Source organism: Desulfobaculum bizertense DSM 18034 (assembly GCF_900167065.1).
Classification (GTDB): domain Bacteria; phylum Desulfobacterota; class Desulfovibrionia; order Desulfovibrionales; family Desulfovibrionaceae; genus Desulfobaculum; species Desulfobaculum bizertense.
Genome location: NZ_FUYA01000001.1, coordinates 1 through 57,671, shown reverse-complemented (window position 1 = coordinate 57,671; position 57,671 = coordinate 1). Strand labels below are relative to the sequence as shown.

General features: G+C 53.4%; 49 protein-coding genes (1 of these 49 running past the window's edge). 20 read left to right on the top strand and 29 right to left on the bottom strand.

Annotation, left to right across the window (positions count from 1 at the left end; genetic code table 11):
- From B5D23_RS00240 to B5D23_RS00190, 11 genes are all read right to left on the bottom strand, one after another.
- Positions 1-1,745, bottom strand: the 5' portion of a protein-coding gene (locus tag B5D23_RS00240) for a sensor histidine kinase (RefSeq protein WP_078683384.1). 85 nt of this gene lie to the left of the window's left edge; only the first 1,745 of its 1,830 coding nucleotides appear in the window; its start codon is at positions 1,743-1,745; the stop codon falls past the left edge of the window.
- Between the two features lie 3 nt (positions 1,746-1,748).
- Complete coding sequence (locus tag B5D23_RS00235) at positions 1,749-2,432, bottom strand: response regulator (RefSeq protein WP_078683383.1); 684 nt, start codon at positions 2,430-2,432, stop codon at positions 1,749-1,751.
- A 188-nt stretch (positions 2,433-2,620) separates the two neighbouring features.
- Positions 2,621-3,538 carry a phosphate ABC transporter permease PstA gene (pstA, locus tag B5D23_RS00230; protein WP_078683382.1) on the bottom strand — a complete coding sequence of 306 codons (918 nt, stop codon included), beginning with the start codon at positions 3,536-3,538 and terminating at the stop codon, positions 2,621-2,623.
- Between the two features lie 12 nt (positions 3,539-3,550).
- Positions 3,551-4,444: a phosphate ABC transporter permease subunit PstC gene (gene pstC / locus B5D23_RS00225; protein WP_078683381.1), complete on the bottom strand. Its 894-nt coding sequence runs from the start codon at positions 4,442-4,444 to the stop codon at positions 3,551-3,553.
- A 136-nt stretch (positions 4,445-4,580) separates the two neighbouring features.
- Positions 4,581-5,387, bottom strand: a complete 807-nt coding sequence (locus B5D23_RS00220; RefSeq protein WP_431830562.1) for a phosphate ABC transporter substrate-binding protein — start codon at positions 5,385-5,387, stop codon at positions 4,581-4,583.
- Between the two features lie 332 nt (positions 5,388-5,719).
- Positions 5,720-6,205, bottom strand: coding sequence for an asparaginase domain-containing protein (locus B5D23_RS00215; RefSeq protein ID WP_078683379.1), 486 nt, complete (start codon positions 6,203-6,205; stop codon positions 5,720-5,722).
- A 49-nt stretch (positions 6,206-6,254) separates the two neighbouring features.
- Positions 6,255-7,286 (bottom strand): threonine aldolase family protein, encoded by a 1,032-nt coding sequence (locus B5D23_RS00210; protein WP_078683378.1) that lies wholly within the window; start codon positions 7,284-7,286, stop codon positions 6,255-6,257.
- A 193-nt stretch (positions 7,287-7,479) separates the two neighbouring features.
- Positions 7,480-8,319: a response regulator gene (locus B5D23_RS00205; RefSeq protein WP_078683377.1), complete on the bottom strand. Its 840-nt coding sequence runs from the start codon at positions 8,317-8,319 to the stop codon at positions 7,480-7,482.
- An 88-nt stretch (positions 8,320-8,407) separates the two neighbouring features.
- Positions 8,408-10,687 carry an N-acetylmuramoyl-L-alanine amidase gene (locus B5D23_RS00200; RefSeq protein WP_234985056.1) on the bottom strand — a complete coding sequence of 760 codons (2,280 nt, stop codon included), beginning with the start codon at positions 10,685-10,687 and terminating at the stop codon, positions 8,408-8,410.
- 470 nt (positions 10,688-11,157) lie between these two features.
- Complete coding sequence (gene abc-f / locus B5D23_RS00195; RefSeq protein ID WP_078683375.1) at positions 11,158-13,077, bottom strand: ribosomal protection-like ABC-F family protein; 1,920 nt, start codon at positions 13,075-13,077, stop codon at positions 11,158-11,160.
- Positions 13,078-13,090: 13 nt separating this feature from the next.
- Positions 13,091-13,585 carry a YajQ family cyclic di-GMP-binding protein gene (locus tag B5D23_RS00190; protein ID WP_078683374.1) on the bottom strand — a complete coding sequence of 165 codons (495 nt, stop codon included), beginning with the start codon at positions 13,583-13,585 and terminating at the stop codon, positions 13,091-13,093.
- 186 nt (positions 13,586-13,771) lie between these two features.
- On the opposite strand from B5D23_RS00190, the gene B5D23_RS00185 reads away from it, so the two are divergent.
- Entirely contained in the window at positions 13,772-14,113 is a 342-nt protein-coding gene (locus tag B5D23_RS00185) for a cupin domain-containing protein (protein WP_078683373.1), read from the top strand.
- A 30-nt stretch (positions 14,114-14,143) separates the two neighbouring features.
- Positions 14,144-14,803 (top strand): nitrite/sulfite reductase domain-containing protein, encoded by a 660-nt coding sequence (locus B5D23_RS00180; protein ID WP_078683372.1) that lies wholly within the window; start codon positions 14,144-14,146, stop codon positions 14,801-14,803.
- Between the two features lie 546 nt (positions 14,804-15,349).
- Here the strand turns inward: B5D23_RS00180 and B5D23_RS00175 are convergent.
- A complete protein-coding gene (locus B5D23_RS00175) occupies positions 15,350-15,619 on the bottom strand; it encodes a hypothetical protein (protein WP_078683371.1) in 270 nt (89 codons plus the stop codon).
- On the opposite strand from B5D23_RS00175, the gene B5D23_RS14965 reads away from it, so the two are divergent.
- Entirely contained in the window at positions 15,618-15,755 is a 138-nt protein-coding gene (locus B5D23_RS14965; RefSeq protein WP_159445857.1) for a hypothetical protein, read from the top strand. The genes B5D23_RS00175 and B5D23_RS14965 overlap by 2 nt on opposite strands.
- A gap of 18 nt (positions 15,756-15,773) precedes the next feature.
- Here B5D23_RS14965 and groL read toward each other — a convergent pair whose 3' ends face one another.
- Together groL and groES are read right to left on the bottom strand one after the other, a co-directional pair.
- Positions 15,774-17,423: a chaperonin GroEL gene (gene groL / locus B5D23_RS00170; RefSeq protein ID WP_078683370.1), complete on the bottom strand. Its 1,650-nt coding sequence runs from the start codon at positions 17,421-17,423 to the stop codon at positions 15,774-15,776.
- A 40-nt stretch (positions 17,424-17,463) separates the two neighbouring features.
- A complete protein-coding gene (gene groES / locus B5D23_RS00165) occupies positions 17,464-17,754 on the bottom strand; it encodes a co-chaperone GroES (RefSeq protein ID WP_078683369.1) in 291 nt (96 codons plus the stop codon).
- Positions 17,755-18,069: 315 nt separating this feature from the next.
- Here groES and B5D23_RS00160 point away from each other — a divergent pair, with 315 nt between their 5' ends.
- Genes B5D23_RS00160 through B5D23_RS00140 form a run of 5 tightly spaced genes read left to right on the top strand, consistent with a single transcriptional unit; the run spans position 18,070 to position 25,218 of the window.
- Positions 18,070-19,002: a phosphate/phosphite/phosphonate ABC transporter substrate-binding protein gene (locus tag B5D23_RS00160; RefSeq protein WP_078683368.1), complete on the top strand. Its 933-nt coding sequence runs from the start codon at positions 18,070-18,072 to the stop codon at positions 19,000-19,002.
- Between the two features lie 19 nt (positions 19,003-19,021).
- Complete coding sequence (locus B5D23_RS00155; RefSeq protein ID WP_200803608.1) at positions 19,022-21,256, top strand: ATP-binding protein; 2,235 nt, start codon at positions 19,022-19,024, stop codon at positions 21,254-21,256.
- A complete protein-coding gene (locus B5D23_RS00150; protein WP_078683367.1) occupies positions 21,244-21,621 on the top strand; it encodes a response regulator in 378 nt (125 codons plus the stop codon). The genes B5D23_RS00155 and B5D23_RS00150 overlap by 13 nt, the downstream gene beginning before the upstream one ends.
- Positions 21,622-21,627: 6 nt before the next feature.
- Entirely contained in the window at positions 21,628-24,123 is a 2,496-nt protein-coding gene (locus tag B5D23_RS00145; protein ID WP_078683366.1) for a PEP/pyruvate-binding domain-containing protein, read from the top strand.
- A gap of 18 nt (positions 24,124-24,141) precedes the next feature.
- The gene (locus tag B5D23_RS00140; protein WP_078683365.1) at positions 24,142-25,218 is read left to right on the top strand and encodes a protein-tyrosine phosphatase family protein; all 1,077 of its coding nucleotides are present in this window, start codon (positions 24,142-24,144) and stop codon (positions 25,216-25,218) included.
- A gap of 236 nt (positions 25,219-25,454) precedes the next feature.
- Here B5D23_RS00140 and B5D23_RS00135 read toward each other — a convergent pair whose 3' ends face one another.
- The 7 genes from B5D23_RS00135 to recA all read right to left on the bottom strand — a co-directional run bounded on the left by B5D23_RS00135 (position 25,455) and on the right by recA (position 34,837).
- Positions 25,455-25,823, bottom strand: a complete 369-nt coding sequence (locus tag B5D23_RS00135; RefSeq protein WP_078683364.1) for an Hsp20/alpha crystallin family protein — start codon at positions 25,821-25,823, stop codon at positions 25,455-25,457.
- Between the two features lie 16 nt (positions 25,824-25,839).
- Positions 25,840-26,250, bottom strand: a complete 411-nt coding sequence (locus tag B5D23_RS00130; protein WP_078683363.1) for an Hsp20/alpha crystallin family protein — start codon at positions 26,248-26,250, stop codon at positions 25,840-25,842.
- A 627-nt stretch (positions 26,251-26,877) separates the two neighbouring features.
- Positions 26,878-28,098, bottom strand: coding sequence for an ABC transporter permease (locus tag B5D23_RS00125; RefSeq protein WP_078683362.1), 1,221 nt, complete (start codon positions 28,096-28,098; stop codon positions 26,878-26,880).
- A 30-nt stretch (positions 28,099-28,128) separates the two neighbouring features.
- Positions 28,129-29,010: a DUF2156 domain-containing protein gene (locus B5D23_RS00120; protein WP_078683361.1), complete on the bottom strand. Its 882-nt coding sequence runs from the start codon at positions 29,008-29,010 to the stop codon at positions 28,129-28,131.
- 44 nt (positions 29,011-29,054) lie between these two features.
- On the bottom strand, positions 29,055-30,431 hold the full coding sequence (locus B5D23_RS00115; protein WP_078683360.1) for an MATE family efflux transporter: 1,377 nt from the start codon (positions 30,429-30,431) through the stop codon (positions 29,055-29,057).
- A 573-nt stretch (positions 30,432-31,004) separates the two neighbouring features.
- Complete coding sequence (gene alaS / locus B5D23_RS00110; protein ID WP_078683359.1) at positions 31,005-33,647, bottom strand: alanine--tRNA ligase; 2,643 nt, start codon at positions 33,645-33,647, stop codon at positions 31,005-31,007.
- Between the two features lie 113 nt (positions 33,648-33,760).
- Complete coding sequence (gene recA / locus B5D23_RS00105; protein WP_078683358.1) at positions 33,761-34,837, bottom strand: recombinase RecA; 1,077 nt, start codon at positions 34,835-34,837, stop codon at positions 33,761-33,763.
- A gap of 171 nt (positions 34,838-35,008) precedes the next feature.
- On the opposite strand from recA, the gene B5D23_RS00100 reads away from it, so the two are divergent.
- From B5D23_RS00100 to rnr, 5 genes are all read left to right on the top strand, one after another.
- A complete protein-coding gene (locus tag B5D23_RS00100; RefSeq protein WP_234985046.1) occupies positions 35,009-36,115 on the top strand; it encodes a tRNA(5-methylaminomethyl-2-thiouridylate) methyltransferase in 1,107 nt (368 codons plus the stop codon).
- A 160-nt stretch (positions 36,116-36,275) separates the two neighbouring features.
- Positions 36,276-37,202 carry a calcium/sodium antiporter gene (locus tag B5D23_RS00095; protein WP_078683874.1) on the top strand — a complete coding sequence of 309 codons (927 nt, stop codon included), beginning with the start codon at positions 36,276-36,278 and terminating at the stop codon, positions 37,200-37,202.
- Positions 37,203-37,335: 133 nt separating this feature from the next.
- Positions 37,336-38,046 (top strand): Bax inhibitor-1/YccA family protein, encoded by a 711-nt coding sequence (locus tag B5D23_RS00090; RefSeq protein WP_078683356.1) that lies wholly within the window; start codon positions 37,336-37,338, stop codon positions 38,044-38,046.
- Positions 38,047-38,086: 40 nt separating this feature from the next.
- Positions 38,087-39,184 (top strand): tetraacyldisaccharide 4'-kinase, encoded by a 1,098-nt coding sequence (gene lpxK, locus B5D23_RS00085; RefSeq protein ID WP_078683355.1) that lies wholly within the window; start codon positions 38,087-38,089, stop codon positions 39,182-39,184.
- A gap of 584 nt (positions 39,185-39,768) precedes the next feature.
- Entirely contained in the window at positions 39,769-41,967 is a 2,199-nt protein-coding gene (gene rnr, locus B5D23_RS00080) for a ribonuclease R (RefSeq protein WP_234985045.1), read from the top strand.
- Between the two features lie 1,268 nt (positions 41,968-43,235).
- On the opposite strand, the gene B5D23_RS00075 is transcribed toward rnr, so the two are convergent.
- Positions 43,236-44,900, bottom strand: coding sequence for a PAS domain S-box protein (locus tag B5D23_RS00075; RefSeq protein ID WP_078683353.1), 1,665 nt, complete (start codon positions 44,898-44,900; stop codon positions 43,236-43,238).
- A gap of 218 nt (positions 44,901-45,118) precedes the next feature.
- Here B5D23_RS00075 and B5D23_RS00070 point away from each other — a divergent pair, with 218 nt between their 5' ends.
- Positions 45,119-46,411 carry an OmpP1/FadL family transporter gene (locus B5D23_RS00070; protein ID WP_234985044.1) on the top strand — a complete coding sequence of 431 codons (1,293 nt, stop codon included), beginning with the start codon at positions 45,119-45,121 and terminating at the stop codon, positions 46,409-46,411.
- Between the two features lie 53 nt (positions 46,412-46,464).
- On the opposite strand, the gene B5D23_RS00065 is transcribed toward B5D23_RS00070, so the two are convergent.
- On the bottom strand, positions 46,465-47,346 hold the full coding sequence (locus tag B5D23_RS00065; protein ID WP_078683352.1) for a LysR family transcriptional regulator: 882 nt from the start codon (positions 47,344-47,346) through the stop codon (positions 46,465-46,467).
- A gap of 109 nt (positions 47,347-47,455) precedes the next feature.
- Between B5D23_RS00065 and B5D23_RS00060 the strand changes: the two genes are divergently transcribed.
- On the top strand, positions 47,456-47,893 hold the full coding sequence (locus B5D23_RS00060) for a PACE efflux transporter (RefSeq protein ID WP_078683351.1): 438 nt from the start codon (positions 47,456-47,458) through the stop codon (positions 47,891-47,893).
- Positions 47,894-47,949: 56 nt separating this feature from the next.
- On the opposite strand, the gene msrA is transcribed toward B5D23_RS00060, so the two are convergent.
- The 6 genes from msrA to B5D23_RS00030 form a co-directional block, all read right to left on the bottom strand.
- Positions 47,950-48,516 (bottom strand): peptide-methionine (S)-S-oxide reductase MsrA, encoded by a 567-nt coding sequence (gene msrA, locus B5D23_RS00055; RefSeq protein WP_431830561.1) that lies wholly within the window; start codon positions 48,514-48,516, stop codon positions 47,950-47,952.
- Positions 48,517-48,634: 118 nt separating this feature from the next.
- Positions 48,635-49,327 carry a Crp/Fnr family transcriptional regulator gene (locus B5D23_RS00050; protein WP_078683349.1) on the bottom strand — a complete coding sequence of 231 codons (693 nt, stop codon included), beginning with the start codon at positions 49,325-49,327 and terminating at the stop codon, positions 48,635-48,637.
- 86 nt (positions 49,328-49,413) lie between these two features.
- Positions 49,414-49,740: a 4Fe-4S binding protein gene (locus tag B5D23_RS00045; RefSeq protein WP_078683348.1), complete on the bottom strand. Its 327-nt coding sequence runs from the start codon at positions 49,738-49,740 to the stop codon at positions 49,414-49,416.
- Between the two features lie 19 nt (positions 49,741-49,759).
- Complete coding sequence (locus B5D23_RS00040) at positions 49,760-51,544, bottom strand: FAD-binding protein (protein ID WP_078683347.1); 1,785 nt, start codon at positions 51,542-51,544, stop codon at positions 49,760-49,762.
- A gap of 45 nt (positions 51,545-51,589) precedes the next feature.
- Positions 51,590-52,570, bottom strand: a complete 981-nt coding sequence (locus B5D23_RS00035; RefSeq protein WP_078683346.1) for a sulfite exporter TauE/SafE family protein — start codon at positions 52,568-52,570, stop codon at positions 51,590-51,592.
- A 319-nt stretch (positions 52,571-52,889) separates the two neighbouring features.
- Positions 52,890-53,228 (bottom strand): hypothetical protein, encoded by a 339-nt coding sequence (locus B5D23_RS00030; protein WP_078683345.1) that lies wholly within the window; start codon positions 53,226-53,228, stop codon positions 52,890-52,892.
- Between the two features lie 36 nt (positions 53,229-53,264).
- Here B5D23_RS00030 and B5D23_RS00025 point away from each other — a divergent pair, with 36 nt between their 5' ends.
- From B5D23_RS00025 to B5D23_RS00005, 5 genes are all read left to right on the top strand, one after another.
- The gene (locus B5D23_RS00025; protein WP_078683344.1) at positions 53,265-53,507 is read left to right on the top strand and encodes a FeoA family protein; all 243 of its coding nucleotides are present in this window, start codon (positions 53,265-53,267) and stop codon (positions 53,505-53,507) included.
- Positions 53,508-55,697: a ferrous iron transport protein B gene (feoB, locus tag B5D23_RS00020; protein WP_078683343.1), complete on the top strand. Its 2,190-nt coding sequence runs from the start codon at positions 53,508-53,510 to the stop codon at positions 55,695-55,697.
- A 69-nt stretch (positions 55,698-55,766) separates the two neighbouring features.
- On the top strand, positions 55,767-56,042 hold the full coding sequence (locus B5D23_RS00015) for a DUF2325 domain-containing protein (protein WP_078683342.1): 276 nt from the start codon (positions 55,767-55,769) through the stop codon (positions 56,040-56,042).
- A 19-nt stretch (positions 56,043-56,061) separates the two neighbouring features.
- On the top strand, positions 56,062-56,367 hold the full coding sequence (locus tag B5D23_RS00010; RefSeq protein WP_078683341.1) for a hypothetical protein: 306 nt from the start codon (positions 56,062-56,064) through the stop codon (positions 56,365-56,367).
- 82 nt (positions 56,368-56,449) lie between these two features.
- Positions 56,450-57,094 carry an HD-GYP domain-containing protein gene (locus B5D23_RS00005; RefSeq protein WP_078683340.1) on the top strand — a complete coding sequence of 215 codons (645 nt, stop codon included), beginning with the start codon at positions 56,450-56,452 and terminating at the stop codon, positions 57,092-57,094.
- The last annotated feature ends 577 nt before the right edge of the window (positions 57,095-57,671 follow it).

Below are 57,671 nucleotides of genomic sequence, written 5' to 3'. Positions count from 1 at the left end.
CGGGTTGTGGTGCGAATAACACCACCATGCCGCTCGACAATATGTCGGCAAATGGCAAGTCCAAGCCCTGTCGAACCGTTGTCCGTTCCTTTTTTCGTTCTGTGCTTTTCTACCCGATAAAAGCGCTCAAACACCCGCTCACGGTCTTCCTGCGGCACACCCGGACCAAAGTCCTGCACACTCAGCATCAAAAACCCATCACCACAGGATGCGCCAGAAACCTCTATGCACTCTCCAAGGGGACTATAGCGGATAGCGTTTTCAAAAAGATTTCTAAACACCTGCACAATGCGGTCAAAGTCAGCTTCGGCCCGCAGCCCTTCGGCCGGGAAATTCAAAGAGAAATCAATCTCCGCCCTCTGGGCCAGAGGCTCACAGGTCCGAATGGCTTCGCGTGCGGCGTTCAGCACATCAATACTTTGAATCTGGAAAGATTCCCTTCCATCTTCAAGCCGCGCAAGGCTCATAAGATCGTCGACCATTTTTGCCATGTGATCGGCGTTGCGCAGAATAATTTCCAAAAAGCGTTCTGCCTGAGGATTCATGGCCATATTGTTATCGACCAGTGTTTCGGAATAGCCTCTGATCGTCGTCAGGGGCGTCCGAAGCTCGTGGGACACATTCGCCACAAAATCGCGTCGCACCTGTTCCAGACGTTTTAGCTCGCTGATGTCGTGGAACACCACAATGGCACCAAGCTCCATATTTTCTGACTGGAGACGAACCACGGCCACGTCATAAATGCGTCCACGTTCCGGCTCAATCTGGAGCGAGAAAAAGTTCTCTGGCACCCGGGAATCCAGCGCCCTGTCACAGGTCTGCTGAAGTTCTGGTGAAAGCACAATTTCCAGAGGCCGAAGGTCCACAAAATTCTCCGTCTTGGGGAAAATGCGGGCAAGGGCGGGGTTCACAGTAGAGATTCTGCCCTCTTTGTTCAGGACCATCACGCCTTCGTGCATACCGTTGAGAATGGCCTCAAACTCATGCGACTGGCTGCGAATGGTTTCAACATGCTTTTCAATAGACTCCGCCATCTGATTGATGGACGTGCCAAGCTCCCGGAACTCGCGCCCCGGAAAAACCCGAAGACGCTTTTGGTAGTCCCCGTCACCAATGGCCTTGGCCACATCAATCATTCCAGTCATGGACCGGGCAAGATAGCGGGACAGAACCAGACTCAGCACAAAGGCCAGAACAAGGGCAATAGCCAAAACAACAAGAGCATTTTTCTGGAGCCGGGTCAGGCGGTCCTGCACATCCGCAAAAGGAATTGCCAGCCGGAGCATGCCCTCTGGCACCCCCTGCACCCCGTCAATCCGTGTCGCGGCATAAATAAGCTTCCGCTCAAGTGTCGAGCTGTAGCGAACGCTCAGCCCGTACTGATCTTTTTCTGCCTGCAAAAACTCAGGACGCATGGCGTGGTTTTCCAAATCTCCCAGTTCCTCAGGAGTCACCGCAGAATCAGCAATCACCCGCCCGCCACGACTGACGTAGGTCATACGCACATCAAGCTGAGCGCCAAGGGTATTGAGCCAGCGCTGCATCTCTGCCTCGCTTGCAAAATTTCCATGCGCCAGCACAAGCTGACGGGCAAGGCGCAATTCCCGCTCTGCGCTCATTTCTGCCCCTTTCAGCACATCGCCCTGAAAAATCATTTTTGCGTAGAGCGCAGGCAAAAGCAGCGAAATAAAAACAACAATAAAAAAGGAAAACTGGAGACGTGTACGAAACGAAAAACCCGACACAGCTTACTCCTTGAAGCGGTAGCCAACTCCACGCACGGTTTCGACCAGATCAGCCTTGCTCCCAAGCTTCTGACGCAGACGGCGGACATGCGTATCAACCGTTCTGGCATAGCCCTCAAACTCATAGCCCCAGACCGAAGAAAGAAGCTGATCGCGGGTGCGGACCCGGGGGCTACTCTGAACCAGATCGGACAGGAGCTTGAATTCCGTCGCGGTCAAAATCACTTCCTGTCCATCAATGTCGACCCGGTGAGCCTCCAGATCGATGCGCAGGCCCTCACGCTCCAGCGTGGAGCGCACCGGGGCAGTTCCCTTGGAACGGCGCAATACAGCCCGAACCCGGAGCATCAGCTCACGAAAACTGAATGGTTTGACAACATAGTCGTCAGCACCAAGCTCCAGCCCCACAATACGGTCCACTTCTTCCCCCCGGGCGGTCAGCATGATGACCGGAATCTCCGAGGTGTCACTGCCCCGTTTCAGCTCACGGCACACGGCAAAGCCGTCCATGCCCGGCAGCATCAGATCGAGAAGAACCAGATCGGGATGATGTTCGCGAGCCTTTGCAAGTCCGTCACGACCATCTGTGGCCGTATGTACGAGAAAGTCAGCGGATTCAAAATTGAACGACAGAAGCTGGAGGATATCTTCATCGTCTTCAACTATCAGAATGCTTTCTGTTGACATGTTTTCTCCCGATTATTCATGAAACATAAAGGCTGATGCAGTTTCCCACAGGATACATATTCTTTTCTGATCATCCAGCATGTTACACAGTTCGAGTCGCAGGGAAAAGCCGGAAAAGGCAGGCATTTTCCCAAAAAATCAATACGAGGCGGTACGGCTGAAACATCGTCTCCGACCTCTGCCCGCAGCTAAAGCTTCTTCTGCAGTCTGGCCCGAAGCCAAATGGCAAACAGATTCATTCCAAGAACCAGCAAAACCAGCACAAGCGCTGTTCCGTACTGGAGCGGCCGCGTTTTTTCGATTTCCGTTCCTGCCGTAGCCAAAACATACACATGATATGGCAGCGCCATGACTTCACCAAAAATCGAATTCGGAAGCTTTGGCGTATAGAACACGGCAGAAGTGAACATGATGGCTGCGGTTTCTCCCGCAGCACGCGACAGGGCCAGAATAGCCCCGGTCAGCATCCCCGGAAACGCCGCAGGAAGCACCACGCTTCGAATGGTCTGCCAGCGGGTCGCTCCAAGGCCAAGCGAGGCTTCACGATAGGTGCTCGGCACATTGCGCAGGGCTTCTTCGGCCGTGCCAATGATGACAGGCAAAACCAGAACCGCAAGGGTCAGTACGCCAGATACAATGCTGACGCCCATTTTCAGGACGGTCACAAAAAAAGCCAGCCCAAAGAGGCCAAATACAACCGAAGGCACACCAGCAAGGTTATTGATGCCAAGGCGCAAAAAGCGCACGAGCTTTCGGGATCTGGCGTATTCATTCAGGTAAACAGCAGAGGCAACACCAAGCGGAAAAGCCACGGCCATAGCGCCAAAGGACAGAATCAGCGTGCCCACAATACAGGGGAAAATTCCACCCTCGGTCATGGAATTTCTGGGGAACGCCGTCAAAAATTCCCAGCTCAGGGCCGGGGCACCATTCCAGAGCAAAAATCCGCAAATGATGAACAGGGCCAAGGCATTCACGCCCGAAGCCGAGCGGAAAAGCGCAAAAAAGACACGCTCTTTGCGTCCTCGCTGCCCCTGTTGCGGATTTGGGCAGTACGCCTGCCGGATTCCACAGGGTTCATCTTGAACCAGCTGAAGCTTCTTCATCCGTTCCCTCACCTAAAGCGTTGAAGCGCCGACCTGTTTGTGCTTTTCAGCCAGGTAGTCAGCAATCATGTTGAAAAGCAGCGTAAAGACAAAGAGCACAATACCGGTCGCAAACAGCGCATGGTAGTGTTCCCCCCGAAACGGGGCCTCTGCCATTTCCGCAGCAATGGACGCGGGCATGGGACGAACCGGATCAAAAATCGAAAGCGGAATCAGGCCAGCACCACCAGCGACCATCAGCACGACCATTGTCTCACCAATAGCGCGGGACATGCCCAGAATGACCGCCGTGGAAATACCCGACAGGCTGGCAGGCAAAATGACCTTAAAAATGGTTTCACAGTGCGTGGCGCCAAGGGCAAGCGATGCTTCCTTGAGTTCCTTGGGCACGCTAAAAATAGCGTCCTCCGAAATGGAACAAATGGTCGGGACACTCATAAATGCCAACATGACACCGGCATTCAGCAGGTTCAGGCCCGTTGCGACGTTAAAGGTTTCCTGCAGGAACGGCGCAAACACGACCATACCGAAAAAGCCGATAACGACCGAGGGCAAGGCGGCAAGCATTTCCACAGTAGGCTTGACGATATTACGCACCCGGTAAGAGGCGATCTCTGCGAGATAAATAGCGGTCATGACTCCAAGGGGAATGGCAATCACCGACGAGACGACGGTGACAGCGATGGAGCCGACAAGCAGCGTAAAAATACCAAAATCAGCAGGGTCCGAAGTAGGATACCACTCCAGCCCAAAGAAAAATTTGGCCACGGGGTATTCCTGAAAAATGGGAAGACCTTCCATGAACAAAAAAAACACAATCAGGGCAAGGACAACAATTGACGTCATCGCAATGAGCAAAAAGCTCCTGTGAATCAATTTTTCCCTGCTTTTTCGTTGAAGACCCATACGCGTCTCTTTTCCTCTTTGTGGGACGTCTGCCCCAAAAAATCACGTATCAGATGCTCTCAATAGCGCCCCTACCGTGATGGCAGAGGCGCTTTTCTTAACGTTTCTTCTGGCAAAAACCGTTCAGACAGGCTGACTAATACAGCGGGATGTAGCCTGCTTCGCCAACGTACTTCTGCCCTTTCTTTGGATGCAGGAGGAACTTGATGAAAGCCTGCGTTTCGCCAGTGGGCCAGCCCTGCGTAAAGACAAACAGGGAGCGGGAAATCGGGAACTTGCCAGAAACGGCAGTCTCTGCGTTGCCTTCAACACCGCCGACCGACAGGGCCTTGAGAGAATCGTTGAGATAGCCAATGCCAATGTAGCCGATGGCGTTTTTGTTCTTGGATACAGCCTGAACAACTGCACCGTTGGACGCCTGAAGCAGAGCGCGGGGAGAAACGCGTTCCTTGTTCATAACCAGACCTTCCCAGGTCTCGTAGGTTCCAGAGGAGGAATCACGGGAAATCACAACGATGGGCTTGTCAGCGCCGCCAAGTTCCTTCCAGTTTTTGATTTCGCCTTTGTAGATGCTCTTGAGCTGAGCAAGAGTGAGGTCTTTGACTGCGTTGGAGGGGTGCACAACAGGAAGCAGTGCGTCGATACCAACGGCAAAGGGAACGGGGTATGCGCCATTTTCAACTGCGCGTTTGACTTCCTTCTGCTTGATGAAGCGGGAAGACATCGCCACGTCAGTGGTTCCGTCGATGATGGCCTTGATGCCATTGCCGGAGCCGCCGCCAGAAACAGAAATCCCCATGTCTGGATGAGCTGCCTGATATGCCTCAACAGCCTTCTGCATGATGGGCAGAACAGTGGTGGAGCCTTTCACATTCAGGTTACCAGCAAAGGCAGTGGAAACCATGGACAACGCCACAAGAGCAGTCAGAACAAAATGCTTCATGCGCATTATTTTTTCCTCCAAAAATTACAAAAAAAATACAGCCACGACGTTTGAAGAGGGTTCTATGAGCCTTCTGTGACAGCACTGTGACAGGCATTCGCTAACTCTGTGACAAATTCACTTTTCAAAACTGCCGGGAAGGCCCGAAACAAAAGGCTTCGCTCCCATTTTATAGCATCTCTTTGTGTCTAAATCATGTCGGGGGCAAGTTCTTGTCTGACAAGAGAAACTGCCGCAATGTGACAGAATCGTGTCAAAAAAAACGCGTCTTTTGGGCGCAAAAAAACCCGGCAGTTTCCTGCCGGGTCGTCATTTTTTTTTGCTGTGAACGGCTAGTCCAGAGTTTCAAACTCTCCCTTTTGCCGATTCTTGCGCACATTATCCCACGAAAAGATTTTTCCATTCATGGTGATGTAGGCACCTTCGGGCAAAAGCTGAACAGCGGAAAAGGCACAGCCCAAATTAAACAGGGCGTCGGAGTTCACAAAGGAATACGGAACCATCGCCCCAAGCAGGACAACGGTTTTTCCAGAAAGCTGCTGCCCCAGAAAGGCCGCTGTTTCTGGCATCGTATCTGTTCCGTGCGTTATCACGACCTTGTCTTCCGGGCAGGCTTTCACCCGCTCCAGAATGCACTCACGGTCAGCATCACTCATGTGCAGGCTGTCCTTGAGCATCACGGTTTCAATGGACACCTGTGCCGTGCACTTGGCCTGCCTCAGGATGTCTGTGATGTGCGTCTTGGTAAAAACAAGCTCGCCATCAAGCTGATTATATTCCTTGTCCAGTGTTCCACCGGTCACGAGAATACGAATCATGGCACGTCCTCCAGAAGCAGGACACACGCCCTGCCACTCTCATATGGTCTTAGGAGCCAGTAATAATCCGCCGCATGTCCTTCACGAAGCTGTGAATTTCTTCTGCGGTGGTGTCAAAGGAACAGACCCAGCGCACAGAACCCTCTTTTTCGTTCCAGACATAAAAGAACATCCGTTCCTGCAGGGCTTCGATGTGCTCGGCGGGCAACTTGGCAAAAACCTGATTGCTCTCAACCGGGGCAATGATTTCAATGCCCGGAACAGTCGCAGCCTCTTTGGCAAGAAGAGCGGCCATGTCATTGGCCTGCTGTGCGGAAGACCGCCACAGCTCATCTTTCAGAAAAGCGCTAAACTGCGCAGAAATAAAGCGCATTTTGCTTGGGAGCTGATTGCACTGCTTGCGAATCATAAAGAAATTTTCTGCCAATGCCGGATTCAAAAAGACAATGGCTTCGCCACACATCAGGCCATTTTTTGTTCCGCCAAAAGACAAAACATCAACGCCAGTGGCAGCTTCTCGAAGGGAAACACCAAGCGCCGCAGCAGCATTGCTGATTCGGGCACCGTCCATATGGACAAGCATTCCCTTGTCGTGCGCAAAATCCGTCAGTTCCCGCAGTTCTTCGGGGCTGTACACCGTCCCAAGTTCGGTGGCCTGCGACAGAGAAAGCACAGCGGGCTGCACGGCATGGGGATTACCCAGCCCAGCAAGCTGCGTCTCGACGTCCGCCACTGTCAGCTTGGCATCAGTGGACGGGCACGGCATGAGCTTTGCGCTCAAAATCCGCTCTGGTGCGCCCGTTTCGGCAACATTAATGTGCGCGCAGTCTGCGCAGACAATGCCTTCGTAGGGACGAAGCATTGCGGCGAGGGCTGTCACGTTGCATCCTGTGCCATTGAAAACAAAAAAGACTTCGACGCCTTCGCCAAATTCCTTGCGGAAATCTTCAACAGCGGCAGCCGAAAAATCATCATCTCCGTAGCCATGCACGTGGCCGACATTCGCGGCGGTGATGGCTTCCAAAATTACAGGATGAATTCCTGAATAATTGTCGCTTCCAAGAGCTTTGTCACAACGCATACTGTTCCTCCCTTTCTCATATGCAAAACGGGCATATCCAAGGGTTCGTCAAAAGTCGAGAGAAGACTGTACAAGCACAGGGTGCAGCACAAAACGCAGCCTAACGTCAGCTGCGGGCGCAGGGAAAACCGTGCACAAAGTACAGCGTCATCTTTGCCGCACCCTGTCCAAAAGGGAGAAATCACGCAAAAAACTAGGCCGAAGCTCCAGCCAGTGCACTGTGCTTCAACTGCTGGTTGCACTCATTAAGTTTCTGGATAAGCTCCATCATTTCTACCGTCTGGTTCACCCGCCACGAAAATTCCTCTGCGGAAAACGGTTTCGCCAAAAAGTCATTGGCTCCGAGCTTCAAAAACTTCGCGGTCATGGCAGTACCGCCAGCGCCAGAAATACCCACAATAGCCAGCTCACGCTTGCAGTATTTTTTTCTCAGAGCGCTGCACAGGGCAAAGCCGTCCATCTCTGGCATTTCCCAGTCCGTAACCACAACCTTGACCTGTCCTTTGCTCTGCTCCACCAGCGCAAGGGCCTCAGCTCCATTTGCGGCCTCCAGCACCTGAAAATTCTGGCAGGACAAAAGATTTCGGACCACATTTCTGGCAGCTCTGGAGTCATCCACCACCAAAGCCTGAATAAACTGGTTACGGAAAAGCCGAGACAGACCATCCACAACGCTATCCAGCACCACCATGCTCTCCTTGAGCACATAGTCCGCGACATTGCGCTCCAGAAGCGAATCACGCACTTCATCATGGAAGGTCGCAGTCAGCACAATGCTCGGCAGGTGCGCGGCCATTGTCAGGTCCACAGCCTCCCCGTCCGGAGCATCTGGCAAGTTCAGATCAACCACAGCAGCAAACAGTTCATCCCGCTGTGCGCTTATGATTTCGGCAGCTTCTTCCAGTGTCGAAGCCCATACAGTGGTAAAATTCGTCAGCCCTTCAATGTGCCGCGAAACAATCTTCGCCTGCACATGGCTATCCTCAATTACCAGCACCCGCATGGCCACATCCTTTACAGTCTGCTCGCTCATAAATTCTCCCTGCCACAAACGTGGCAACCCCCGGCAGCACAAGGCCACCGGGGTGAATTACTGTTATCTACGGACTCGACGGACAGTTTTACCGACCAACTCTGGAAAGCGATTTGCGGTAATCTTCAACGCCCTGAACAATGCCATCAGCGACACGTTCAAGATACGTAGTACTCCGCAAAAGCTTCACCTCTGTCGGGTTTGTAATGTACCCCATTTCCACAAGAATTGCAGGCATTCGCGCTCCTACCAAAACAAAGAACGGTGCCCCTCTGGCTCCGTGGTCCTTGATTCCGCGATAATGCCGCCGCAGACCAGTGACGCAGCGCTTTTGAACCAGCGTTGCCAGCTCTCGTGATTCCTTCATCTTAAAGCTGTTCACCAAATCGAGAACGATTTTCTGCGTGTCGGAAATGCGTACAGGGTCGACATTATTTTCCTTGGCAGCCAGTCGCAGAACAATATTGTTCCGGGCCTTGCCAAGGTAATATGTCTCAAAGCCTCGGACAGACGCTTTTCTGTTTGCATTGCAGTGCAAAGAGATAAACAGGTCAGCTTTCTTAATGTTCGCCGCCATAGCACGGTCTTCGAGCTGCACTTTATAGTCTGTGGTTCGGGTGTACAGCACCCGGTACCCTTTTCTCTCAAATTTCTTTCCCAGAATTTTTGCAGCCTTGAGCGCTACTTCTTTTTCCCGGGTCCGAATTTTCCAGTGCTTGCGACCGCGCTTGTCCTTCCACCAGACTTTATCCAGCGCACCGGGATCAATCCCGCCATGCCCGGCATCAATCATGATGGTCTTAAATGTCATGCCAAGCTGCGCCAAAACATCAGACGCAACTTTTCGTTCCTTGTATGTTGGCTTGTGATCCCGCTTCACAGGCGGCAGCTTCTTTGCTGCGGCGTGTGTCACCACGGCTGGAGCAGGACTATCACCATCACCGTACACGTCGACCACAATCCGAAAAGGATTCTGGAGCGTAAACATGTGATATTTCTGCATGGACTGAAAATCAAAAACCACACGCGCCGTGCTGGAATCATTCTGACCAGCCCGGACACCATTCAGGATGCCATCCTTGACCATGACGCGGGCAGCAAGGTCTTTCCCAAGCCGCGTTTTTTCGAGGTCAACAAAAAGGCGATGCATCTTGCCATGCTTTGGGTCGGGGGCAAGCGTATGGTCTTCAAAATTGATTTCCCGGTCCAGATCCAGAACCACACGGGTGTAGGTATCACCACTGCGGTGCCGAATGTCCGTGAGTCGCGCAATTCCCGTTGTGCGCACCCGACGGCGAGGCTGCTTGAACACCGCAACAGATGCCACACTCTTTTGCGATGTTTTCGCAGAGGCAACGCGTGTTGGGCGGTCCATCTTTCGCAGCATGGCATTGGCATTTGCCACCATGTCGCCGTGAGGGAAATTTCTTTTGAGTTCAATCAGGTCAGCATAAGCCTGATCTTCTTTTTTCAGGTAGGTATACGAAACATATGCCTTGCGGTACAGACAATCATCCCGCCAGCTATTTGACGCCGGAAAGCTGTCAAAAGCACGCTGGTAGCGCACCACAGCCTCTTCAAAATCATCCCGCCGTCCAGAGCGTTTGCCCAGCTCTTCATACGTCTGCCCGCTGTGATACAGCGAACGCGGTGCATACAGCCCCGCTCCACGTTTTTCTCCAAGGGCATCAAAGACTCGCGCCAAACGCAGGCAGTCATCCCGCGTCACGCTTTTGGAACGCCGAAATCCCTTGAGCCTGTCCACAGCCTCGTCATACACGGTGCGCACAGAGCGAGGCACCCGCGAATCAGGAATCATGGACCGGGGTGGAGAAGGTCGCCGCGCAGCCTTTATTCTGGCCTCTGGCACACCTTTTTTTGCCAGCATTGCCAGGGTCTGCCGGGCGTCACGCGCCTTGTCCCCTCCGGGGTAGCGTTGCAGCAACAGCTGTAAATCTTTGGCCGCACCACCCGCATCATTCAGGCGCTCATACCGAAGCATTGCCTTACGATACAGACAGTCATCGGCCCAGCTATGATTTCTTGAGAAACGGTTTTCGGCCCGCTGATACGCGTCAACCGCAGTACGGGCATCGCGCTTCAGCCATGAATTTCTGGCCAGCTCTTCGTAGGAGCGTGCCATAAAATATAACGCTTTTGGAGCATAAGAACTTGAAGGGTTCTTGCTCAGAACACGCTTAAAACGGGAATGGACACTCGTCCACATGTCCCGGCGCTTGGACAGGGATGATGATTTTTCCACACGCTGGAACTGGGCCACAGCCTCCTGATACATTTTGGCCTGTGTTGCAGCCTGTGCCGAGGACTGAAAAGAAAAAAAGAAACAGAACACGGAAAAAAGCAGCATCAAAAATACTGTTTTCTTTCTTTCCGCGAAGGGCAGTCTGTAGGGGTGTATGTGCATGAATACCGCTGGGGTTATCAGGTAAAGAAGAGAGCGACCCGGCCCGTGAAAGACGCACAAGTCATTCAAATTGCATAGTACATATCCGGCATAGACACATTTCTGCAAGTCCTGACAGGTGTCTCCTCGCGTTGAACCCCCTGTCTGCACATCGCATGTTCCAGCCTCACCAGCCATGATACAGGGTCTGAACTTTTTTTCCAACGCTGTGCACGTCTTGGGTTGCGGCAGCATTCCTCAAGGCCAGCCCCAAAGCTTTTCCGCACAGCCTCAAAGCACTCTCCAGCCTCCCTCATTCCTCTGCTTTTTTTCTTTCTTTACGAAAGCATATATTCTTTCCGCGTCAATTTTCTTTTTTCCCCACAAAAAAAGACCCACTTCATAATGAAGCAGGCCTTTGCTCAAAAAAAACTCTAGTCTTCGACAAGCTCAGCAAGCCGGGCTTCAATGACTTCCCAGCGTTCCAGCAAGGCATCAAGCTGAGGAGAAAGCCCTTCCAGCTCTTCGGAACAGCTGGCAAAGCCCTGAGGATCTCGACCATAAAAATCAGGATCTTCCAGCTTTTTGCCCAACTCTTCCTGCCGTGCCTCCAGCTCTTCCAGCTTTTGCGGAAGCGCATCAAGCTCTTCCTGCAACTGGTCACGCTCGCGCTTTTCGCCAAAGCTCAGCTTTCGCTTCCCATCAGCACGTACTCGCTCACGCTTCTTTGCAGGCTTTGGAGCCTCCTGCGCCTCATCAGCATAGGTACTGCGCTGGCGCTGCCAGTCATCATAGCCGCCAACGTATTCGCGAACTTCCCCGTCATCATCAAAGGCAATGGTGGATGTCACCACGTTATTCAAAAATGCACGGTCATGGCTCACGACAATAACGGTCCCTGAGTACTGCATCAGCAGTTCTTCCAGCAGATCAAGTGTCTCTGCATCAAGGTCGTTTGTGGGTTCGTCAAGCACCAGCACGTTTGCGGGCTGAGTAAAAAGCTTGGCCAAAAGCAGGCGGTTTCGCTCGCCACCCGACAAAGCATGAACCTTGGTTCGCGCCCGGTCGCGGGAGAACAAAAAGTCCTGCAAATAGCCCATGACGTGCTTTCTTCGCCCGTCAATCGTCACCCAGTCATTGCCCTCGGCAACAGCTTCGTAGGCTCGAACATCTGGGTCCAGCACGCTGCGGAGCTGGTCAAAGTACGCAACCTCGAGCTTGGTTCCCAGTCGCACAGAGCCAGCGTCTGGCGTCAGCTCGCCCAGAAGCACCCGCAGCAGGGTTGTTTTGCCCGCACCGTTTGGGCCAATAATGCCCACCCGGTCGCCACGCATAATTGCCGCAGAAAAATCTGTAAAAATTTTGTGCTCGCCAAAACTCAAAGATATATTTTCCGCCTCCGCAACCAGCTTTCCGGACAGCCCGCCTTCCTGGAGCTGCATTTTGGCCAGCCCCGGACGGTAACGCCGCTTTTGCCGCTGCTCCCGCATCTTATGCAGGTCGCGCAGACGGCCCTGATTTCGGTGACGTCGTGCAGTAACGCCCTTTCTCAGCCAGACCTCTTCTTCGGCCAGCTTGATCTCAAAGCGTTCCCACTCTTTTTCCTCAGCATGAAGCAGCTCTTCCTTGCGCACAAGGTACGTATCGTAGTCACAGCTCCAGTCCGAGATATGTCCCCGGTCCAGCTCCACTATTCGCGTTGCCAGACGCCGCAGCAGTGCGCGGTCATGGGTCACAAAAAACAGCGTCTTGACGTGGCGCAAAAGAAAATCTTCCAGCCATGTAATAGACTCAATGTCCAAATGGTTGGTCGGCTCGTCCAAAAGCAGCACATCCGGGTCGCTTGCCAAGGCTCGCGCCAGCATGACCCGGCGTTTCAGGCCGCCAGACAAGGCAGAGAATTCCGCGTCGGCGTCCAGTTTCAATCGGGACAGCACAGTCTCAACGGTCTGGTACGACTCCCAGCCACCGCTTGCATCAACAGCCTGCTGTGCGTTTTCCAGCTCCGGCATTTGTGAGGCGTCTTTTTCCACGGCCGCAACTGCCCGGCGGTAGGCCGACAGTGCCGTGCCCATATCACCGATTCCAGCAGCAACAACATCAAAGACCCGCCCCTCAATATCCTGCGGAACGTCCTGCGAAAGTCGTGCAATTCGAGTGCCCTTGCTCACAAGGACTTCGCCCCCGTCAGCCTTCATCTCGCCACAGACAATGCGCATCAGAGAAGACTTGCCCTCGCCATTACGGCCAACAAGGCAAACCCTCTCCCCTTCTTCAATCTGCATTCCAACACCGTCGAGCACCGGATGGTCAGAAAAGGCCAGCCGGATGTCGCGGAGACTCAAAAGCGCCACGTCATAAACCCCGCTACCGCTTCATGTTGATAAACTGCAGAGGCAGCTCAATCTTGCTCGCCTGAAGCTCCTGAATAACAGCCTGAAGCTCGTCAATCTGCTTGCCCTGCACTCGGACCTGATCGTCCTGAATGGATGCCTGAATTTTTTTCAGTTTCAGGTCCTTAATAAATTTTACAATCTTCTTGGCCTGATCTTTCTCAATGCCCTGAAGAATGCGAACTTCCTGTTTGAGAGCGCCAAGAGAAGTCCCTTCGGGGTCCTTGAACTCCAAAACACGGGAATCTACCTTGCGGCGTGTGAAATGGGAAATCAGCATTTCGCGCAGTGCCTTGATCTTCATCTCGTCACCCGTCACGATATTAATGATCCCGTCCTTTCGGTTCAGGCTCACCTCAGTGGTTACACCACGGAAATCGTAGCGAGTTGCGACTTCTTTCAGCACGTTATTCACGGCGTTATCCACTTCCTGCATATCTACACGGCTTACGATGTCAAAAGATGCCATAAGCAACTGTCTCCTTCTTGGTATTCATAAAAAAATATCTGGTCCGCAGTTCATAAAGATTTTCAAGCAAGCTTGTAAAGCTCACCCCCCAATAATCATTTCCACCCTTTTTTGACGTGCATCAAAGTCAAACACGAATTTTCTCCGTATATATGATAAAACAGAACGCAAAAAAGGAGAAAAACCATGACGCAGCCTCATGCAATGCGCAACATAGATTTTGCCACCGTCCACGACCTTCGGGAACTTATTGAATATTCAGAAGGTCAGGTCATCAGCCGAAGCATCGTTCAGATGCCCAATATTACTGTAACTCTTTTTGCCTTTGCCCAGGGCGAAGGCCTTTCGGCTCACACGGCTCACGGTGATGCCCTTGTACAAGTACTTGACGGAATAGCTATTATTACTATTAATGGCGTCGAACACACGGTACAGGCTGGCCAAAGTATAGTAATGCCCGCAGGTGAGCCGCACGCGTTGCGCGCCGAGCAGCCTTTTCAGATGCTGCTTACCGTTGTGACCCCCTAACGAAAAAATCCACCCTCAAAGGAGAGAGTAATGGCCCCGAAATCTGCACCAGACGGAGCAATCCTCCAGCGCGACAAAGAAACCTACGCAATCGTCCCCCGTACCCCAATGGGTATGCTCAACGCCGAATACCTTGAGCGCATTCTCAACGTCGTCAAAGAATACAAGATCCCCATCGTCAAAATCACCTCCGGCCAGCGTCTCGCCCTCGTCGGCATGACAGAAGACCAGATCGACCCCATTTGGGACGCCCTCGGACGTGACATCGGTCGCGCTACCGAACTCTGTGTCCACTATGTGCAGGCCTGCCCCGGAACTGCCGTCTGTAAATTCGGCAAGCAGGACAGTCTCGGACTCGGTCAGGAACTCGAAGAAAAATACCTCGGCGTCGACTTCCCCGCCAAGGTTAAATTCGGTATCTCCGGCTGCCCCCTCTCCTGTGCCGAAGGCAAAGTCCGCGACATCGGTGTCTACGGCTCTGCCAAAGGCTTTACCCTCACCTTTGGCGGCATTGCAGGTCTCAACCCCCGTATTGCCGACGTCATTGCTGAGGATATCTCTCGCGAGGAACTCGTCGCACTCATCGACAAGCTCCTCTCTTATTACAAAGAAAACGCCCGCAAGCGCGAGCGCTCTTCAAAATTCGTCGACCGCGTCGGAATCGACGTCATCAAGGCCGCAGTCTTATAAGTGTGGGCGGGGACTCTGTCCCCGCACCCCTGCAAGGGGCGCAGTTTTATTGGGGCGCTGCCCCAAACCCTGCAAGGGGCCTAGGGTGGGCGGGGACTCTGTCCCCGCACCTCTGCAAGGGGCGCCGCCCCTTGACCCCGCCCAAGGACGAGGCCCTTGGGAATCCCGATTTCGCCCGAAATAAAAGGGGCCGGATGAGTGAAAGCCGTTGGCTTTCCCCTTCATCCGGCCCCTTTTTTTCGGCCTAATTAACTAAGCGTGTGTTCTTTTTCTTTGCGCTCCAACCCTTTCTTTTTGAACGCTCGCGTTCAGAAAGAAAATGGTGGCAACGCACGGGAAAGAGAAAGAAGCCGCTTTAGGCAGCCCCAACAAGTTTAAAAGCCGTGCAAGCGAAGCTTGCACGGCTTTTAAACTCGATGAGGATACGTAAGGGAATCATTCCCTTACGCGGGGGTTTGGGGGCAGCGCCCCCATCTTCCCCCACCCACCCATCCAGCGCTAACGCGCTGGGGCAGGCCCCAATTTCACCCACTCGCCTATCCGGTGCTACCGAGCACGGCGGTCGAGTTTTTGAACGAGGAAGCGAGAGAGCCAAAAGGAGAAGGCGATCCAAGTGAGGATAGCGAGGGCGAGGCCAACGGAGCGTCCCTGAAAAAAGTCTGAGCGGGGGATGCCCGTTGTTCCGAGAAAGCTAAACGCTCCCCAGAGTATGAGCTGGATGAGCTGTGAAGTACTGCGAATAAGTCGGTGTTTTTTGCCAAGAAAGAGGCCGAGGAACCAGACAAGAAACAGTATGATGACGAAGAGTTTAAACATGCCTGTACCTTTTTTAGGTTGCGACGTTGCTGGATACGTACCGATTTTTGAAGAGAAAGGCCAGACAGGCGGGGCAGGTGACGGGGCAAAAAAAGGGCCGTCCTTTTTGGGGACGGCCCTTGAGCTTTCGCAGTAGATGCGGAAGACGGATGAATTACATCATGCCGCCCATTCCGCCCATGCCGCCCATGCCACCTGCGGGCATAGCGGGCATAGCAGCGCCCTTATCGTCGGGCTTCTCAACGATTGCGCACTCGGTGGTCAGCAGGAGGCCAGCCACGGAAGCAGCATTCTGAAGAGCGGTACGGGTCACCTTCTTAGGATCGATGACACCGGCCTTGATGAGGTCTTCGTACTCGCAGGAAGCGGCGTTGAAACCAAAGCCGTCCTTGTTGTCACGGACCTTTTCAACAACGATGGAGCCTTCGAGGCCAGCGTTGTTAGCGATCATGCGGAGAGGCTCTTCGATAGCGCGGGCAATGATAGCCACGCCGGAAGCTTCGTCGTCGTCTGCGGGGGTAACCTTTTCGAGGACCTTGGAGCAGCGGACGAGAGCCACACCACCGCCGGGGACGATGCCCTCTTCGACAGCAGCGCGGGTAGCGTTCAGAGCGTCTTCGACACGAGCTTTCTTTTCTTTCATCTCGGTCTCGGTAGCAGCGCCGACGTTGATGACTGCGACACCGCCAACGATCTTAGCGAGGCGCTCCTGGAGCTTTTCGCGATCGTAGTCGGAGGAAGTCTCGTCGATCTGAGCGCGGAGCTGAGCAACGCGAGCTTTGATGTTTTCGGCTTCGCCAGCACCGTCAACGATGGTGGTGTTTTCCTTGTCGATAACAACGCGCTTAGCGGTACCGAGGTCGTTCACGCTGACGTTCTCGAGCTTGAGGCCGAGGTCTTCGGAGACAACCTGACCACCGGTAAGGATGGCGATGTCCTTGAGCATTTCCTTGCGGCGCTCACCAAAGCCAGGAGCCTTGATAGCAACAACATTCAGGATGCCGCGGAGCTTGTTCACAACGAGGGTAGCCAGAGCTTCGCCGTCGACGTCTTCAGCAATGATGACGAGGGGCTTGGACATCTTGGCAACCTGCTCGAGGCAAGGCAGCAGATCCTTCATGTTGGAAATTTTCTTCTCGTGGATGAGGATAAGAGGCTCTTCCATTTCGCAGATCATCTTCTCAGGATTGGTCACGAAGTAGGGAGAGAGGTAGCCACGGTCGAACTGCATGCCTTCAACGACATCCAGAGTGGTCTCGAGGCCCTTAGCTTCTTCAACAGTGATGACGCCCTCTTTGCCGACCTTGTTCATGGCCTCAGCAATGATGTTACCAATGGTAGCGTCGTTGTTGGCGGAGATGGTGCCAACCTGAGCGATCTCTTTCTGGTCGCGGGTAGGCTTGGCAAGCTTTGCCAGCTCTTCGTTCAGAGCAGCAACAGCCTTGTCAACGCCGCGCTTGATGCCCATGGGGCTACGACCAGCGGTCACGAGCTTAACGCCTTCGTGGAAGATAGCCTGAGCCAGAACGGTAGCGGTAGTGGTACCGTCACCAGCAACGTCAGAAGTCTTGGAAGCAACTTCCTTAACCATCTGAGCGCCCATGTTCTCGAACTTGTCTTCGATCTCGACTTCCTTGGCAACGGTCACGCCGTCCTTGGTGATGATCGGGGAACCGAAAGACTTTTCGATAACAACGTTACGGCCCTTGGGTCCAAGGGTAACCTTGACGGCGTTGGCGAGGGTGTCAACACCGTTCTTCATTTTTTCACGAACTTTGGCGTCAAAAAGAATCTCTTTGGCCATTTGGATCTCTCCTTAAGAAATATATTCGAAGTCGCTAAATTTATGCTTCAATAATAGCCAAGATGTCTTCCTCGCGCATGACGAGGTGCTCCTGGCCTTCGATTTTGATCTCGGTACCGGCGTACTTGTTGAAGAGAACCATGTCGCCCTCTTTCACGCTCATAGCGATAACGTTGCCAGCTTCGTCCTTTTTGCCAGGACCAACAGCGACAACCTGAGCCTTCATAGGCTTCTCTTTAGCGGTATCAGGAATGATGATACCACCGGCAGAAACTTCCTCACCCTCAAGGCGCTTGACCAGAACGCGATCGTTCAACGGTTTCAGCTTCATTTGGAATCCTCCATTAGCGAATTTTTTCAGCTGTCAGCACTCGTTAATAAGTGAGTGCCAAAACGATGTTCAGCAGTTATAGCGAGATTACGTAAAAAGCAAACCCCATTTGAGGGGCAACGCCAAGAGAAGTAAATCAGAAGCCCGGATAGTCAACACCTCAAGAGCAATTTTTTTTGAAAACTCACCAAGAAAATCAACAAAGAGGCAGAAGCCTCCTGCGATAGTTTGCAAATCCCCATCAAAACGATACCCTGTTTTCACCGCGGCTGGCAGACTCCCCTGCGCCGGGAACGTCTTTTCTGAGGATCACCCATGATTCGCAAGACAGTATTTTTGTCTATTGCCCTGTGCATGGTAAGCCTGAGCCTTTTTGCGTGCTCGGATCAGGAACCCGCAAAACGGGTTGATCTTTCCCGGCGGGAAGAAATCACATTCCAAAAAGACAAACGCGAAATCACCTACGCCTACCTGCCCCAGTATTCACATAGCGTTTCCTACAAACGCCACCATAAGCTTGTTGAATACCTTGCCAAAACAACGGGCCTCAGCTTCCGCCAGGTCTTTCCGGACACCTTTGCCGAACATATGACAATGGTCGAGGAAGGGCTGATTGATATTTCGTTCTCCAACCCATTTATTTATGTCAAAATAGCAGACCGCTACGGCGCACGAGCCTTTGCCAGAACCGAAGAGGAAGATCAGGGTACCCACTTCCGGGGGCAGATCATCGTGCGGGCCGACAATCCAAGTATTCAAAAAATTGAAGACGTCAAAGGTCAGCACTGGATCGCAGTCGATCCTAGCTCTGCTGGCGGCTACCTCTTTGCACTGGGGTATTTCATCGACCATGGCATCAGCAAAAACGACTTTGCAGAAATCGCTTTTGCTCCCGGCCCCGGCGGCAAACAGGAAAAAGTCGTACTCGGAGTGTACTCCGGCCGCTATGGTGTTGGTTCCATTCGCGAGGGAGCGCTTGAAATCATGCGCGAGAGCATCGATACCACCCGCATCAAGATACTTGCCACGACTCCGTGGTATCCGGGCTGGGTCTACTCCGCCAGAAAAGGCCTTGATCCTGATGTGGTTCTCAAAATTTCCCAGGCCATGACCTCCCTTTCCATGGACAACCCAGAAGAAAAAGACATCCTGCGCCGCGCCAAAATCATCAGCATTCTTCCGGCACAGGACAGTGATTTTAATTCCATACGAGAGCTGATTCGCAAAACTGGCGTTGATGCCCAGTAAAAGGAACGACGGAACAGGCATGAAGAGCTTTTTTCATAAAGAAAGCACACTTGGCAGAGCACTCCGCCCTGTCCTCTCATTTTTGCACCAGCGCTTTGACCCATACGGAGAACGCCCCCTGCCCGGCATTCGCCAGATTGCCCGCATGCGCTTCAAAGACAAAATCAATATTGGCATTTCCAGCGTCATCATTTTCTTTAGTATTCTGACCGCGGTTCTGGTGAGTCAGGTTGCTGTTGACCGCCTGCTGGAAGAGAACCGGGACCGGGGCCGTAGCATGGTCCTGAATATGGCCTCCCGCGCCGTGGACCCCCTGCTCGCCAGTGACTTCCTGCGCCTCAAAAACCTCGTGGACGGGGCCGAACGACTCTCTGACTTTACGCTCTATGCCTTTGTGACTGACAAACGGGGGAACGTCCTTGTCCACACCTTTAACGGTGGATTCCCTACTGATTTACTCACGGCAAACAGCCCCAAAGAAACAGAAATTTCCATCCAGCTTCTGGATGATGGCAGCCACCGGATCTATGACTTTGCAGCGCCTGTCATGGTCGACGGAAAAGTCTTTGGCTCGGTTCGCCTTGGTGTTTCTCAGGCCCGCGTGCAGGAAATCAAAAAAGACGTCGTCTCGACCATTTTCTTGGTGTCTTTCGCGGTTATGGTTGTTGCCATTCTGCTCGGCACCATTTTTTCCCGCAATGTCTCGGCCCGGCTCAACGCACTGCGAAAAAGCGCAGAAAGCGTGGTGCAGGGGCAACTCAATGTGCAGACAGGGCCACGCCTCTACCGCAACTGCTGGGACATCCAGCAATGCGGACAGGAAGACTGCCCCGCCTACGGCGACAACCGGCGCCGCTGCTGGTACCTTGCTGGCACACTCTGCCCCCAGTGCAAAGAGGACAGCTACCCGGAAAAACTCATGAGCTGCCACACCTGCCCGGTGTACCTCGAAAATATGGGTGACGAAATCCAGAGTCTCGCAGAAACCTTTGACGTCATGGCCATGTCGCTCAAATCGCATATCGAAGAGCTGGAACAAACCCAGGATGACCTCAAACGCCAGCGCGAACTGCTGCGTACCATTCTGGATGTAACCCCAGACCTGATGTGCCTGCTGGACACAGATTTCAAGTACATGACGGTCAACAAGGCATTCTGCACCTATTTCCACCTCAACGAAGAAGACCTTCTGGGGCACAGCAATTACGAACTCTTTGATGAAGATGAAGCCGACGCCGCATACCATGAAAACAAACAGGTGCTGCTGACTGGCAAGCCCATTTCCAAGCAGGAGCTTATTCGAAGTGGCGACCAGAAACGCTGGTTCCACGTGATTAAAGTCCCGGTAAAAATCGGCAAAGAAAATATTGGTATGCTGTATACGGCCCGCGACATTACCATCATCAAGCAGTATCAGGAGCGGCTCATCCATTCGCAAAAAATGGAAGACCTCGGTAAGCTCGCCGGTGGCGTCGCGCACGAAATCAACACGCCTCTGGGAATCATTCTTGGCTACGCCCAGCTTTTGCTTGAAGATACGCCAGGTGACAGCCAGCTGAGTCATGACCTTAAAACTATTGAGAAACAGACAAAAGTCTGCAAAAAAATCGTTGCTGACCTGCTTGGTTTCTCTCGTCGCATTGAGAGTAGTATGGCGCCCCTGGACCTCAACGAAAGTCTGGAAGAAGTTATTTCCCTGCTGGAACAGATTTTCCTGCAAGAGCGCGTGCGCATTGAGACCGACTTTGACCCCACGGTGATGCCAATTACTGGCGACAAGGAAAAGCTGAAACAGGTCTGGATGAATCTTCTCAATAATGCATTTGACGCCATAGGCTCGGATGGGGGAATTTATGTCACGACCAAGATGTGCTCACACAGACGGCGCGTTCTGGTCACGGTCGCAGACACCGGGTCTGGTGTCTCGCAACATGACATAAACAACATCTTTGACCCATTTTTTACCACCAAGCCTGTTGGCAAAGGTACAGGACTCGGCCTTGCCCTGTCTTTTGGAATCATTAGCGATCACGGCGGCCGCATATCCGCCATAAGCCCAGCACCTCTTGACTACATTATTAGTCATGAGGAAGAAGTGCCAGATTCACGTCCTCCGGGACTAGGCACACTGTTCATGGTTGAACTGCCACTGACCAAGGAAGGACTTCCCGATGAAGAATGTCCTGAAATCACAGAAGTCCGCTCGCGGGATGGAGAATATTTCATAGGAGGCTCGACGACGTGGCGAAAATAGTTGTTCTTGACGATGTTATGGACGCCGGAATTTTAATTCGGCGTATCCTTGAACGAAAAGGGCACGAGGTCCATTCGTTTACCGAAGAGGAAGAAGCTCTTGCGTTCATCAAAAAAGAAGACGCCCGCAAGGAGCCTGTCCAGCTCGCAATCTTAGACATCAAGCTCAAAAAAATGACTGGTGTTCAGGTGCTGGAAGAAATCAAAAACATTTCAAAGAAAGTCAAAGTCATCATGCTCACAGGCTATCCGACTCTGGAAACAGCTCGCCGCTGTCAGGAACTCGGAGCCGTTGATTACTGTGTGAAGCCTATCGACAAGGAAGAACTGGAAGAAAAGGTCGCCGAAGCACTGGCGAAAGTGTAGGGCACTATGAACCTCGAACTCAGACAGCTTTTCAGACACTGGACATATCAGCTTTTTGCACCGGGAACGCTCCTGCGGAAAAAATACGAGGCCTTTAAACAGCTTCTGGAAATGGACCGCAACTGTCTCAAGCGCATCGCAGAACTCGAAGAGCTGTACTATGGCACGGTTTCGGCCGACTGGAACCGCGTCACCATGCTCACCCGGGCGCTCTCTGCTGACGTGGAGGCCCTGACCCAGCAACTTATGCGCATGCGCCCCGGCCACTATCTTGATCTGCCGGACTACCGCCGCAAGATTGAGTTCTATGTTGCCATGCAGACCGAGCCGCCTGAGTTCGACTTTGCCCCGCCCTATTCCATGACGCTTGCCGACGCCCACCTGACTCCTGAGCTTGTGGGGCACAAGGCCGCGCGTCTTTCCAGCATTGCCGAGGTGGAAGACCTGCCCGTCCCTGGGGGCTTTGTCATCACCACCAACGCCTTTCACTATTTTATTGAGTACAACGAGCTGCGCCCGCAGATCGAAACACTGCTCTCCAAGGTTACACTGGATTCTCCGGGCTTTGTCATGGACATTGCCGAAGAAATCCAGCGCATCATTCTTGATGCCTCAGTTCCCCCTGCCGTCGAGCAGGAATATCGGGATCACGCTCTTGCCCTTGCCTCCTCGCGGGGTGGCATGGTGCAGCTCGCAGTCCGTTCCTCCGCCGTTGGAGAAGACACTGAAGCGTCCTTTGCTGGGCAGTATGACAGCGTGCTGAATGTCTCGCTGTCTGACCTTTCGGATGCGTACAAAAAAGTGCTCGCCAGCAAATACTCTGCAAAGGCAATCAGCTACCGCGTGCGCTACGGCATGCCGGACATGCAAACCCCAATGGCAGCGCTGGTTCTGGAAATGATCGACGCCCGCGCAAGTGGAGTGCTCTACACCCGCGACCCTGCGGTGCCAGAAAAAGATATTCTTCAAGTCTACAGCATCGAAGGAATGGCCCGCCCCCTTGTGGATGGCAGCTCTTCGCCAGAAATTATAACTCTCGACCACAACGACCCCAGCACCGTGCTCTTTCACGAGCGAGGCGGTGGAGCGCCACAGGTCATCAGTGGAGATGTGCCTGTGGACGAGATCAGCCTGACCGAAGACCACGCCCGAACCCTTGGCGGCTGGGGTGTGCTTTTGGAAAATGCCTTTGGTGCGCCTCAGGACATTGAGTGGTGTATGGACCGCTGGGGTTCCCTTTTCCTTATTCAGTGTCGCCCGCTGCAAAGCTCCCACACAAAGCAGAGCGTGCCACAGGCACTGCCTGATGTTCCGCATCCGGCAATTGCCGAAGGTGTCCCTGCCAGTGCGGGCATCGGCATCGGCACGGTATATCGTCCAAGCAGTACCGTTGCGCTCGACACTGTTCCGCAAGGCGCTGTCCTTGTTGCAGACACGCTTTCTCCCAACTTTGCCAGCGTAATGGAAAACCTTGCGGCCGTTGTGACTGACACAGGCTCAAGCGCCAGTCACTTTGCCTCAGTCGCCAGAGAATTTGGCCTTCCTGTCGTCGTCAACGCCAAGTTTGCCACCCGTATTCTCAAGGATGGCGAAACCGTTACGGTCAACGGTGAAGACGGTCGCGTCTATTCCGGTAGCATTCAGGAGCTGGAGCAGTACGCCGCCCAATCCAAAACAGCCCCGTCCTCGCCCTTCCATGCCCGCCTGAACCGCGTCATGAAATACGTCTCGCCTCTGCACCTCACGGACCCGGAAGCCGAAGACTTTTCGCCCGCAGGCTGTCGAACCATGCACGACATCGTGCGTTTCTGTCACGAGACCGCCGTCACCGAGATGTTCAATCTCGTCAACAAATCCCAGCGTGGACTTTCTGGCGGCAAGCTTCTTCAAAGCGGCCTGCCTCTGGTTTTACGGATTATTGATCTTGGCGGTGGGCTGACGCCTCAGGCCCTGCATGAACGCGAAGTCACGGCCTGCCACTTTGCCAGTGACAGTCTCAATGCTTTGTGGGAAGGGCTAAATCATCCCGACATTCAGTGGGACGGCAGTCTTCTTGCCTTTGACTGGGAAGAATTTGACCGTGTCAGTGCCGGAGTGATGAGTCTCAAATCAAAGACACTCTCCAGCTACATTCTGGTCGGGCATGAGTACATGCACGCCCTGATTCGCTTTGGCTATCACTTTGCGGTCATTGACTCGATGGTCACCCAGCACCCCGACTCGAACTACATCAATTTCCGCTTTATGGGTGGCGGAGCAGACATTTCACAGCGTCGGCTCCGCCTGTCCTTTGTGGACAAAGTCTTGAGCGATGCAGGCTTTAGTGTCCACATCACGGGTGAACTCCTCGAAGCATCCCTTCAGCGTGGTGCGCAGCCACAAATGGAACTGAACCTTACCCTTCTTGGAACGCTTCTTGGAAAAACCCGGCTGATGGACATGGTTCTCACCGGAGACGATCAGGTTCAGGAACTCGTGGATTCGTTTATGGACTCAATCTAGGCACGTCCAAGGAGTCGTATGGCAAAACCCCTCTACCCCCTGACATGGGTCACGTCGCATCTCGCCGTTGGTGGTGCTCCCATGTCCTACCCCATGCTTGATGCCGTCAAATCACATGGGGTCGACGCCATTCTCAATCTTTGTGATGAATTTTGTGACCTGCACTGGATCGAAGCAGACCACGGTTTTGACGTGTATTATTTTCCCATCCCGGACGAGCAAAGCCCAGACCTTGAAGGTCTCGAAAAGGCTCTCGAATGGCTCGACGAGGCTATTTATCTGGGCAAACGGGTGCTCATCCACTGTCGCCACGGCATCGGCCGCACAGGCACTGTCCTCAACGCCTATCTTCTGCGCCGTGGTCTCAGCCATGCGCAGGCCGCCCGCATTCTTAGGCCGCTCCGGGCCAAGCCACAGAACTTTCAGCAGTGGCGCTTTGTCCGTCGCTACGGCAAAAAGGAAAACACCCTCACCATTCGCGAACCATCTATTGAAATTCAGCCCGACGTCGACCTCGGCCCCTTCTTTCGGGACTACGAAGCCGTTGTCGCCTCAGTCAACGAGCGGCTCACGGCCCACGGTGTCGAACTCCACTGCGGTGCTGGGCACAGTCGCTGCTGCTATCGCCCACTTTCCCTCTCCCTCATCGAAACCGTCTACGTTCACCACGCCATCAACACCACTCTCAGCCAGCCCGAACGAGAATCTGCCATCACCCGCGCAACAGGTGCCTTTAGCTTTCTTCGCAAGCTCGGCTATCATGACGGGCAAAGTGCCAGCATCGGACCCGAACTTCGCGCAGCCTACACCGCAAAAAAAATTCTTTGCCCACTCAACGAGCTTGGCGAATGTCGCATCTTTGCCCATCGTCCGCTCGCATGTCGCGTTTTCGATCTCCCCGAAGGCTACGAGACAGATCAGTTTATCAGCAAAACGCACAAGCGCGTCGCGCCCATTTCCGAGAGCCTCTTTCTCGCGCTCAGCTCCCGGTTCATCGAAGGCGAGGAACTCCGCTTTGCCCTGCCCTCTGTCATCTCTGGGCGCTTCGTACAGACCTTTTTCCATCTGCTCCCCAAGCCCACAGAAACAGAATAAAACAAAAGCCCGCTCCACAATGGAACGGGCTTTCATGGGGGGATGGAGGGGAGCATTCACTGAGCCTTGGGCGGGCAATCCCGTAGCTCTTGAGGAGTCTTCCTGTCGTTCTTCTGCTCGGTATTATCGTTACAAATTTTGAGGGGCATGGCTCCAGCAAAGTAGGGAAGGACGAATGCTGGCTGGAGCCACACCGTATATTTGAACGCTACTGTGTAGCGCAATACACATCAGGGCTAGGCAGTCTGGATCTCAATCTTGCGCGGCTTGGCACTCTCTGCCTCTGGCAGATGCACATCCAGAACACCGTTTTCGAAGTTGGCCGTAATCTTCGCCCTATCAATTTCATCAGACAGCGAAAAACTTCTGACATATTCCACTGGTGCAAACTCATGCCGCAGGCAGGACCTTTCGCCGCAGTCTCCACAGCTACTCTTGCCCTGCACCCGCAAATCGCGGTCCTGCAAATCAATCACCAGCTCGTCTTTGCTCACGCCCGGCATGTCCAGCACTATGTGCCAGCCGTCTTCCCGCACGACGACGTCAGCATTCGGAATCACACGCTCAAAAGAGCGCTCTTCAGTTCTTGCTACATCCTGAGACATTTCATGAACCTCCTTTTTATGCCGAAATCGCAATCTTGCGGGGCTTAACTGCTTCTGCCTTGGGCAAAACAATCTCAAGAATACCGTTGCGAAGCGTTGCCTTTACACCATCATGGTCAACCCGAGACGAAAGATGGAATACTCTCTGGAACTGACCAGAACCGCGCTCCTGGCGATAGTATTTCGCCTCCTCTGCCTTGCGCTCTCCCTTCAAAACAAGATCATTCTCTGTAACTTCGAGATCTATGTCTTCAAGTTTCACGCCTGGCATACGCGCATCAATGTAAAGAGCATCTGAATCTTCACTTATATTAACCTGAGGATATGATGCTCGACTCCGACTAAAAGAATTCGGGCGCATCATCTCCTGAAAAAGCGCATCTATGTCATGCGGAAAGTCATAAAATGATCCAAAATCAATAACCATTTCTTTCACCTCCGTTTGATGCAATAGAAAATAATTCCACTTCCCAAACTGTCAACATCACCTCGTTCATTTTTTTCAACTTTTCGCATCAACCCACGCTATTCAACACTTTCCAGACTTCACTTTTTTTGAGGGGCTGGGTTTACGAGACTCCGTCTCGTGCTCTGCAAGGGGCGCTGCCCCTTGACCCCGCCCAAGGACGAGGCCCTTGGGAATCCCGCTTTCGCCCAAAATTAAAGGGCCGGATGTGTGAAAGCCGTTGGCTTTCCCTTACATCCGGCCCTTTAATTTTGGTCTAGTGGGCGTTTCCCTAACGCGTGTTCTTCTGCCTTTTCCAGACCGCACTTATTTTCTTTCTGAACGCTCGCGTTCAGAAAGAAAATGGTGGCAACGCACGGGAAAGAGAAAGAAGCTCTCGACGTTATGCCCAACAAGTTTAAAAGCCGTGCAAGCGAAGCTTGCACGGCTTTTAAACTCGATGAGGATACGTAAGGGAATCATTCCCTTACGCGGGGGTTTGGGGGCAGGCCCCCAACTTCCCCCACCCGCCCATCCAGCACTAACGTGCTGGGGCAGGCCCCCAATCTTCCTCACCCACCCGCTCCAACTCTCCCCCCACTCACCTAGCTAGCCTTCGCTGCGTAAAATATCGAGAACCTCGTAACGCGAGGCCTGCCACGCGGGATAGACGCCAGCGAGCACACCGAGAAGGACAGAACCAAGCAAAATGCCCACCATAAGAATGGGGCGATATACAAAAGGGAATCCGCCGACAACGTAGACAAAAGAGACAAGAAGGAGGGCGACAAGAACGCCAAAGAAGCCGCCGACGCCAGAGAGGACACCTGCTTCAAGAAGAAACTGAAAAATAATGTCAGAGCGGCGGGCACCCACGGCGCGCCGAATGCCAATTTCCATACGCCGAGAGCGAACGAGAAGAATCATAATGGAAAGAATGCCGAGACCGCCAACGGCAAAAGACACGGTGGAGCTGAGCAGCCCCAAAACACTCACGAGGTCGAGAGCCTGTGTCTGAAGAGAAATCGTGTCACGAGCAGTGAGCACGGCAAAATCATCAAGTTGCCCGACCTTGATCCGATGCCTGTAACGAAGAATGCGCGTTGCCTGCTGCTTCGCGGCTTCAAAGTCTGAACCCTTGGCAAGCTGAATGTATACGCCGGTAATGTTGTCGACGTTGGCCATGCGCCGCATGTAGGTTGAGAGAGGCACAAAAACCTGCTCATCCTGATCGGTTCCAACAATGTCGCCACCACGTGCGGGCATCACACCAATGACGCGAAGCCGTGCCCGATAATAGAGAACAGTTTTGCCAAGGGCGAGATCTGGCGAGCCAAAAAGACGTCCCGCAATCTTGGACCCGAGCACACAAACCATCGCGCGAGTTTCAAGCTCCTGCTCATTGAAAAAACGGCCTATGCGAGGTGTGGCATTGCGAATAAATTCAAAGGCAGGAGTACTGCCAATAAGTACACTGGGGATCTTTGTTGCACCGGCATGCACCTGCATGGTTGCCTGCGTAAAGGGCGCAGCAGAAAGCGCTGAAGGCATACCATTCTCAAGCGCTTTGGCATCGGCAATGGTAAAATTTGAGGCGGTATTCTTGACTTTTGCCCCACTGCGCCGCCAGCGAATGCGCCCTGATCGAGCCATAAAAAGATCCGGACCAAGCTTTTCAATCTCGACTTCGGCCTTGCGGACCATCGCTGTAGACATGTGCTGCACTCCGGTGAGGGCGAGCGCACCTAAAAAGACCCCAAGCATCGCGAGTATGGTCCGCAGCTTGTGGGTTCGAAGAGAACTCAGGGCGATACGCAAACTCAAATGCATGGGGCCTTCCTTGTGCTCAGAGAGATGGAGTTACGAAATAAATTTCACCCGAAACTTCTTGAGATACCCAACAGGATTGTATGATTCCTTGGCCTTTCGCAGACCGGGGTCACCAAGATCCTGCTCCCGGTTCACCACGTCGTAGCCCGGTGCATCCTCAGAAAGAAACATATGGTTAATGGCCTGATACACGCCCTTAAAGTTGGTGTGTCCTTTTTCAAAATGAATCACAAGCTGATCATCAGAAAGGCATTCTGCAACCGTGTACGCGGCCTGCTTGCCCTCCACTTCGATCACACCACCAAAGACACCACACAAGGCATCCCAGCTCTTGAGAACGCGTGAAATAGCATGATTCTCTGCAGCCAAGGTCTGCTGAGACTCCTCATCACGCCATGCCATCCACTCCGACTGCATATCAAGAGCGGCCTCAACGCAGTCCGGGGTCATGGAGTGGTAGTGATAATCGTACGCCTTCCGAAACTGGTTGAGCAGATTCTTTTTCTTATGGAAACGTTTTCCGCGCAACTCGCAAAGCTCCTGCACATCATAAAGATAGTCCCAGTGCTCGCGCGCCTCTTCAATCTGAATGCGTTCCCCAAAGTGCTCTTTCCACATCCCCATCAGGGTCTCTGGCACTCGAATGTACGCGGAACTCAGATCTTTTGTCAGTGGGCACGCATCCCAGTCGACTTCTTCCCACGGGCCAATCGGTGCCCAATAAACCGTTTCGGGACGAGTCTGACGTATCCACGTCAGCTTTGGGCCAAAGTACCACTCAAGACCATATTCTTCGGCCCATCCCCACAGATTCACAAAGCTGTAGTCAGACGCCTTTTGCGGACAGCGTGCAAAGCGTTTTCGGTAGTCTTCCTGCCGCGCAAGCGACACCGGTTCAAAAACAGGGTCCATGTTTCCTCCGTTCTCAGCTCGTGAATATTCATCAAGGCCTAGCGTTAGGCACTCTTCCCATTTTTCTTTCTTTTGCTCATAAGCCCAAAACGCTGCCAATTTCCATAGGCAAAAACGCCCAGCAGCAATGCGGCCTGAACAACCTGTGAACTCAGCTGTGATATCCACACACCAGTGGATGACTGCATAATCTCGTGCCCAAGGTACCACGCCATTGGCAGCCGAAAACACCAGACAGTGAAGCCAAATATCCACATAGGATACCACGTCGCGCCAGCACCGTTGAGTGCTCCGCCAATGATAATACTGGTCAGTGTAAAGGGAATGGCAATCAAATTATAAAAAAGATAATCCGCCATTTGTGGCTGCACGGCCAGATCAGGCGTCATGAATCGACACAGCTCAGGAATATACTGCCACACGATCATCGTGACGAGGCTCATTCCAACAACACCAACGCCCCAAACCTGAAAACCATAGCGGCGCGCCAGATCAGGATTCCCCGCGCCAAGCGCATTGCCCACCAGCACACTCGCCGTCATGTTAAACGCCACGCCCGGCAAAAAAAGAACCGCCTCGACCCGAAGCCCAACAGTCATGCCTGCCAGAGCAGAAATGTTTTCCACGGGTAGCCGCGCTACAATGGCAAAGAGTACAAGGTAGCCCGTTTGCCACAAGACCTGCATCAGCCCGGCAGGCCACGCGACCTTATACAGGTATGGCAGCGCACTCCGTATCCAGCGCATTGGAGGAAATGTCTCGCTCGTGAGCAGCCCCTTGCGCCATATCTGAAACAGGTTCAGCGCCGAGCCTGCCATAACAGACCAGAACGTCGCCCAGGCAAGCCCACGGTAGCCCATTCTGGGCAAACCCCACATCCCCAGGCCAAGGCCAAAATCCGCCGCAGTGTTCACCACGGTTATCAAAATCATGGCAAAAAGCGGAAGCATCACTTCCTTGCGCGCCCGGAACACCGCATTCGTTATAAGCAGCAAATAATAACTCGGCAGAAGCAGTGCGTAGACACCCAAAAATTCGCTCGTAATTGACTGAATCTCTGGCGGTACCTGTAGCAGAAGCAGCAGCTCATCCCGGAACAGCAGCCCAACACCCATGATGGCAACGCCACCCAGAAGCGCCAGCTCCATACACAGCCCAATGTAGCGCTGCGCTCGGCGCTTCAGCTCCGCCCCCATTGACTGACTTACCGCCGCAACAGCACCATTCGCAACGCTCTGCGCTATAATCAGCAAGAAAAAAAGACAGTTCGTGATAAGCCCCAGCGACGCCTGCACCTCGCGGTTCAGCTTCCCCGCAACGTACACATCAATGAACCCCACCCAGAAGTGGAAGAACATCATCAGTATCTGCGGCCACGATAAATTCCATATCGCCCTGTAGGACGCTTTCTCTGTCGGCATATATTTTTTCTATGTGTTAAAAAAAAGAAGAAAAAGGAGAAGAAAAAGAATGAACCGGGGCCAGCCCCGGACCCCGCGTAAGGGAATGATTCCCTTACGTATCCTCAGCGAGTTTGAATTCCCTCCACGCTTCGCGTGAATGAAATTCAAACTTGTTGGGCATAACGTCGAGAGCTTCTTTCTCTTCTGCGAGTTGCCACCATTTTCTTTCTGAACGCTTGCGTTCAGAAAGAAAAACGGGTGAACAGGGCAAAAAACACGCGTTCGGGAAACGCCACTAGCTGGAATATGGGGCTGATGGAGAGGAGAGCATAGCTCTCATCCCACTCAGCCCCATAGCCCAGCGAAATCGGGATTCCCAAGGGCCTCGTCCTTGGGCGGGGTCAAGGGGCAGCGCCCCTTGCAGGGTTTGGGGCAGCGCCCCAATAAAACAACACCTCCCCCCCTCACACTCTTGCAGAGCGCGAGACAGGATCTCGTAACCCCACTCCACGAATTTATCCTAAATGAAAGAAGAAAAGGCCGCCACCCAAGAACGGGTAACGGCCTTTGATGTGCAAAAGAGTCGAGGAACTATGCTCCGACGATTTCTTTCAGTTTGGTGAGGGCTGCGTCAATGCCTTCGGGGCGATTGCCACCAGCCTGAGCCATATCTGGACGACCGCCACCGGAGCCGCCAACCTCGGAAGCAACTTCCTTGATGAGGGCGGGAGCAGTGAAACGACCGTGGAGGTCCTTGGAGACATAAATTGCCATGCTGACCTTGCCGTCATTCTCGCAAACGAGAGCGGCGACGCCAGAGCTAACCTTGGAACGAACGTCGTCCATGAGGGTACGCAGAGCGCCCATGTTCGCAGCGGCAACCTTGGCAGCAAGAACTTTCACGCCACCAATCTCTTCGAGAGCGTCCATCAAATCGCCGCCCTTGCTGGAAGCAGCCTGAGCGGAAATCTTTTCAATGTCCTTGCGAAGAGTTTTGACATCCTTCTGGAGACCGCGGATGCGCTCAACAACTTCCTCGGGCTTGCCCTTGAGAAGCTTTGCAGCATCCTCGGTAACGGCGCGCTGCTGACGAGCAACTTCGAGAGCGCCCCAGCCAGTTGCAGCCTCAATGCGGCGCTGGCCAGCGGCAATGCCGGACTCGGAAAGAATGGTAAACATGCCAGCCTGACCGGTGCGGGAAAGATGAGTACCGCCACACAGCTCGATAGAGGTGTTGGGGACTTCGACAACGCGGACATCATCGCCATACTTCTCGCCAAAGAGAGCCATTGCGCCCTTTGCGACGGCGTCGTCGTAACACATTTCGCTCACGTTGACCGGAAGATCGGCCATGATGGCCTTATTCACGAGGATTTCAACTTCGCGAAGCTCCTCGGGAGTCATTGCAGAAATGTGCGTGAAGTCAAAGCGAAGGCGATCGGTCTCAACGTGAGAACCAGCCTGCTTGACGTGATCGCCCAAAACACTCTGGAGAGCGGCCTGCAAAAGGTGAGTCACTGTGTGGTTACGGGCCGCAGCAAGACGCTGCTCCTCGTTAACGTCCAGAACGACTTCCTGGTCGGCATAAATGGTACCGTCGTCAACAGTCACATCATGCACAGTCAGGTTTGCAGCAGGCTTGATGGTGTTGTTGACCACCGCGCGACCTTCGGGAGCAGAGATAAGGCCAGTGTCACCACACTGACCACCGGACTCACCATAGAAGGGAGTGCGGGTGCTCACGATAAAGCCTTTTTCGCCCTTGGAAAGCTTCTCAACAGGCTCAGCGTCTTCACCCATGAGAGAAACGATACGGGAGTCAGCAGCGAGAGAGTCATAACCGACGAACTCGGAGCGAAGGCCTTCTTCGAGCAAAGTGCGGAAGCGAGCAGCAAGGCTCTGTTCCTTTCCACCCTTCCAGGCAGCCTTTGCACGAGCTTTCTGCTCTTTCATGAACTCGTGGAATCCGGGTTCATCCACCTCAAAGCCCTGCTTCTCGGCGACGTCGTTCACGATGTCCAGAGGGAAGCCGTAGGTGTCGTACAGCTTAAAGGCAATCTCACCGGAGACAGTCTTTTTGCCTGCTTCGCGCAGCGCATTCAGCTCGTCTTCGAGCATGGCCAGTCCCTTGTCCAGAGTCTGGGCAAAGCGCTCTTCTTCCTCATGAACAACACGAGTCATGAAGTCCTGATTCTGTACCAGCTCGGGATAATGACCACCCATCTCTTCAACGACCTTGAGAGCCACCTTATAGAGGAAAGGCTCGTTCATGCCGATGAGCTTACCGAACCGCAGAGCGCGGCGGATAAGGCGACGCAGCACGTAGCCACGACCCTCGTTGGAGGGCAGAATGCCGTCAGCAATCATAAAGGCAATGGCGCGGCTGTGGTCAGCAATAACGCGAAGTGCGGTGTCTTCGTCCTCGCCATCAGTGCGGTATCCAACACCAGTCAGCTCACTGATGTACCCAATGATGGACTGGAACAGGTCAGTGTCAAAGTTGGAGAAGACGCCCTGACAGACAGCGGCGATACGCTCAAGGCCCATGCCGGTGTCAATGCTGGGACGCGGAAGCGGCGTGCGGGTGCCGTCCTCATGCTGGTTGTACTGCATGAACACGAGGTTCCAGATTTCGAGGAACCGGTCGCAGTCACACTTGCCAATGCCGCAGTTCGGACCGCAGGACAGATGCTCGCCCTGATCGATGTGAATCTCGGAGCAGGGACCGCAGGGACCCGTGTCGCCCATGGACCAGAAGTTATCCTTCTCGCCAAGGCGGTACAGATGGTCGTCCGGGATGTCCGCGATTTTCTTCCACAGCTCAGCGGCTTCGTCGTCGTCTTTGTAAATAGTAATGTAGAGACGGTCTTTCGGCAGTTTCAGTTCTTCGGTGATAAAGCCCCATGCAAAGCGCATGGCGTCTTCCTTAAAGTAGTCACCAAAAGAGAAGTTGCCGAGCATCTCAAAAAAGGTGTGATGGCGGGCAGTACGGCCAACGTTTTCGAGATCGTTGTGCTTGCCGCCAACGCGCAGGCATTTCTGGGAGGTTGTTGCACGCTTGTAGTCGCGAGTCTCCAGTCCCTGATAAATCTTTTTGAACTGTACCATGCCTGCGTTAACAAACAGCAGGCTCGGGTCATCCTTGGGGATAAGGGAAGAAGAGGCAACGGGCTTGTGGCCGTTACGCTCAAAGTATTCAAGAAATTTTTTACGGATATCACTGGCAGTCAGCACTTCTCATTCTCCTGTAAACACGTGCATCCCCATTGGGGCGCCTGCTCTTGTCTTTTTGACAAACAAACGCCCGGAAAGTCCGGGCGTTCCTTTTCCATGTGTTGTCGTCGACCCTAGGCTTCTTCCGTGGCTTCCTCAGCGGGAGCACCCACGGGGCCGGCGCCCTCTTCCCGTAGCCCAAGGTGAATGAGCAGGGAATTTTCGATTTCTTCGCGAATCTCGTCGTTTTCCTGGAGCATTGCGCGAACATTCTCTTTGCCCTGACCGAGCCGCTCGGAACCAAAGGCGTACCACGAGCCGCTCTTTTCGACGATTCCGGCGTCAACGCCCATATCAATCATTTCGCCAACGCGGGAAATACCCGTGCCATAAATGATGTCAAAAATGGCTTCACGGAATGGCGGAGCGACCTTGTTTTTCACAACTTTGACTCGAGCCTTGATACCAAAGGCCTCTTCCTTGTCTTTCAGGGTCTGGATACGACGAATATCCATACGCACGGAAGAGTAGAATTTCAGGGCATTACCACCGGTAGTGGTCTCGGGGCTACCATAACCCGTCATGCCGATTTTCATACGAATCTGGTTGATAAAGAGAACAGCAGCGTGTGACTTGTGGATGGTACCCGTCAACTTACGCAGAGCGTGCGACATCAGTCGGGCCTGACCGCCAACCTGGGTCTCACCCATGTCGCCATCAAGCTCGGCCTGCGGAATCAGGGCCGCAACAGAGTCAATAACAATGATGTCCACAGAGTTAGAGCGGACCAGCATGTCGGCAATGTCGAGAGCCTGCTCGCCGTAGTCGGGCTGAGAAATAATCAGCTCGTCAGTCTTGACTCCAAGACGGCGGGCATAGTTCACATCAAGAGCGTGCTCCGCATCAATAAACGCAGCAACACCGCCATTTTTCTGGCATTCTGCAATGATGTGCAAAGACAGGGTCGTCTTACCAGAAGACTCCGGTCCATAAATTTCTGTCACACGGCCTTTTGGAATGCCACCAATGCCCAGAGCCATATCGAGGCCAATGGAGCCTGTGGAGATGGTCGGAATATCCACGTGAGCATCATCCGAAAGGCGCATAACAGATCCCTGACCGTATTTTCTCTCGATAGTTGAAAGAGCGGTATTCAGGGCCTCTTTGCGCATTTCCTCAGGATTCATCTGCGCACCGCGACGTTTAGCCATATGCTGTTCTCCATAAAAATTTGTCTTAACGGAAGCCTCAGAGACATAGCAGAACACCCCGACACGGGCAACTCCGCGACAGCGTGGGAAGCCTGAATTTTTTCATGGCTGCAAGCTGATAATTTTGCTCCAAAATCCGCTAAAAACAGTCTGTTCACGAGAATTCTGGACTTGCCTCTCTCTAAATCCATGACTATAGCCTCTTCACCTATGAAAGAAAACACCACATATGATGCTCTGGTCCTGTTCTCCGCAGGTCTGGACTCCCTTCTCACGGCGAAGGTACTTATGAAGCAGGGCCTGCGGGTCAAGTGTCTTCATTTTGTAACGCCCTTTTTTGGGCACCCCGGCCATGTGAAAGGATGGGAAAAAACATATGGGCTGGACATCGACATTATCGACGTCGGCAATGCATACGTTGATATGATGCGCAAAGGCCCCAAGTATGGCTTTGGCAAGCTTTTTAACCCCTGCGTGGACTGCAAGATTCTGATGCTGTCGACCGCAAAAAAGCTGCTGAAAAAGTACGGAGCTTCTTTCATCGCCACTGGCGAAGTTGTGGGGCAGCGCCCCATGTCCCAGCGTCCCGATGCCTTGAACAGTATCCGTAATGATTCCGAAACCGAAGGCTTCCTGCTGCGCCCGCTGTCTGCAAAGCACCTTCCTCCGACTCCTATGGAGGAATCCGGGCTTGTTGACCGCGAGCAGCTCTACGGATTCTATGGCCGTGGCCGCAAGGACCAGATGGCGCTTGTTCGTGAACTTGGTGTTCGCGAAGAAGACATTCCAACTCCCGCAGGTGGCTGCCGCCTGACGGAGTCCCCGTCTGCATGCCGCTATGCGCCCATTTTTGAGCACTACCCTGACGCCACTGACCAGGACTTTTACCTGGCGAACGTTGGCCGTCAGTACTGGGCAGGCACACACTGGCTGTCCATTGGTCGCGACAAAATCAGCAACGAAATGATTGAACGCAACATCCGCCCGACGGATTACGTGTTTCAGCTCAAAGACTACCCCGGACCGCTGGTCCTTGGTCGTCCCTTTGCTGGTGAATGGAGCGAAGAAGCCCTGCGTGATGCCGCTGCCATGACAGCGTACTTCTCCCCGCGCGCCCGCCGCGCAGGCACAGAGACTCCTGTCATCTTGCGACAGGGTGACGAGGAGCGGGAACTTTCCGTGCTCCCGTCCAAAGAAAACAGCACTGGCTTCCACGAGAATGTCTGGAAAGACGTCAAATACGTCCGAAACGGCATGGACCACCATCACACCAGATAGGCAGTCCGCATAAAAATGATACGAAAGGCTCTGGAAGACATTCCGGAGCCTTTTTTATATTGTGGCAAAAGGCGTTCAGGCTCGTGCTGGCGGGGCTTTTGGCCATCTTGTGCAAAGCACGACACTAGATTTTCACTTTTTCAGGGTATACATTTCCCCAATGCTCACTCAAATTTTGTACATCGCGCTTGGAGCATTTCTGCTCTGGTTTAGCGCTGACTGGATTGTCGATTCTGCGGCAGCCATTGCCCGGCGCTTCCGCGTACCCGAACTCGTCATTGGCCTCACCATTGTGGCCATCGGCACCTCTGCCCCCGAGTTCATCGTCACTGCAACAGCCGCGTTCAAGGGTCTTTCGGACATGGCCCTGTCCAACGTTGTGGGCTCAAACATTTTTAACCTTGGCGTCATCCTTGGCCTCATGGCCATTCTGCGCCCCATCGTTGCCTCCCGGACCGTGGTCCTGCGCGATGGTCTTCTCCTTTTTGCCGTCATGGCCCTGACCACGGGCTTTGCCTTTATCGGAGAAATCGGCCGCATCGAAGGGCTGATTCTCATCGGCATTTTGCTGACCTACATTCTGGTCCTGATCTTCCGTCGCCCCAAGACGCACTGCGACGAGCAGGCCAACTGCAATGAACGCTCCGCAACATGGATTGACTACCCCAAGCTCGCTGCGGGCTTTGCCGGTGTCTCCCTTGGCGGCACCCTGCTGGTTGACGGCGCATCAACCCTTGCCCTGCATCTTGGCGTCTCTACATGGGCCATTGGTGTCACCATTGTTGCCGCAGGCACCAGCCTGCCCGAACTGGTGACCTGTCTTTCTGCCTCCATCAAAGGCAAAAATGACATGTTGCTCGGCAACCTCATTGGCTCCGATCTCTTCAATTTCTGCGGCGTGCTTGGCGTGACAGGCGTCCTGCATCCCATTGAAATTTCACAGACAGCCATGCCCAGCATGACCATGCTTATTGGCTCAATGGCCATTATTCTTTTATGTATGCGAACAGGTTGGAAAATCAGCCGCAAAGAAGGCGCTCTTTTGCTCGTGCTTGGTTTTGCACGCTGGATTCCATCCTTCCTGTAAAGATTTCTCTCTGTTATGCCGATGGTCTGCAAGGGGCAGGTGGTACAAACCGGAATCCCTTGCCAGCTCAAAGAATCGGTATTACCTTTAAAATTCGATCCCTGTAAGTAAAGTCCCCCAAGGAGGATATGGAATGAACAGGTTTGAGACCATTGGACGCACTTCGTCGCGTTCCGTCGAAAGCGTTAATGCTTTCATGCGTGGCGTCTACAACTGGATGACTGCAGGCCTTTTGGTCACCGCAGCATCTGCGTTCTTTACTGCAAGCAGCCCCGCTATGCTGAACTTCCTGTTCGGAAGTTCCCTTATGGGCTACGCAGTCATTTTTGCGCCCTTTATTCTCGTTATTGCCCTGTCCGCTGGAATCAGCCGCATGAGTGGAACAACCGCAACGGCGATGTTCCTTGTGTATAGCGGACTTATGGGTCTTTCACTTTCCAGCATACTGCTTGCGTACACGCAGGAAAGCATCTTTATGACCTTTGTCATTTGTGCTGGAATGTTTGGTGCAATGAGTGTCTACGGCATGACGACCAAAAAAGATCTGACCTCTATGGGCAGCTTCTTATTCATGGGTCTCATCGGCATCATCATTGCCTCCATTGCGAACATTTTTATGGCGAGTTCCGCTCTGGCATGGGGTATTTCCATCCTTGGCGTCATCATCTTCACTGGTCTGACAGCCTACGATACCCAGCGCCTGCGCTACATGGGTGAAAGCGCCCCGATGGGTGACGAAAACGCCCTGCGCCGTGGCACCATTCTTGGCGCCCTGACTCTCTATCTCGATTTCATCAACCTTTTCCTGATGTTGCTCCGCCTCTTTGGCAGCAGCAGAGACTAAGCTCATCTGGGGGCGGCTTGTCCGCCCCCTTTTTTATTTTATGCAGAAGATACTCCTCCAGATTCAGCGCTCACTGTCCCCCCTTCTTTTTCTCCCCGCCAAAATCTATGCCGGGGTCATGCGGCTTCGCCGTCGCTGGTACGAAAAAGGAAAACTTGAATCGTATCGCCCGCAGTGCCCGTGCGTCAGTATCGGCAACATTAGCTGGGGCGGAAGTGGCAAGACTCCGCTCACCGAATGGCTGCTTCGCTGGGCTGCGCACAACGGCCTCGCCGCCGCCGTGCTCACTCGCGGCTATGGCGCCAAGCCTCCAACACCACATTTTCTTGTCGAAGCCGACAGCACCCCGCAGGAAGCAGGTGACGAACCCCTTCTCCTCCAGCGAGCCTGCCCCGACAGCCTCATTGTCGTCGACCCCAAGCGTGCCCGTGCTGCCCAGTGGACCTGGCAGAACTATCGCCCGCACCTTTTCCTTCTTGATGACGGCTTTCAGCATCTCGGCATTCAGCGCGATCTCGACCTTGTTCTCCTGCGCCCCAAGGACTTCACTGACGAATGGAATATTTGCATTCCCTCCGGCTCATGGCGCGAAGACAAGTCTGCCCTCACCCGCAGCTCTGCATTCCTCATAAAATGCACCCGTGACGAGTATCGCGCCCTTGGGCCACTCATTCAGGCCCGGCTCGCCAAGTACAAAAAGCCCGTTTTTCAGTTCTCTTTCCGCCCCCTCGGCGTCAAACGCGTCGACCGCGCCGACTTTGGCCGCGACTTCGGCGGAAAGCCCTACATCCTCGTCACTGGCGTCGGCGAACCGTATCAGGTCATCGACACCGCAGAGCAGCTGCTCGGTCAGCGCCCCGCCCTGCACCTCCGTTTTGAGGACCATCACGACTACTCTCAGGCTGACTGGGACAGCATCCACCGGCAGGCAGAACGCCGCGGCGTTGAGCACATCCTCTGCACCGCCAAGGACGCCGTAAAACTCGCCCGCCTCGAAACGCAGAACCTTTGGACCTTTGAGCACACCCTCGACTTCTCTGAGTCCACCTTTACCGAACTCGACTTCCCCGAATGGTGGAAGCAGTCCTGGAACTCCCTCGTCGGAAAAGAAGACGACATCCACCCTCAAGAACGATAGAATATATTCAGCAGAGGCTGATTGTGGGGGGGTGTTGTTTTTTATTGGGGCGCTGCCCCAAACCCTGCAAGGGGCGCCGCCCCTTGACCCCGCCCAAGGACGAGGCCCTTGGGAATCCCGCTTTCGCTGGAATATGGGGTTGAGTGGGATGAGAGCTACGCTCTCCTCTCCATCAACCCCATATTCCAGCTAGTGGGCACCCAGTGCGTTCTTTTTCTTTCCGCCTCAACCCTTTCTTTTTGAACGCTCGCGTTCAAAAAAAATGGTGGCAACGCACGGGAAAGAGAAAGAAGCTCTTTACGCCTTCTCACCCAAGTTTGAAAACCGTCCAAGCGAAGCTTGAACGGCTTTCAAACTCGATGAGGATACGTAAGGGAATCATTCCCTTACGCGGGGGTTTGGGGGCTGGCCCCCAATTCCATTCCCCCGCCCGCCCATCCAGCACTAACGAGCACGCCCCCCCACACAGCTCTCCAACACGCACATTCTACAAAATTTATATAAGGAAAAAGAAAAACATGGCGCCTAAACACAGAAGAAAGCCACAACGCAAAAATGCAGGTCCGCGAGTAACGCAAGAGACCGTGCTTCAAGCGCTGAAAGACGCCCACCACCCGCTTCGCCGCAACGAGATACTTGCTGCGCTCAAGGTGAAAAAGGAGGCGAAGCGAGCGCTGAAAGAAATTTTGAAATCCCTTGAAGAGAAGGGAAAGCTCATCCGCACAAAGGGTGGCACCTACGGCCTGACGCAAAACATGTCGCTGATTACTGGCACACTGGAAATCCAGCGCTCTGGCGTAGGCTTCCTGCTGCCAGAGGACAAGCGCCGCAAGGACGTCTTCATCAGCCCAAATAACTTTGGTGATGCATGGAACGGCGACCGGGTCGTAGCCGCGCTGATTCCGACCCGAAAGGGCAAGAATCCAGAGGGCCGTATTGTTCGGATTCTGGACCGCAAAAACCGCGAAATGCCCGTCCGCCTTATCAAGCGCCTTGGCCCAGACATGTTTGTTTCGCACCCCACAGACACCACCATGCAAATCAACTTCATGGTGGACACGCAGGAGCTTGAAGATGAGCCACAGGTTGGCGACATCATCTTTGCCAAGCCCGGCGAAAAGCTGGACGCCAAGCTTTGGGCTGCTGACGCTACGGTCTTCCTTGGTGCAGAAACATCCGTTGCCGTGCAGGAAGGCATGGTAAAGATGCTTCACGGCATCCCTCAGGACTTCCCGTCTGCCACAGTAGAAGAGGCACAGGCGCTGCCTGACGAACCGTCTGAGGCTGAATTTGAAGGCCGTCGCGACATGCGCGAAACCCAGTTCGTGACCATTGACGGAGCAAGTGCCCGCGACTTTGACGATGCGATCTATGTTCGCCCAGAAAACAATGGCCACAGGCTCTTTGTCGCCATTGCAGACGTCAGTCACTACGTGCAGCCCGGAAGTGCGCTGGATCAGGAAGCCCTTGAACGCGGCAACTCCTATTATTTTCCGACATCCGTGGAACCCATGTTCCCGGTTGAGCTGTCCAATGGCCTGTGCAGCCTGAACCCCAATGTGAACCGCCTTGCCATGGTTGCCGAGATGTTTGTCTCACCCAAGGGCAAAATCACAGAGGAGCAGTTCTACCCTGCCGTCATTTGCAGCCACGCGCGCCTGACCTACGATCAGGTTCACAGTGCCCTTGAGCTGAATGACGACGCCACCCGCACCGAGCTGGCCGAGGTTCTCCCCATGCTCGAATCCGCAGAGAAGCTTGCCCGCCAGCTCAACGCCCTGCGCAAGGACAGAGGCACTCTGGATTTCGAAATTCCAGAGCCGCTGATTTCCTTTGACGACAACGGCGTGCCTGATGACATTCAGCCCCGTAAGCGGAACTTTGCACATCAGCTCATTGAAGAATTTATGATTGCCGCCAACGAAGCCGTTGCGCGCTTTTTAGAGGATCGCGGCGAGCCTGCGCTCTATCGTATTCACCCCTCACCCGATGCCGACAAGCTCCGCAACGCCTTTAAAATGCTTCGGCACACCGAGCTTGGGCAGCTCATTCCAGACGGCGCTGGACCTTCCATCATTCCAGAGCTTTTGCACGCCGCCACGGAGTTAGGCATGGACTTCATTGTCGGCCGTCTCCTTCTTCGCTCCATGATGCAGGCATCCTACAGCCCCATGAACGACGGCCACTTTGGCCTCGCCTCTGAGAGCTATTGTCATTTCACTTCGCCCATTCGCCGCTATGCCGACCTCATTGTGCATCGCGCGCTCAAGGCCGCGACTGGCAAGGGTCCCCATTGTGTGCCGCAGGGCGACGCTCTTCAGGAAATCGCAGACCAAATCAGTGGGCGCGAGCGTGTCGCCATGCGTGCTGAGCGTGAGATACTGAAGCGTGTCACTATTCTCTTTTTGCAGGACAAGGTTGGAGAGGACTTCACCGGTATCATCAACGGCGTCGCCGACTACGGTTTTTGGGTCGAACTCAACGAGATTATGGCCGAAGGAAGTGTCCGCCTCTCCTCTCTCTCTGATGACTATTATGCCTTCATTCCAGAACGGCAGGAGATTTGGGGCGAGCGCACAAAGAAGCGTTTCTTCATCGGCCAGCCCGTTCGCGTCTATCTCAGCGATGTGAATCTCTCTCGTCTCGAAATTACCCTTGAACTTATTCAGGGCAAGAAGGCCGCCTTCAAGCGCAACCTCCGCCGGCAGATTCAGCCCAGCACCCATGGCGAAGAAGCTCGCCAGCGCCAGAAGCACCGCTTTCACCCAAAGAAGCGCCATTAGTTAAGTGGGTGGGTGGGGTACGAGACTCCGTCTCGTGCTCTGCAAGAGGCGCAGGGCGGGTGGGTGTTTTTTTTATTGGGGCGCTGCCCCAAACCCTGCAAGGGCGCTAGGGTGGGCGGGGACTCTATCCCCGCACCTCTGCAAGGGGCGCCGCCCCTTGACCCCGCCCAAGGACGAGGCCCTTGGGAATCCCGATTTCGCCCGAAATTAAAGGGGCCGGATGAGTGAAAGCCTTTGGCTTTCCCCTTCATCCGGCCCCTTTTTTTCGGCCTAATTAACTGGGCGCGTGTTCTTTTTCTTTGCGCCTCACCCCCTTCTTTTTTGAACGCAAGCGTTCAGCAAGAAAATGGTGGCAACGCACGGGAAAGAGAAAGAGGCTCTCGACGCTAGCCCCAACAAGTTTGAATTCCATTCACGCGAAGCGTGGATGGAATTCAAACTCGATGAGGATACGTAAGGGAATCATTCCCTTACGCGGGGGTTTGGGGGCAGGCCCCCAACTTCCCCCTCCCACCCATCCAGCCTTCACAGGCTGGGGCAGGCCCCCAATCTTTTCCCCTCCCACCAATCCAGCCCTTGCATACCGCCAAAAGCCTTTATTGGTAGGACCATTCATAAAAAGACGCTGCCGCGCGGCTATTTGTGAATTTTGTCGCATAGAGATAGCGCAAAAACGCAGCCCGAGAGCCAAAAATTCAAGACCTTTACTATATTTAACTACTTGATTTTGATTAACTTTTTGCTATCAATCTTTTGTCATTCAAACGACTTTTTTAGAACAACCCCGCTAATTGCTTGATTTCACGGGGTTTAAAATTATTTGCAAAATATTTCACAAAAGGGTTGCCATGTATTGTGAAAATAATTACAAATCATTCTCAAGGGCAACGGAGAAATCCAACGCCCCCATATCGTAACAGTTCCGAGGTCCGTTCCGTCACAAACGCCTTGGACTGATGCAGGTAGCTCCCACCGCCTGCTACGATAGAGAATCTGCAAACGAAGACCGTTGACGATTCGAAAACTGCCAAACACCGTATCCTACTACGAAGCCGTCCCACATTCCGGCTTCACCCAATTTCCCGCACGCGCCGTGCACCGTCCTCCTACAAACCACACGGCGCGTGCGGAAAATCCTCCTTCATAGACCCCTCATCAGTTGAAGGAAAACCTCCATATTCTATTCATTAACACACCACGACACGACACGGCATCCCTACCTGCCGTGAAGTGTGCGTGTACGCCTCGTATTTTCTGTATAGAAGGAACTATTCTTCCATAACGACATGCTTTCGATGCTGCGGACCAAGCCCAGTCAAAAGCCAGTCTATGGACGTATCCGTGCGTGCACCAACCGTAATAAGCCAATCCGGTGGAATCCGGTTGTTCTTGCGGGCATTGGAAACGGATGCAGAAGACACGTTCAAAAATGCAGCAAGCTCCTTCCATGTCTCGCTGGATGTCGCCTCGCGAAGCCGGGAGAGAACACTCTCGGCAGACCTGAGCGACTCAGCATGAGAGAGATCGCGAACATTGACATACATGCGCGGTTCGTCAAAAAAGCGGTCGTTGTAATGCGCGCGAATGAAAACACGCGTGTAGCGTCGGCTCCTGTTGCGCACACGACACTCAAAGCTGAGAGGCTTCTTGCGGGTCATGACTTTTCGCATAGCTTCCTGCGCAAGCTCAAGGTCGTCTGAATGCAGGATGTCCACAATCTGCGTGAGATCACCAGCAACCCGCCCCACTCCGGCCTCGTCGCCAAGCACAGGCGGGTCGAGCACCTTGCTTGCTCGCCGAATAATGCGACCTTCACCGTCAATAACGATGAGCGCGTCAAAACTCTCCTCGCCAAGACTCCGCATGTACTCGGTTTCCTGTTTCACGGCAGATGTAATATCGCGACAAATCCCCACCAAACCAATGACTTCCCGATTGGCGTCATCAAAAACCGGACGCCGAACAATCCTGTACCAGCGCTCCTGACCATTAAAGTGCGGGGCCATAGGGGTGATAATTTCCCGGCGCTCCTGAAACACGTTGATAGCGGCCTGAACCAAAAGCTGAGCCTGCTCCGGCGGCAAAAAATCTGCTTCCAAATGCCCAAGGACCTTGTCACGAGAAAGTCCAAAGGCATCACAGTAGGCATCATTCACAGCCACGAGGCGATGGTCTCGCCCCTGCGCCCAGGCAATATCTGGGAGAGCATTGACAACGGGAGTGAAGTCTTTGACGAGACGCGCAGCGTGCGGGAAACCGCTGGGAATAAAATAGCCAGAAAATGAACGAATATGCCCCTTGGCATCGCGAACGGGCTGCACAGTGAACAAAAAATTCATGGGGGAGCCGTCCTTGCAGCGCAAGGTCACCTGCCCTCGCTCAATGCCACCGCGCCGAAGCAGATTACGAATGGTCCGCCGCTCCTCCGGGGTGTAGTAGAGCTGTGAGGTGTTGACGTTCAGGACTTCTTCGCGGGTGTAGCCACACATGGTGCAAATGTCCTCACTGACGTCCAGAATGTTTCCGTTGGTGCTAATGGTGAAGCCCATAACGCTGTCATCATCCTCACCAAGTGGATGCAGGGGGCGCCCCTGCGCAACGATGAGATTCTCCTGTCCTTCCGGAGTCAGGATTTCCATTCCCTGCCAGCGAAACTGCCTCACTCCAGAGCCATCAAGAGTTCGCATGCGCAAGACGATTTCACACATGTGCGTGCTGTCCACAGCCTGAAGCACAGCCCCCCGAAGCGTTTCTTCTTCCATCGGGTCAATGAGATCAAAAATATTCCGGCCAAGAGCATCTTCCTTGCTCATGCCCCGCTTTTTCAAATACGCCTCATTGGCAAAAAGCAGTGTCCCGTCCCGCCGAAACACAACGCCACAATCCTGAAAATCTTCAAGACCTTTGCTGTAAAATTCAAGTTGATCCTGCATTGTATACCTCACTCAAAACGCGCTTTTTACGGCCTCATATCTTAAGCAATATACCCAAAAGTTCATCAAAAGTGAAACGCCCCTCTCTACCTTCATAAAATATGAATGAACTTTTTGTGCCAGTTCCATTGCAAAGCAATAGAATTCATATATGTTCCCAGTTTCGGATTTACGTGTCTGAAAAATAGAATGAATGAGAGATTTTTGGAGGGGTTGCAGTGAAGACCACAATGAGAATTTTGCTTGCGACAGTCTGTATGCTGGGCATTTTTGCATCACAGGCTTTTGCAGCTGGCTACGGAATTTATGAATGGAGCGCACGAGGAAATGCTTTGGGCGGCACACTGATTGCCCGCGCAGACGACCCAAGCGCCGTTGCCTACAATCCGGCAGGCATCACCCAGCTTGAGGGTATCAATGTCATGGGCGGCATGACCATCATTGCCCCCAATGCGACCATCAAGGTGGGTGACTCCGGTTCTGACGGCAAAGGTTCCAACACCGCCTGGACCATTCCTCACGCATACTACACACACCAGATGAGTGACCGCGCATGGTTCGGTCTGGGCGTGTTCTCCCGTGTCGGTCTGGGAACAGAATACACGGACGATGAAAGCTGGGCAGGTCGCTACAACTGCTCTTATGCAGGCATCAAGGCCGTTTCCGTGAACCCCAACCTCGCATTCAAAGTGACGGACAACCTGTCTTTCGCTGTTGGTTTCGAGGCAATGATCATGGAATTTGCCTTTGATAACGCAACGGATCCTCGCACTCTGAGTGGCTCTGACTATGACTACGACGACAACACCTACGACATCAAAACCAAGCTTCGTGCACAGGGATGGGCACCGGGCTGGAACGTTGGTCTGCACTACAAGCCTTTTGACTGGCTGGCATTTGGTGCCACATACCACAGCCAGATTGATATGACTGTTGAAGGCAAGGCTCACTTCGACGCCAACCCCGGCGGCAAAGCGTACCTCGCCGACCCCACCCTGAATGCCATGTTTGGCAAACGCTCCAACGCACAGGGTACAGCCCCAATCCCGGCTTCCACGTCCTTCGGCGTCATGGTGAAACCCACCGAACGCCTGAGCATCGAAGTTGACGCCATTCACACCGACTGGAGCAGCTACACCGACCTCACTTTTGAGATCGACAGCATGCCCTCTGACATCGTGTCCGACAAAAACTGGCACGACACATGGCGCTATCAGGTTGGTGCAGAATACCGCCTCTACGACTGGATGGACCTGCGTGCAGGTTACGTCTTTGACGAATCCCCCATTCAGGACGAATACGCAGATTACGCTGTCCCGGGCAATGACCGCCAGATGGTCAACACCGGTGTCGGCATGCGCTTTGACCAGTGGACCGTTGACCTGTCCTACAGCTACCTGTGGATGAAGGGTCGTGACATCGAAGCCCGCCCGCATGATGGTGTTCCGGAGTCCCGCCTTGAGGGTGGACACTCTCACCTCATCGGTATGTCTGTAAGCTACAGCTTCTAAGACATTCTCCTTCAGATAAAATACAGGCCGTTCCTTTTGGGGACGGCCTTTTTTTACATGCTTTTTTCCAGCTCAGAGAGAAGCCATGATGCCGCAGGCCCAAGCCGACGGCCTCGCGGCCACAAAAGATACAGTGGCGTCGTCACCTGCGCTCCCTTAAAGCTCAGCGGAAGTTCCACAATCCGCCCTGCCTGCAAAGATTCCTGCGCAAGCTGCTGCGGCAAAAATGCCCAGCCCACACCAGACTCCACCATACTCCGCACAATAAAATAATTCTCGGCAAGCCAAATGGATCGCCCAATAATTGAGGTCTCTTCCATGCGCTCGCCGCCACGATTGGTCGGAATGATTTCCCGGTATTCAGAAAGGTTTTCCAAAGACACCATGCCCTGACGCGCAAGAGGATGCTCAGGCGCAGCTACAACAGCAAATTCAATGTTGAGCATAAGCCGAAAATTCACGCCCTGCGGAGCACCAGACCGAAGAGGCGTCACCAGCCCCATCTGCGCGCGCCCAGAACTCACCAACTCCCCAACATCACTAAACGCCGCAAAAAGGCACTCCAGCTCAACCCGGGGAAACGCAGTGCTAAACGAACGCAAAACCCGCTCCAGCATCCTTGGCGGCGCCATTTCGTCCGTCGCAATGGTGACCCGGCTTTCAAAGCCGGAGGCAAGAGAGTGTGCTCGCTCCTGCATGTCTTGTCCCCGCTCCAAAATCTGTCGGGCATCCTGCAGGAGTGCTTCGCCAGCCTCTGTCAGATGCGGAAATTTTCCACTTCGATCAAAAAGATCAATACCAAGATCAATTTCCAAATTCTGTATTGCTGTGCTCACTGCGGACTGAGCGCGCCCCAGCTTTCGTGCAGCAGCAGAAAAAGAGCCTTGTTCTGAGGCGGTTACAAACGCTCGTAGCTGATCTAAATGCAAATCCACACCGGTGCTCCTCTCTTTATCTATCTGATAAGCAGATAGTACCTGACTGGATAATACCTGTAAACGCGATAATAGAGCACACGTTCACTGATTTTTTACGAGGTTTACAATGAGAACGACAAACGACCGCATTCGTCATGCCATCCTTTTTGAGATTTGTGGGTTGATGATTTCCGCCCCAATACTCGCCTGGATTTTGAATAAGCCCATTAGCCACACAGGCGTCCTGAGCATTTCCCTGAGCCTTAGCGCCATGTTTTGGAACTATGCCTACAACTGGCTCTTTGACCACGCACTGGTCATGCTCAAGCGCCCCGTGAATGAGCGTCCCGTGTGGATGCGCGCATTCCACGCACTGATGTTTGAAGTCACCTTCATGCTTCTGACCCTTCCCGGCGTTGCATGGTGGCTGGACATCGCCCTGAGCAAGGCTCTTGTCACAAACATCGGCATGTCCACATTCTATATGGGCTACGCCTTTGTGTTTAACTGGGTCTACGACGTTGTCTTCCCCTGCCCTGTCGAGGCCGAAGCCACGGCAGTGTAACGAGTAGACGTCTCCACAAAAAAAAGCCCCGTCCTCACATGAGCACGGGGCTTCACTTATTTTGCATCTTTCCAGACCTGTTTCAGCCGCTTGTCCCTCCCGCATGACTTTCGGTAAAAGCCATACCTGATAGGATTCTTCCGGTAATAATCCTGATGAGACTCTTCTGCTGGCCAAAATTTTTCCGCAGGAAGAATTTCCACCCGAATCTTGTCGATCAGCAAACCAGACAAGGCAAGGTCAGCCTTTGATTTCTTTGCAGCCTCTTCCTGCACCTTGTCCGCCACAAAAATCACAGGGCGATACTGGTTTCCCCGATCACAAAACTGCCCTTGTCCATCCAGCGGGTCGACATTGCGCCAGTAGATTTCAAGCAACCGTTCGTAGCTCACCTTTATTGTGTCATACCGGACAAGAATGGCTTCCACATGCCCAGTCCCGCCACCAGAAACCTGCTCATACGTCGGGTTGCCAGATGTGCCACCAGTGTAGCCGACCGTCGTCGACAGCACGCCTTCCTCAGAATCAAAAGGCTTCTCCATGCACCAGAAACAGCCTCCCGCAAAAATCGCTGTCGCGGGTTTGCCTGTATCTGCCAGTCCAGCCTCGGCCGCAAAACACATGCTGCCAGAAAACAGCATCACCCCAAGGCCCAAATAAAAAATACGTCGAAAAAGCATACTCGCCTCCCTCATCCAGAATTTGCAAAATTCTAGCACAGGGGCAGAGGCTGAGCCACGCCTAAGATTCAGACAGCGTTGAAAGTGCCCGAAGATCCAAAAGCTCAATACGCTTTCGGGAAAGCCGAAGCAGGCCCTGCTTTTGAAAACGACCAAGCACGTCACTCACGGTCTGCTGGCAGGAGCCTGTCATGGCTGCGAGCTGATGCTGGGTCAAAGAAATAGGAATGGTAATTTTCCGATCAAGATCGGATTCATCCGCAATCTCATCCTGAGCAAGATAAAAGAGAAGCCGCGCCATGCGCACGGTCACGTCACAGGTCATCAGGCTTTCCACCTGATCTCCGAGGTACCGGATACGCTTCCCAAGTTCCGTAATGACCCGTCGCGAGAACTGCGGATATTCTTCAAGAAGCTTTTCTAGGGCAGAGCGAGAAATTTCGCGAAGTATCAGCGGAGTCAAGGCCTGCGCATTGGCCTTTCTGGGAAGACTTTCCAAAACCTCGGCAACGCCAAAAAGTTCCCCAGTGCGCCGAATAAAATAACTTGGTTCTTTTCCGCTCTGGGACACCTTAAAAATACGCAGTAGCCCCTTCTCAACATAAAAGCAGGAATTTCCCGCATCACCTTCAAAAAAAATCGTGTCATTTTTCTTGTACTGATGCGAGGTCGAGACCTCTTCAAATGCCACCTTCAACTCAGGAGCAAGGGGGCGAAAAAAGTCCTCACCTTCCAGGTGCCACAAATGTTTCATTACGCCTCCCGCAAACGTCAAAAAAGGGAGACTCCAGACTGGAGCCTCCCTTCACTGTGCCGAGTCATGGGCGCTTGTCAAGCACGCTACCGGTCAAGGCGATTGCGGTACTTGTAGACCATTTCTTTGCCGTGGATATCGGTACATTTCCACGTGATTGAATTCTTTCCCATAATGGGTTTTAGCGTGGCCTTGTGATAGCCGAGCTGATACGGAATTCGAGTTTCGATGGCATTTCTGGGGCACGCCTTGACGCAGGACATACAGTCCCAGCAGTCACGAGTGCTGCGGCAGAAAGACTGCCCGGTTTTTGGATCCACAGCCATCAGGTTACCGGGGCATGCTTCTTCGCAAAAAGACTCAGAGCGGCCCTCGCAGCCATTACACTTTGAAAGATCTATTCTTGGTGGCATATTCTGACCTCCTTATGCTCTAGCAGGTGTAGCGATCACCGGGGATGATCTGCTTGTACTCACGGGTAAAGGCATCAACCTTTCCGGTCTTGGGATCACGACGGGTTTCAACAAAGCAATCAAAGTTTGCATCGTCGCGTTCCGGGTAGTCAGAACGAGTCTGCCAGCCTTCCCAGCGAGTCTCTTTTCGAGCCTTGAGGTGGTGACACACGGCTTCTGCAACATCAACGCGGTCCATCGTCTCAAGGCACTGCATCAAATCGTGCAGGCTCTCGGCGTGCAGAAACTTAAACTGGTCCTGAAGCATGGCGATGTGCTTGAGAGCATAATCAAGACGCTCTTCGTTAGTGCGATAAAACTGGGAAGTTCCGCCAGCATACTCGTCCATAAGACGCTGAAGGCGTTCACGCATTTCAAGCTGCTTTACGCCGTCAAAATCTGCCCCCCTGAACAGCGGAGTATAGACACGGCTCATTTCAGCCCTCACCTGCTCCATATCCAGTTCCGGCAACTCGTTCAGCTCATTCTCTTCGATGTACTCCATGGCGCCACGGGCAGCGATTTTGCCCTCAACGCAACAGCCACCAACAAACTTATTGGGATGACCGCCTGCCGTCTCACCTGCGGCAAAGAAGCCAGGAAGCGTGGTCTGACGATCCATCTCAACCCAAAATCCGCCCATGGTGTGACCACCCATGATGTAGGGATCAGAACCAAAGATTTCGATGGGGTCCTTGGTGACATCCTGACCGCGAGAGGCAAGGAAAAGGACAAAGGATGGACGCTCATTGAGATAATCCGTGAACATAGCCTTCACGGTCTCGGATTCCATGTTGCGGGTATCGCAGTATGTCGGGCCGCGGCCTTCCAGCCACTCATACATCGGCGCATTGGCACGAACGAACCGGGGAGCAGCATCACCACCGAGATGAGCGTAGCGCTCCTGCATGATCTTCTCGTCCTTGCAGTTGATGATGGGAGCCTTGTAGCCAACGGAAATCGTATCAACAGGACCACAGAAGTCCTTGGTTCTGGTTGCAACCCAGCGCTGCTCAAGGCTGCTCAGCTCGGCGCCCTGACGGAAGCCCATAGCGTAGCCGGAACCAACGCAGTAAGGGCACATCCATATCTGACTTCCAGAATCGGTGCCATCCATTGTGTAGGACTTGTACAGGGTGCCAGCTCCACCTGTTGCACAGATGGTTGCCTTGGCCCGAAAAACATAAAACTTGCCATCACGGACACCGAGTCCCATTGCGCCTGCGCAGCGTTCACCGTCCATCAGCAGGCCAGTTGCAGCGATACGGTTGTACACCACACCGTTCTCGATTGCTTTTTCGGCCATGATGGGCTTGAGCTGCTCACCGTGGATGGAAATATCCCACTTGCCACGGTAGTGGATGCTGCCGTCTTCATCACGGATGATGGGCAGCCCCCAGCGCTCTAGATCGTCAACAGCTTCGTTCAGCTCTTCGGCGTTGGACAGCGCAAGGTCTTCACGAAGAGGCCCACCACCAACCTGTGCCCTAGACCAGCGCACCAGATCTTCTGGAGTTTTGTCGTCCGGAATATAGGTATTGATGGCATCCATGCCTGCAGAACATGCACCAGAGCGCATGATTTCGGCCTTTTCCATGTAGGTGACGGTCACGTCCGGGTTCTGCTTTTTGGCTTCCACAGCCACAAAGCACCCTGCGTTACCTGCGCCGATGACCAGAATGTCGGTATCGACAACTTCAATCTTCACCTCGTCCAGAGACTTGGGCAACTCACGAACTGTAGGCCCGCCAGGAATATTTGGCATATGTTTTCCTCCGTAAAAGAGTGTGGAGCAAGCGCCCCACCCCTCTTAGAAAAGTTTGATTCCGATCCACTTCATGCCAATGAAGAACAGGGCCACCGCAAAAACGATACGCAGATATTTCTGGTCAACGACCAGTCCAACCCGACGACCCAGTCGAGCACCAAAGTACCCGCCAAGCATGGCAAAAACTGCCAGAGCATAAATAACCGTGTCGGCGACTCCACGCACAATGAACTGCGAGCCAACATTGGCGACCTTGACGAAGTTGCCAGTTCCCACAGCGACAACCATCGGCAGGCCAAAAAACGCGTTCATAACAGGCGTAAAGATGAAGCCACCGCCAACACCGAGAAGTCCGGCGAGAATCGCAATAAAAAAGTTGGCGATTCCAGGTCCAAGCACGTTTGTACAGTAACGCTCACCCTTCCATTCACCACGGGCAATCAAAAAGCCCGTGCGCTGGTCTTTCTCTGAAGCGGTTTTGGCCTTCTGTGGAACAAAAGCGCGGTACGCCATCCAGCAGGCAGCACCAAAAACAAGAATGGAAAAGTAGAGTTTCAGCGTCTTGGCCGGGAGACCAAGTGAGATGTAGGCACCAGTTGCAGCGCCGAGCAGACCAAAAACCATCATGGAGGCCGCGACCTTCATGTCTGGTGTCTTTTTTCGAAAGTGAACCCATGCGGCCAAAAGACCGATGACTCCAGAGGCGAGAGAATTTGTCCCAAGGGCGACCTTCAGGGGAAGACCAAGCCACATTGTGTAAAGCGGGACGGAGAACATGGAAATAAAAGCACCAACCATACCACCCATAAAGCCAGCAACCAGACCAACACCGATGCCCATAAGCGGAGCGACATCAACTGCCCCCCAGTCACCGTGGTCCCAGTGCAGTACCCACGAAGGGTGCACAGATTCTTTGGCTGCAACAGCAATAAGCAGCAGGGTCATTGCCCAGAAAATGTAATTGCCAAGTGATGCTTCGCCCAGAAATTCTTTCAGGACAGATTTTTTTTCCTCATTCGCCATCTTCTTCTCCTCAGTAAAGACAGAATGTGATCTGAGCTTCGCCGCACAGCTTGTGCAGAAACTCACATGAGCAGTCCTACTCCAGAGAAGAAAAATGCTTCTATCGCGAGCACGATAAAACCCCAAAGAAAGATTTTTCCGAGCCTGAAATCTCGGCATTTACAGGCTAAAAATCAGGCTCTTAGCCTCACAGTTCTTTTTTCAAAAAAAGCTCATCATTCCTGGGTCGCGACTCCTTTTTGCCCAAAACAGCACCAAGGCAAAGCGTTCAGGCTCCACAGCATTCAGCATACCCTCTCAGGCAGACCCAAGGTATCCTTTAAGAAAAACACAAGCTTGCACCACGCTCCTTTTCCATCTTCTCTTTTTTCACAAAAAAAGACGTCCAAGCTCTCACCATCAACACCCACTCTTCACAAAGCTTTCCCCAGCTTTTGCAGAAACAAAAGCCACCACATCCAGCAAGCCGCCCCAACAGAAGACAGCTTTTTTTTATTTCAAGCTTGACACTGAAATTCATTTTCAATAGCGTTCCCTTGTTGCCGTGCTTTTCATCCCTGACTCTCGTCTTTTCTTCGCTTTGTGAAATGCACGTACGGACAAGCAGATGGGCGCTTTGTCCGTTTCTTTTTACAATATGATTGAGAATGAATTTCAATTACAAATTCATTCTATCGATTCCGAGGAGGCTTTCATGGCTAAGGGGACTCAACTTCGCAAGCTGACAGTCAACACAAAAGCTCGCATCAAGAACATTCACGCCGATGGAGAATTAGGACGTCGCATCCGTGACATGGGTCTTGTTCCGGGCACTGAAATCACCGTTGTGGGCCGCGCACCTTTGCACGACCCTGTCGCTCTTCGGCTGATGGACTTTACTCTGACGCTTCGCAACCGTGAAGCAGACCATATTACCGTCGATATTCTGGAGGCCTAGATGCAGCCCGAATTTACAATAGCTCTCGCTGGCAATCCGAACTCTGGCAAAACCACAATGTTCAACGCCCTGACTGGCGCCCGCCAGCACGTGGGCAACTACCCCGGTGTGACCGTCACCAAAAAAGAAGGTGTCGTGAACTCACAGGGCAAAAGCGTCAAAATCGTTGACCTGCCCGGCACCTACTCTCTGACTCCATACTCCGAGGAAGAGCTGGCGGCCCGCAGCTTTGTCGTTGACGAAAAACCACACGCCGTTATCGACATTGTGGACGCCAACACCCTTGAGAGAAGCCTGTACCTCACCGTGCAGTTCCTTGAGCTTGGCGTGCCCGTTGTTGTTGCTCTCAACATGATGGACGAAGTCCGCCGTCGCAAAATCAGGCTGGACTCTGCCCGCCTTGCAGACCTTCTCAATGTTCCTGTTATCGAAACCGTCGCCCGCGAAGGCGAAGGAAAACAGGAAATGCTCAAGGAAGCCATTGAATTTGCCCAGCAGAACAAAGGCTCTGAGCTGAACCCCGTCCGCATTTCTTACGGCGAGGACATTGACAAGGCTCTCGATGAAATGGAGCAGAAAATTCTTGCTGCCCGCTTCATGACTGACCGCCTGCCTGCCCGCTGGATTGCGCTCAAATATATTGAGGGTGACGAAGAGGTTTTGGCCCGCGGCCGCAAAGCCGATGCGCTGTCTATGGAGCTTGAGGCAACGTCCCACAAGCTCGCCAAGCACGTTCGGACCACTCTGGACACTTCGCCTGAAGCGCTGATTGCTGACCATCGTTACGGCTTCATCTCCTCCATTCTGCGTCAGGGTGTCGTCAAAAAAGACGTCACTCAGGAACGCATCAATTTTTCTGACCGCCTCGATAAAGTGCTGACCAACACCTTCCTTGGTCCGCTCATTATGCTCGGTGTCATTTATGGCATGTTCCAGCTCACCTTTGCCGTTGGTGAAATTCCAATGGGATGGGTCGAAGAATTCTTTGGCTGGCTGAACGCATCTGTCACGGCAGCAATGCCAGACGGCCTGCTCCGGTCCCTCATTACATCCGGCATTATTGACGGTGTCGGCGGCGTGCTCGGTTTTGTGCCGCTTATTCTCGTCATGTTCTTTTGCCTCTCCTTCCTTGAGGACTTCGGCTACATGGCCCGTATGGCGTACATGCTCGACCGTGTGTTCAAGATGTTTGGCCTGCACGGCAGCTCTGTCATGCCCTTCATTATCTCGGGTGGTATTCCAGGTGGTTGCGCAGTTCCTGGCGTCATGGCTGCACGTACCCTTCGCAGTCCTCGCGAGAAACTCGCAACCATCCTGACTGCCCCGTACCTGAGCTGCGGTGCAAAGGTTCCTGTTTTCGTTCTGCTCGCTGCTGCATTCTTCCCGCAGTATGGCGCAGACGTACTGATGCTGATTACTCTCGGCGGCTGGGCAATGGCTCTCATCGTTGCACGAGTACTTCGTTCCACGGTCATCAAAGGTGAACCCACCCCCTTTGTCATGGAGCTTCCGCCCTACCGCATCCCGCTTTTCCGTGGCGTGCTTATCCACACCTGGGAACGCGGCTGGCAGTACATCAAGAAGGCCGGTACCGTTATTCTGGCTATCTCCATCCTGCTCTGGGCCGCTATGACCTTCCCGGGACTTCCCGAAAATCAGGCCCAGCAGTTTGAACAGCAGCGTGTTCAGATTTCCCAGACTATAGACGAAGTCAAAGCCGCAGATGCAAACCCTGAAGCACTTGCCAATCTCGAAGACAAGCTTGCTCAGGTCGACAACCTTGAAGCCGAAGCTACATTGAAAAACTCCGCAGCAGGGCGCGCCGGTACTGCTCTTGAGTCTCTGTCCTCCCTTGCAGGATTTGACTGGAGAACAAACATCGCCCTTGTTGGTGGCTTCGCAGCAAAGGAAGTCATTGTTTCAACCCTTGGTACAGCATTCTCCCTTGGCGAAGTTGATCCTGAGGCAGCAGATAGCCTCTCGGCTCGACTGGCTGCTGACCCCGCATTCACAGTGTGGTCGGCCATCAGCCTCATTATCTTCACCCTGCTCTATGCTCCATGCTTCGTGACGGTCGTCGTCATAGCAAAAGAAGCTGGATGGAAATGGGCAGCATTCTCGGTTGGTTTTAACACCGTCCTCGCTTTCAGCCTGGCGACACTCGTCTATCAGGTAGGAAGCTCTTTGTAAGCCTTAACGCATTGCGGCCCTGCACCAAGCCCACCCCCGGTGCAGGGTCCGCACCATCAGGAGGTTATTATGTGCGCAGTTGTTGTTGGCGGAATGGATCGTCTGAAACGTGATTACATTGACACCGCAAAGCGTCTTGGAATCAGACTCAAGGTCTTTACCGGCAAAGAAAATGTCATCGCTCCCAAAATGGGACAGGCCGACCTGATCGTGCTTTTCACAAATCAGGTCTCCCACAAGGCAAAAAAGGAAGTTGTCTCCTACGCCAAGGCCAACGACATTCAGCTCCACATGTCTCACTCCTGTGGCATCTCCACCCTGCGGAGCTGCCTGTCCAACGCGTAATCCCCCCCAAGGAGGACATATGAACCCAATCATGGAAATGGGACAGCTAAACAAGGAAGCCATGCACATTTGCACCAGTGGCGGAAATCTTTCCAATGCAGAATTTTTGCTCCGACAGGCCCTTATGCGTTCTTCTGCATGTCGTTCACCGCTCCCCGGTGCCAAAATCAAGCACAACCTCGCTCTCGTTTTGACCCTCTCGGAACGTCGGGATGAAGCACACAGGCTCCTTTCCAGCGCCCTTGAGACCGTTAGCGATGCGCAGCTTGAACACAGCTCTTTTTATCGCCGAATTCAGACGGCATTACACGGACTGGCCGCCTAAAACTCATCCTCAAGGCTCATGCATGAACAGTGTCTCACTCGTTGCACCTCACCCTGCACCCACGCGAGGCTGGAAGAAACACATGCCCAGTCCCAAGCCGCTTTCCCCGGTTGCGCATCAGCTGGCAGAATCCCTCGGGAACGCCATGGATGCAAAAGACCACTCAACTCGATTTCATTCAGAAGATGTTGCCGTTGTCAGTCAGATCATTGCCCTCGAACTCGGCTTCTCCACCGAAGCCGCAGAAACAATCCACATTGCCGGGCACCTTCACGACATAGGGAAAATAGGCATCCCCGATGCCATTCTGAACAAACAGGAACCACTCACCAATGAGGAGTGGCATCTCATCCGACAGCATCCCGTTATGGGCTACAATATCGTTCACCCCATCGCAGAACTTGCAGAAATTGACGGAATCGCCGGAATTATTTTGCATCATCACGAACGCTACGATGGCTCTGGCTACCCCGACGGACTTCGAAAAGATCGCATCCCCTTTGGTGCTCGCATCATCGCCGTCGCAGACAGCCTCTCAGCTATGATGCAGGATCGCCCCTACAGCCCTGGCAAAGATTTTAAAACCGCTGTCGAAGAAATAAAATCACTCTCCGGAACCCTCTACGACCCAGACGTCGTTCAGGCCTTCCTCAAGAGTATCCCTGCACTTATTCAGCAGTGGCACAGGCTTCAGGCAACGCATTCACACAACTTTTCTCACTGTTAGGAGGCATTATGAGCAGCTGCCGTTCAACCATTCATTCCAAAGGCTCCGCCAGCTCTTTTCTCCTTCGAGCTTTCTCCCTTGGCGACAGGCCCGCGACAGCCTCGTCAGCAGAGGAAGCCTCACGCTCAGAACGCAGAAGCAGCGCTCCTGAGCATGCCCATCTACAGCGCGGGGAATAGCGCAGCCTTAGCCGCGTTATGAGAGGGGCAACAGCAGCCCCTCTCACCCCCGCCGACACAGCTCACAGGTGGTGGTGTTTTATTGGGCCACAGCCCCAGGCGCAGTTTTATTGGGGCGCTGCCCCAAACCCTGCAAGGGGCGCTGCCCCTTGACCCCGCCCAAGGACGAGGCCCTTGGGAATCCCGATTTCGCCCAAAATTAAAGGGCCGGATGTGTGAAAGCCGTTGGCTTTCCCTTACATCCGGCCCTTTAATTTTGGCCTAGTGGGCGTCCCGTGTGTTCTTTTTCTTTGCGCTCCAACCCTTTCTTTTTGAACGCTCGCGTTCAAAAAGAAAAAGGTGGCGAACTCGCAGAAGAGAAAGAAGCTCTCGACGTTATGCCCAACAAGTTTGAATTT

Excerpts from the sequence above, each read along its gene's own strand:
- B5D23_RS00040 (WP_078683347.1), bottom strand. The coding sequence starts at position 51,544 with ATGCCAAATATTCCTGGCGGGCCTACAGTTCGTGAGTTGCCCAAGTCT.
- B5D23_RS00200 (WP_234985056.1), bottom strand. The coding sequence starts at position 10,687 with ATGCTGCTTTTTTCCGTGTTCTGTTTCTTTTTTTCTTTTCAGTCCTCG.
- B5D23_RS00235 (WP_078683383.1), bottom strand. The coding sequence starts at position 2,432 with ATGTCAACAGAAAGCATTCTGATAGTTGAAGACGATGAAGATATCCTC.
- groES (WP_078683369.1), bottom strand. The coding sequence starts at position 17,754 with ATGAAGCTGAAACCGTTGAACGATCGCGTTCTGGTCAAGCGCCTTGAG.
- msrA (WP_431830561.1), bottom strand. The coding sequence starts at position 48,516 with ATGTGTTTTGCGGCCGAGGCTGGACTGGCAGATACAGGCAAACCCGCG.
- B5D23_RS00045 (WP_078683348.1), bottom strand. The coding sequence starts at position 49,740 with ATGCCACCAAGAATAGATCTTTCAAAGTGTAATGGCTGCGAGGGCCGC.
- recA (WP_078683358.1), bottom strand. The coding sequence starts at position 34,837 with ATGGCTAAACGTCGCGGTGCGCAGATGAATCCTGAGGAAATGCGCAAA.
- B5D23_RS00010 (WP_078683341.1), top strand. The coding sequence starts at position 56,062 with ATGAACCCAATCATGGAAATGGGACAGCTAAACAAGGAAGCCATGCAC.
- B5D23_RS00025 (WP_078683344.1), top strand. The coding sequence starts at position 53,265 with ATGGCTAAGGGGACTCAACTTCGCAAGCTGACAGTCAACACAAAAGCT.
- B5D23_RS00215 (WP_078683379.1), bottom strand. The coding sequence starts at position 6,205 with ATGATTCGTATTCTCGTGACCGGTGGAACACTGGACAAGGAATATAAT.
- B5D23_RS00035 (WP_078683346.1), bottom strand. The coding sequence starts at position 52,570 with ATGGCGAATGAGGAAAAAAAATCTGTCCTGAAAGAATTTCTGGGCGAA.
- B5D23_RS00005 (WP_078683340.1), top strand. The coding sequence starts at position 56,450 with ATGCCCAGTCCCAAGCCGCTTTCCCCGGTTGCGCATCAGCTGGCAGAA.
- B5D23_RS00210 (WP_078683378.1), bottom strand. The coding sequence starts at position 7,286 with ATGCGTTGTGACAAAGCTCTTGGAAGCGACAATTATTCAGGAATTCAT.
- B5D23_RS00160 (WP_078683368.1), top strand. The coding sequence starts at position 18,070 with ATGATTCGCAAGACAGTATTTTTGTCTATTGCCCTGTGCATGGTAAGC.
- B5D23_RS00095 (WP_078683874.1), top strand. The coding sequence starts at position 36,276 with ATGCTCACTCAAATTTTGTACATCGCGCTTGGAGCATTTCTGCTCTGG.
- B5D23_RS00135 (WP_078683364.1), bottom strand. The coding sequence starts at position 25,823 with ATGTCTCAGGATGTAGCAAGAACTGAAGAGCGCTCTTTTGAGCGTGTG.
- B5D23_RS00125 (WP_078683362.1), bottom strand. The coding sequence starts at position 28,098 with ATGCATTTGAGTTTGCGTATCGCCCTGAGTTCTCTTCGAACCCACAAG.
- B5D23_RS00205 (WP_078683377.1), bottom strand. The coding sequence starts at position 8,319 with ATGAGCGAGCAGACTGTAAAGGATGTGGCCATGCGGGTGCTGGTAATT.
- B5D23_RS00090 (WP_078683356.1), top strand. The coding sequence starts at position 37,336 with ATGAACAGGTTTGAGACCATTGGACGCACTTCGTCGCGTTCCGTCGAA.
- lpxK (WP_078683355.1), top strand. The coding sequence starts at position 38,087 with ATGCAGAAGATACTCCTCCAGATTCAGCGCTCACTGTCCCCCCTTCTT.
- B5D23_RS00180 (WP_078683372.1), top strand. The coding sequence starts at position 14,144 with ATGGCCCCGAAATCTGCACCAGACGGAGCAATCCTCCAGCGCGACAAA.
- B5D23_RS00145 (WP_078683366.1), top strand. The coding sequence starts at position 21,628 with ATGAACCTCGAACTCAGACAGCTTTTCAGACACTGGACATATCAGCTT.
- B5D23_RS00140 (WP_078683365.1), top strand. The coding sequence starts at position 24,142 with ATGGCAAAACCCCTCTACCCCCTGACATGGGTCACGTCGCATCTCGCC.
- B5D23_RS00190 (WP_078683374.1), bottom strand. The coding sequence starts at position 13,585 with ATGGCATCTTTTGACATCGTAAGCCGTGTAGATATGCAGGAAGTGGAT.
- feoB (WP_078683343.1), top strand. The coding sequence starts at position 53,508 with ATGCAGCCCGAATTTACAATAGCTCTCGCTGGCAATCCGAACTCTGGC.
- B5D23_RS00175 (WP_078683371.1), bottom strand. The coding sequence starts at position 15,619 with ATGTTTAAACTCTTCGTCATCATACTGTTTCTTGTCTGGTTCCTCGGC.
- B5D23_RS00050 (WP_078683349.1), bottom strand. The coding sequence starts at position 49,327 with ATGAAACATTTGTGGCACCTGGAAGGTGAGGACTTTTTTCGCCCCCTT.
- B5D23_RS00075 (WP_078683353.1), bottom strand. The coding sequence starts at position 44,900 with ATGCAGGATCAACTTGAATTTTACAGCAAAGGTCTTGAAGATTTTCAG.
- B5D23_RS00185 (WP_078683373.1), top strand. The coding sequence starts at position 13,772 with ATGACGCAGCCTCATGCAATGCGCAACATAGATTTTGCCACCGTCCAC.
- B5D23_RS00220 (WP_431830562.1), bottom strand. The coding sequence starts at position 5,387 with ATGAAGCATTTTGTTCTGACTGCTCTTGTGGCGTTGTCCATGGTTTCC.
- B5D23_RS00130 (WP_078683363.1), bottom strand. The coding sequence starts at position 26,250 with ATGGTTATTGATTTTGGATCATTTTATGACTTTCCGCATGACATAGAT.
- B5D23_RS00120 (WP_078683361.1), bottom strand. The coding sequence starts at position 29,010 with ATGGACCCTGTTTTTGAACCGGTGTCGCTTGCGCGGCAGGAAGACTAC.
- B5D23_RS14965 (WP_159445857.1), top strand. The coding sequence starts at position 15,618 with ATGCCTGTACCTTTTTTAGGTTGCGACGTTGCTGGATACGTACCGATT.
- pstC (WP_078683381.1), bottom strand. The coding sequence starts at position 4,444 with ATGGGTCTTCAACGAAAAAGCAGGGAAAAATTGATTCACAGGAGCTTT.
- B5D23_RS00015 (WP_078683342.1), top strand. The coding sequence starts at position 55,767 with ATGTGCGCAGTTGTTGTTGGCGGAATGGATCGTCTGAAACGTGATTAC.
- pstA (WP_078683382.1), bottom strand. The coding sequence starts at position 3,538 with ATGAAGAAGCTTCAGCTGGTTCAAGATGAACCCTGTGGAATCCGGCAG.
- B5D23_RS00155 (WP_200803608.1), top strand. The coding sequence starts at position 19,022 with ATGAAGAGCTTTTTTCATAAAGAAAGCACACTTGGCAGAGCACTCCGC.
- groL (WP_078683370.1), bottom strand. The coding sequence starts at position 17,423 with ATGGCCAAAGAGATTCTTTTTGACGCCAAAGTTCGTGAAAAAATGAAG.
- B5D23_RS00115 (WP_078683360.1), bottom strand. The coding sequence starts at position 30,431 with ATGCCGACAGAGAAAGCGTCCTACAGGGCGATATGGAATTTATCGTGG.
- B5D23_RS00060 (WP_078683351.1), top strand. The coding sequence starts at position 47,456 with ATGAGAACGACAAACGACCGCATTCGTCATGCCATCCTTTTTGAGATT.